Genomic DNA, 57,671 nt, shown 5'->3' on the forward strand with positions numbered 1-57,671 from the left:
TACCCTAGAGACCATGGCCGGCTCGGAGGCGATAATTCGTGACGGCCGGATACAGGCGGAGAAGGGCTTGAGCCCGATCCTCGCCGAGCATGCCCGGCGCGGCGCCGAGATCACGGCGGTCGAAGTGGCGCAGGCGGCGCATATGGGCGACGCGGCGGCCATCGATATCCTCTCGCAAAGCGGGCGTATGATCGGCCAGGTCGTGGCGACGCTTGCAAACATGCTGAACCCGGAACTGATCGTGCTCTCCGGGTCGATCGCTCAGAGCAACGATATACTGCTGGCAGCCGCTCGCGAGGCCATCTATGGCGCATCCCACCCGCTGGTCAGTCGCGACCTACAGATCATCCGCTCACAGATGGGCAGTTCCTCCGGCCTCGTCGGGGCTGCTATCGTGGCGACGGAAAGCCTGTTCTCGCCAGCCGTACTCCGTGACTGGATTATGGCAGGGCGCCCGCAGGCGCATCCACAATTCGAGGCCGTTCGCGGCCGATTAGAGGCGCAGACCGCAGCCGTTGCAGCGGTCATGCCGCCGCCCAAAACTTGAGGCGTGTCGATGGTGATTGAAGGACTTGGTCCCCATGGCGAACGCGCATCCGCACCAGAGCGGGTCTTGCTTCTTCCTGAGGACAAGGCACGGGCACGGGCTTCGGGCTTACGCATTGCCATCGTCCTGCATACGCTGGCGAGCGACTGGGCCAAGCAGCAACTGGCCGGTATCGTCGGAACGCTCGGCGACTGCGGTGTGGCAGTTATCGATGTCGTCGACTGCGGTTTCACGCCCGAGGTGCAGATCGAGGCGCTGGACCGTCTGATCCGCGAAGCACCGGACGCCATAATTTCGCTCCCGGTCGCCAATGCCAAGGTCGCCGCCGCCCATGCACGCGTTTCCGCCGCCGGAATCAAGCTCGTGCTGCTTGATAATGTCCCGACTGGTCTACTGCCGGGCAAGGATTACGTATCGCTGATTTCAGCAGATAACTTCGGTCTCGGCAAGATGGCGGCAGAAGGCCTCGCGCCCTATCTCGGCGAGGAAGCCGAGGTCGGTGTGCTCGGATACGAATCGGATTTCTTCGCGACCAACGAGCGCGAGATCGCCTTTGTGAAATGGATGCGTATCAACCGACCGCGCCACCACCTGCATGTCGCGCGATTCCCTTCCCTCACGGAGGCGGGCGCGACGGCTTCGGCGTTAGCAAAAAAGCTTCCGGACCTAAAAGGGCTGTTCGTGGTCTGGGATACGCCGGCCATCGCGGCGGCCGCGGCTCTCGTCTCCGCTGGCCTGTCTGTTCCGATCGCCACAGTCGACCTCGGCAAGGAGGCGGCCATCAGCCTCTCGGGCGGCGGGCCAATTGTAACAATTGCCGCCCAGCAGCCATTCCGGCAGGGGCAGACGGCCGCCTCGACAACGGTAACCGCTCTCCTCAGTCGCCTTACGCCAGCCTGGGTAGCCCTGCCCGGCGTTGCGGTAACTGCCACAAATGTGGTGGAATCGTTCCAGACGATCTGGCGGTCTCCGGCGCCTCGAGAAGTCTTAAGGCAGCAGAAGCTTCTCCGCTGAGTTTGGCTCATCTGACGATTTTGTTGTGAGGCGATCCTTCGTCGGTCCAAAATTTGGACTGATGAGACCAGAACCCGGATTGGTCTCATGCGATGGGCGCCGTGCCGCCACACGCACAACTTCGGTGCGCTGCGTGATATCCCACCCTTTTGCGCGTAAAGTTCAGCGCATCGATCCGGAAATAATTGCCGCTTTAGCGCCCTGTTGACTGAGGCCCAAAGCCAGGGCACAAAGGTGGCATCCACGGTCGCTCGCGATTGGAAAACAGAGGGAATTTCAAGGCTCTTGAATTAAGTCATTGAAATCATGTGAGAATCCAGGCTCCCCAGCCAATTCTCACTAAATCTCCTTAATTCCTTGGTTTTGCATTCGGGCCGGATACCGTTTTGGTATGATGGGCGCCGTGATGCTTAGGCACTAGCGTGCCGCAGCCGCCCCTTTAAGCGAAGGCGGGGCATTTGCCAGGGGCGTGCGTCACGAGGTCGGAAATCTGAGCCTCGCGCGGAAACATCCCTACTAGCGTCGCCGTATTCCGAGCGCTTTAATTCATTTCCGTTACGGTAGCCGGCTTTCACTCGGTCTTCATTATTTCCGTGAACGAAAGGCTTTGGCTCGGCAGGTTCGAAGAGGCACGCCATGGCGAAATCCAGGCGCTGGACCGAATGCGCGACTAGGGGGTAATCAAGGCGTGGAACTCGGAGTCACTAAGGCGGAGCCGGACAAGCTGCTGCTGGCGCTGGAACAGTGGCGGTTTCTTGCTGGAGTGACTTTCGTTATGGCTGAACCGCAGGTATGGTTCCTCACCCTCCGGTGGAATTCGGGCATAGCTTGGTCCTAGACCATTGCTTCAACGAGACACCATTACGCTGATGCAGACGGGCGACAAAGGGATGAGCGCGATCGGCAAGTTAAAGTCGACGAGAAGCGTCTTAGTTCACATCGTCAGGCAGCAGCGGGAGAGGCGCGACCTCTATCCCCTCCTCCAAAAGCGCCTTGGCATCTTCGAGTGATGCCTGACCGATAATGCCGCGCTCTTGCGCTTCTCCGTAATGGATCTTGCGGGCTTCTTCGGGAAATTTGTCGCCAACATCTTCGGCATTGGCCCGAACAGCGGCGACGGCTTCCCTAATCTTTGCCAGGACTTCCCGTTGCGCGGTGTCCATGGCAAGCGTCCGCATAGCATCCCTCTTGCGCGCGGTCGCGACGGAAGGGGCCATTAGCGTCTTGGTCACAGTGCGCGAGTTGCATACCGGGCACTCGATCAGGCCGCGTTCGACCTGGCTGTCGAAATCAGCGCTGCCGGAGAACCATCCCTCAAAGGCATGCGCATGGTCACAGGTCAGCGAGTAGCGTATCAAGCAAAATTACTCCGGGAGCGCGCGCCTGAAGCCACCGTGTCAAGCTGGAAATCGCGGGCATTCTTCAGATTTGGGATCTTGCCTCGGACGGCTGCGACCTCCTCAGGATCGATATCGGCCAGAATGACTTCCTCGCCAGAGCCGCCTGCGGCTGCCAGAACCTTACCCCACGGATCGATGATCATCGAGTGACCAAACGTTTCACGCCCGTCTTCATGCGTTCCCCCTTGAGCGGCGGCAATCACAAACGCCCCGTTCTCGATAGCGCGGGCGCGCAAGAGAATTTCCCAGTGCGCTTCACCGGTTTGTTTGGTGAAGGCTGCAGGAACGGTAAGGACCTGAGCGCCGGCCACTGCCTCCGCACGGAAGAGCGTTGGAAAACGCACGTCGTAGCAGATCGCGAAGCCGAACGTCGCCAAAGGCAGTTCAGCAATCCTCGCCGCTTCACCGGGATGATAGGTCGCGCTTTCGCGCCAGCTTTCGCCATTATCGAGATCGACATCGAACATATGGATCTTGTCATAGGTGCAGATGCGACCGCCATCGGGCGCGAAGAGAAATCCGCGATTGGCGATCTTGCCATCGGGACGGGCAATCGCGGTGGAGCCAACATGGACGTAGATACCGAGTTCGCGAGAAAGGCGGGCGGCCGTGGCAACGATGATGTCGCACGCCTCATCTTTGAGTACGGCCTGCAGCGCGGCCCGATCTCGCTGTAGCGCACCGGTCATCTCCGGCGTCTGCACATAGACGGCGCCTTGGGCCACCGCCTCCCGCACTAGCCTCTCCATAGCTTCAGCGTTCTTTTTCGGGTCTGTTCCCGAGCACATCTGAATTGCAGCGGCCTTGAAGCTCATGTCTCTCTTCCCAATGTCAGTTCGCATTAATCGAATGTTATGCTGCTAGAAGCGGATCGAGCTTCCCATCCCGATCAAGCGCGTGGAGGTCGTCGCAACCGCCCACATGCTGGTCACCAATAAAAATCTGCGGAAAGGTGTTGCGGCCGGATTTATCCATCATCTCCTGACGATACTGAGCGTTCTCGGTCGCATTATATTCGGTGAAGTTCACGTTCTTGCTTTGCAGCAAAGCCTTGGCGCGAGCGCAATAACCGCAGAAATCGCGCGTATAAATCGTTACGGATGCCATGTATCTGAACCTCCACAATGGTGCCTGAGACGTCAATTGGCATGTCATATAGGCCCGGATATAGCCCTTGCAAAGGTCAAAACCGTCACATCTGTCGCGCCGGATTTTTTCAACCGTTTTGCCGCCGCCGAGACGGTGGCGCCCGTCGTATAGACATCATCGACGAGAATAACGCGCTTGCCGAGAATATCGACCTCACTGCCCGGCGAAACCGCGAAGGCTCCCTTGACATTATTCCTGCGCGCAACGGCAGAAAGCCCGACCTGGCGGGTCGTCGACTTCACACGGATCAGCGTCGCGGGGAGATAAGGCTTGCCGGATATTGCGGCGAGATGGCGCGCGAGTTCGGCGGACTGGTTGAACCGGCGGGAGAAAAAGCGCCAACGATGAAGCGGAACCGGAAGAATGCAATCGCATTCACAGAGCGCCTCGCCACCTGCCCTAGCCATCCACAGAGCCATCAACTCCGCAAGATCGGTACGATCCTGATACTTCAACTGATGAACGAGCCTGCGCGCCGGACCTTCGTGGATGGTGGCGGAGCGCAGACGATCAAAACTCGGTGGATCGGATATGGCTTCGGCGCTGACCATACCTTCACCGTGATCGTAGATGAAGGGCGTCCCCAAGACCTCACAATAGGGTCGCTCAATGAACTTGATCTCGGACCAGCATTGAAAACAGAAAGCCCCGGCGCCACTTGTGGCACGACTGCAACCGGCGCAGGTCGGTGGATAAATGAAGTCGCCGATGAGACGAAGCAGCCTGCGCAGTGGCTGCATGACAATCTGCCTTGGCATCATCGTGTTCCTTCCCCTCTATGCTTGACATTAATGGGAAAGGGGTGCCTCTGCGACAGCAAAGTTTTGACAGGTTCCCCATGGATATTCTCTTTGACCCGGCGCTTATCGAACGACATCGCCACCGCGCATGGCGGTTTGGAGATCGTCAAGCACATTTCCTGCTCGATATTGCCGCAACCGAAATTGCCGAACGTATTGCCATCGTCGAGCGCCATTTCGACAGCGCGATCGAACTACATGGCGCAACAGGCATTACCGCACGGCGCGTCCTGGAAACCGGCAAGGTCGGCTCGATAACCCGCATTGAGACCAGCCGCGATTTTCTGCCAGACGATGGCACTGCAAAAGTCGCATCCCTCGAAGATTTGGCGCTCGAGCCCGCCTCCAGCAACCTCGTCATTTCACCGCTCTCCCTGCACCTGACGAATGACACGCCCGGCACGCTGATCCAGATCCGTAAGGCGCTTAAACCGGACGGCTTGTTTCTGGCCGCCCTTCCCGGCAGCGGAACCTTACAGGAGCTTCGGGACGTCCTTCTCGCTACGGAAGCGGAGTTGCTTGGAGGCGCAAGCCCGCGCGTCATCCCTTTTGCGGATGTGCGAGACATCGGTGCCCTGTTGCAACGTGCAGGTTTCGCCTTGCCTGTGACGGATACGGAAACCTATACGGTGCGCTACGATTCCATCTTCCCGCTTATGAGAGACTTGCGCGCCATGGGAATGGCAAATCCGCTGCTCGGGCGCAGCCGAACACCGCTGACCCGCCTCTTCTTCATGCGCGCCGCCGAAATCTATGCGCAACGATACAGCGATGCCGATGGCCGCATCAGAGCTACGTTCTCGATCATCTACATGTCAGGCTGGGCGCCGCATGAAAGCCAGCAGAAGCCACTGAAACCTGGTTCCGCCAATGTTCGCCTTGCCGATGTGCTCAAGGGTAAGAACTTGGACCAATCCTGAAACACGAGCGTGAATTCAAAAGAATAGAGCGTCCTTTTTGCCGCCAACGGGACGCGCTGCGCGCTACAGTTTTGGTCTGACCCTACACTCGGCAAATCTCATCCGTCTCAGCCGGCAGCACCCACCAAGGCATCTCGAATGACATTAAGGATCGTTTCCAGCCTATTTCCGATATTTCCCACAGCCAAAATAATAACGCCGGCAATCAGGCCGACAATCATGCCGTATTCTATCGCTGTCGCTCCGCTGTTATCAGCAATGAATTTCTGTAAATAACGCCAAATAATATTTTGCCCGTGCAAATCGAAAATCCTTGCCAAGCAGATGCCGTGCAGCATCTCGAGTAGACATGGCCATGACTATGCGCAGATAAAATGTTTATTTCGTTACTACGCTACGGTTGTACGCCGCCAGCGACGCCCAAACGCAAGCATTACGATGCAAGGTTAATCGGATATTGATGAGAACGTGGCGATTTTATTGCTGGCGAACCTGTTTCAGGCGATCAGCAGTCGCGGCCGCTGGAATAACCATCCACAATGCAGACAGAGCCTGGTGTAGGCTGAGTGATGCTGCGACGAATACTGTAGCTCGTTGGCTGATCGCCCCGCTTGATAGAGCCGGTGCTGATCATATCGACATTGTCAGGCACCTGCGCAAAGCGGGCAGACGGAGTTTTCCCGGCCAGCATGGGCGTCACGATCAGTGAAAGCGCGATGGCCACCATTCCAAACAGAAGTGCAACATTCAAAACGCCGATCCGGCGTGACTTGGCGGAATAGGACTGGCGGTCCTCAACGGTTTTCCAGAAATCCTCATTCATAACTCGGCCTCGCTACGCGCCATTTACCAAATCGTCAGCCTTGAAATTTGCCAGAGCTTGCTAAACGATAGGTTAATGCCGTGCCGTTTCGGCACTTAAGAGACGCTGAAAGCCGTCGGATTCCGGCTTATTCACAGGAATTTTAAAGGAGATCCTGAAGGTATGGGATCAGGGGTTCGTCGGCGGGCGGCATAGGATAATCGCGCAACGACTGAGGTTTCACCCATTTCACGTTTTGCCCTTCGCGGCCATGCGGGATCCCATCATATCGGCGGCAGACATAAAGCGGCATCAGCAGATGGAATGCTTCGTAGGTGTGGCTTGCAAACGTCAACGGCGCAAGACAGGCGATCTTCGTGGTGATGCCCAGTTCTTCATGGAGTTCGCGCACGAGCGTTTCTTCAGGCGTTTCGCCCTGCTCGACCTTGCCGCCCGGAAATTCCCAAAGCCCCGCGAGCGATTTGCCCTGTGGCCTCTGGGCAACAAGAATGCGTCCGTCCTGATCGAGCAAAGCGCATGCCACTACAAGCAGGATTTTTTTGACCGTCTGATCCATTATGACGCGTCCTTGCCCCAGTACCGATAGGTATAGGCCTCTTCAAAGCCGAATGTTTCGTACAGTCCAAGGGCTGCCACATTGGTCGCACCCACCTGCAACCACGCGGTCTTCGCCCCGCTGATACGCGCCCAGCGAAGCGCAGATGTCAAGATTTCACGGCCGACACCCATGCGACGGGCCGCACTTGCAACCTCAAGCGAAAGCACACCTGCCAGATCGTTGTCCTGAACACAGATAACGGTCGCATGAGGGTCGCCTTCGACCTCTTCCTTGATGAAGAGACCGAGATTGGGTTTGATGGAACTGACGATCTCGGCAATCGCCGATCGCAGTGAGGGATCGTCGCCACTCACCCTGAGGCTAGCTTCCACGAACCTGCCGATATCATGGCTTGGTAAATGGGCCAGCGCCTCCGGTAGCTCCGCGTCGACGAGATCCGCCGTCAACACCTTGACCTCTTCGAAAACGGTCCAGCCATTGTCGTAGAGATGGGCTCTCAACTGCGCGGGCATCAGCGTGGTTTCGCGGATGATGAGAGGTCTGCCGAAATCCTCGAAACGGCGACGTGCTTTTTCCAGCCGCAGATCGCAATTGCCGTAGTCGGAAGGATCCAGAGGGACAACGCAATTGATGCGCTTGGAAGGGTGCGAGCCCGTGAGCCGGACCTGCCAGCTGCCGTCATACGTGACCGACGACGCAGGCCAGGCGCGAAAACTCACGGCCTCGAGACGGCGTACCAGCGGCAGATTGACGGCACTGTTATGCATCGGTGTGGCCTCCACCGTTCAGCTCCGGTAGTCGCCGTTGATTTCGACGTATTCCTTGGTGAGGTCGCAAGTCCAGACGGTCGCCTTGCCGTTGCCAAGTCCGATATCCACCTTCACGGAAATGTCTTGCTGCTTCATGACGGCAGACGCCTCGGCTTCGGAATAGGACGGATCACGCTCGCCATCGACGGCAACGCGCACATGCCCGAACCAGATCGCCAACCGGTCACGATCGGCCAGCTCGCCGGATTTGCCGACGGCCATGACGACCCGGCCCCAATTGGCGTCTTCTCCCGCAACTGCGGTCTTGACCAGCGGGGAGTTGGCAATCGAAAGTGCGATCTTCTTGGCCGCAGTGTCGCTTTCAGCTCCCACGACGCTAACCTCGACCATCTTGCGCGCGCCTTCGCCATCGCGCACGACCTGTAGGGCGAGATCTTTCAGAAGATCGTGGAGGGCGGTGCGGAAAGCGTCGAGTTTCGGATCATTTGCGCTTTCGATGCGTGCCTGCCCGTCCGAAGCAGCTGCGCCTGTGGCAAACAGCATCAGCGTATCGGATGTCGAGGTGTCGCTGTCGACGGTCACCGAATTGAAGGTGGGTTCGACACCGGCAGAGAGAAGTGATTGTAGCGCCGCAGAAGCTATATTAGCATCTGTGACGACGTAGGAAAGCATGGTCGCCATGTCCGGTGCGATCATGCCCGCACCTTTGGCGATGCCGTTGATCGTGACCGTAACACCGCCGATCTCTGCAGTGCGGGTCGCAACCTTCGGATAGGTGTCCGTCGTCATGATGGCCTTGGCAGCCTCAAGCCAGAAGTCGCCATTTGCATCGGCATTCATCTGGCTCAGAACACCGGCAAATTTGGATGCATCCAATGGCTCGCCGATAACACCGGTGGAGGCCAGAAAGACTTCGCTTTCATTGCAGCCTACAGCGGCTGCAGCAGACTGGCCGGTGAGTTCAGTTGCCGCCTTGCCCTTTTTGCCGGTGAAGGCGTTGGCGTTACCGGAATTGACCACGACGGCGCGCGCGACGCCGCCAGAAAGGTTGGCGCGGCAATAATCGACAGGAGCGGATGGGCAACGAGACTTGGTAAAGACGCCAGCAACCGACGCAGGTTGATCGAACACCATCAAAAGAACGTCTGTACGGTTCTTGTACTTGATGCCGGCAGCGGCCGTCGCCATGCGCACACCGCGGATGGCTGGCATCTCAGGATAGGATTTCGGGGCAAGTGGGGAAACGGCAGCGGACATGAAATCGACCTGCATCAAAGAAAGAAATTAACACGGAAAAAGGGCGGCTTTGCGCCGCCCTGATGTAATACGCTTACTGCTGAAGCTGCTCGTCCTGCTTCTTGGACGCCTCATCATACTCCTTGCGAAGCGTCTCGTCGGAGATTTCGACCTTCTGCTCGGCCTTCTCCTTTTTGATCAGCGCGAAATACTTGTCACGCATCACCAGCTGACGGACCTGCGGCTCGACCTGCTCGAATGCAGGCGGAGGCGTGACCCGCTTGTCTTCGACCTTGATGACGTGGAAGCCGAATTCCGATTTGACCGGCTCCTTGGTATAGGCGCCCTTTTCGAGCTTGAATGCCGCCTCTTCGAATTCCGGAACCATGCGGCCCTTGCCGAACCAACCGAGATCGCCGCCATCGTCCTTATTGGAATCGGTCGACTTCTCCTTCGCCAACGCGGCAAAATCCTTGCCTGCGTCGAGCTGCTTGATCACGTCCTTGGCTTCCTCTTCGGTCGCAACCAGAATGTGAGCGGCCTTGACTTCCTCTTCCTTCGGCAGGGCTGCGACTTCCTTGTCGTAACGTGCCTTCACTTCGGCGTCCGTAATGGAGTCGGCAACGTGCTTGCGGAAATAGGCGCCGTGCAATTCGCGGTCGGAGAGGAAGGCCATGCGCTTCTTGAAGTCGTCGGTCTTGTCCAGTCCTTCGGCAGTCGCCTGCTTGACCAGGAGCTTCACCTCGATGGCGCTGGAAAGAGCAGCGACCTTCTTCTGCTCATCGGGAAGCTGGGCCAGCTGTGAATCGAGGCTGTTCATAGCCAGCTCGAGTTCCGACTGACGAATCTCGAGATCGCCGACCTTGGCGACCACGGCGTCTTCAGCCGCAAAAGCAGGGAGGTGCAGACCAAGACCAGCCACGATCACAGCAGCGGCGATTCTATTGTAGCGCAACATATTGAACCTTTCGGAGACAAAGCCGGCTCCAGACGTGGTTTCCCGGCTGAAAAATCTTCCAAACACCGGAATGTGGCCATTCTGTAACGGGCAGAACCGTTGACATCATTTGCCCCCCCTCTTATCTGTCACGCAATCTCGCGTCCAGATGCGTTTCGGGGTGTCGTTCGTCATTTGTGCGTTATTGCCGATGACGGACAAAAACCGCCCGACGAAACGAAATTTCAGAAAGGGCCAGTTGGATGGTCAGTCTCGGCGGAATCGCCCGCAAATTGTTTGGCTCGTCAAACGATCGTCGCGTTCGTTCCTATCGCTCCAATATCGCTGCCATTGCCGCTCTCGAAGAGCAGACCAAGGCGCTCTCTGATGAGGCGCTCGCGGCAAAGACCGTGGAATTCCGCCAGCAACTCGCCGAAGGCAAAACGCTGGATAGTCTTCTCATCCCGGCTTTCGCCGTTGCGCGTGAGGCTTCGCGCCGCGTGCTCGGCATGCGCCCCTTCGACGTTCAGTTGACCGGTGGCATGATCCTGAACGAGGGCGCCATTGCCGAGATGAAGACCGGTGAAGGTAAGACGCTGGTGGCGACGCTTGCCGTTTATCTCAATGCGCTTGCCGGCAAGGGCGTGCATGTGGTGACCGTCAACGACTACCTCGCCAAGCGTGACGCCAGCATCATGGGACGCCTTTATGGCTTCCTCGGCCTGACCACCGGCGTGATCGTTCATGGTCTGGACGACGACGAGCGCCGCGCGGCTTACGCCTGCGATATCACCTATGCGACGAACAACGAGCTCGGCTTCGATTATCTTCGCGACAATATGAAGTACGACAAGGCGCAGATGGTCCAGCGCGGCCACAACTACGCCATTGTGGACGAAGTCGACTCAATTCTCGTTGACGAAGCGCGCACGCCGCTGATCATTTCCGGCCCGCTGGATGACCGCTCCGATCTCTACAACACGATCGACGCCTTCATCCCGATGCTGACACCAGACGATTACGAAATCGATGAGAAACAGCGCTCGGCAAACTTCTCCGAGGAAGGCACAGAGAAACTCGAAAATCTTCTGCGCCAGGCAGGACTTCTCAAGGGTGAATCGCTCTATGACGTCGAAAACGTCGCGATCGTTCACCACATCAACAATGCACTGAAGGCCCACAAGCTCTTCCAGCGCGACAAGGACTATATCGTCCGCAATGGTGAGATCGTCATCATCGACGAGTTCACCGGCCGAATGATGCCGGGCCGCCGTTATTCCGAAGGTCAGCACCAGGCGCTTGAAGCCAAGGAAAAGGTGCAGATCCAGCCGGAAAACCAGACGCTGTCTTCCGTCACCTTCCAAAACTATTTCCGCATGTACTCAAAGCTTGCTGGCATGACCGGTACGGCCTCAACGGAAGCGGAAGAATTCAACAATATTTACGGCCTCGACGTGGTCGAAGTTCCGACCAACCTGCCTATTCAGCGTATCGACGAAGACGACGAGGTCTACCGGACCGGCGAAGAAAAGTTCAAGGCGATCATCGAAGAGATACGTGCAGCGCATGAGCGCAATCAGCCGGTTCTCGTCGGCACCACCTCGATCGAAAAGTCCGAACTGCTTGCGACCATGCTGCGCCAGACCGGGTTTGAGAACTTCCAGGTTCTGAACGCTCGCTACCATGAGCAGGAAGCCTACATCGTCTCGCAGGCGGGCGTGCCGGGTGCTGTGACCATCGCGACCAACATGGCCGGCCGTGGTACGGATATTCAGCTCGGCGGCAATGTCGACATGCGCCTTGAGCGCGAGCTGGAGGGCATGGAGCCTGGACCGGAGCGCGATGCCAAGGAGCAGGCGATCCGCGAAGAGATCAAGGTTCTGAAGGAAAAGGCGCTTGCGGGTGGAGGTCTATACGTCATCGCTACCGAGCGCCACGAAAGCCGCCGTATCGACAACCAGCTGCGTGGCCGTTCCGGTCGCCAGGGTGACCCAGGACGCTCCAAGTTCTACTTGTCGCTCCAGGACGACCTGATGCGCATTTTCGGCTCCGACCGTATGGATTCGATGCTGCAGAAGCTTGGCCTGAAAGAGGGCGAAGCAATCGTCCATCCGTGGATCAACAAGGCTCTTGAGCGCGCACAGAAGAAGGTTGAAGCCCGTAACTTCGAAACGCGTAAGAACCTGTTGAAATATGACGACGTCTTGAACGATCAGCGTAAGGTCATTTTCGAACAGCGCCTCGAACTGATGGAAGCCGACAATATCGGCGAAACCGCAGCCGATATGCGCAACGAAGTGATCGAAGCTCTCGTCGGCAAGCACATTCCTGAAAATGCCTACGCGGAACAGTGGGATATCGAAGGTCTGAAGGCTGGCGTTCAGCAGTCCCTCAATCTGGACCTGCCGCTCGATGACTGGGCCAAGGAAGAGGGAATTGCCGAAGACGATATTCTTCAGCGCATCACCGAGGCTGCGGACAAGGTCATGGCCGACAAGGCCGAACGTTTCGGCCCTGAAGTCATGACCTATGTCGAACGCTCGGTTATTCTGCAGACGATCGATCATCTGTGGCGCGAACACATCGTCAACCTCGACCACCTGCGTTCCGTCGTCGGCTTCCGTGGATATGCACAGCGCGACCCGCTTCAAGAATACAAGGCTGAAGCCTTCGAGCTTTTCCAGGCCTTGCTCGCCAACCTGCGTGAAGCGGTCACTGCCCAGCTGATGCGCGTGGAACTTATGGTTGACACACCTGCGCCAGCCGAACTGCCGGAAATGACGGCGCATCACCTCGATCCCGTCACTGGCGAAGACGAGTTTGCCATCGCTTCAGCCGCCGGTGCCGACATCTATGTACCGCCGGAGCAGCGCAATCCGAACGATCCTGCCACATGGGGCAAGGTCGGTCGCAACGAGGCGTGCCCTTGTGGTTCCGGCAAGAAATACAAGCACTGCCACGGCGTGTTCGAACAGGCCTGAATTTTTCAAGTATAAGATACAAAGCGCGGTACCCGATGGTCATCGGGTGCCGCGCTTTTTTATTCGTCTCGAGGATAAATCGATGGGGTCGCTGCGGCGCGCGATGTCAGGAAAAATCCCACCAAGCCCTCAAGCTTGCGGCTGGAACTGAAGCGCAAGGATCATGAGTTCGCGGGTCCATTCCCTGCGCGCCTCAGCCGTCGTGAGGTTGTGGTCCGCATCCGAAATGAGAACGATTTTCGGATCGCCATATTGACCACTCAACAAACGTGCTCCAGCACCGAAATTACTCTCCAGCATGCTCATGCCGACGTCACCTTGAGTGTAGATCAGCGTCACCTTTGTTTGGTTGGCGCGAAGGGAGGCAAAATCGTCATTGAGAGAACGGTGGCGCTTGGAAAAATACGGATATTTCACTGCAAGCGGCGTGAGGAATGCCAAGGCCTTCTTGAGGAGCGTGACGCTGAGATTGAATAGACCACGGAAAACACGCACCTCCCCCTTGAGAACGCGCTTCCACAGCGATCCGCTGAGAAGCTTCGAGCCATAGCCGGACAGCGATTGCCGCGTGGAACGTAGGAAGTCATCCACGTTGATGTCTTCCGGGATGTAGAAATCGAAGGCATTGACTGGCACGATACCGCTGACGCGCTTATCCATCACGCCGCTCTTGAATGCAGTCCAGGCGCCACTGCAACGACCGCTGACGACGACAGGGAGAAGCTTTTCCTGCTCGAGAAAGTCGATGGCAGCGCTTACGTCCCTTAGCTGATCTTTACGATACAGCACTTGCTCGGGCGCACCCGGCACGCAAGGGCTGTCGGCCACATTTGCCATATCAAACCGGAATGATGCGATCCCATCGCGGGCAAGCTCTCGGCAAAGTTGCGCGGAAATCCGGCCCCAGCCGGACATGCGCTCATAACCGGTCGGCACGACGATCACCGTCGCGCCGCGTCGCTGGCAAAGAGGCTCGCAGAGAATGCCGTAAAGACGGTCCTTTTCGCCAAACCGCACTGGTCTTTCTCGAAACCCATCGCCAGCCAATGGTTGGGCAGGAGGTACGCTTGAACTTTGAGCCCTCTGCGCCAGCACGGTTTCGGCAGCATACTTCGATGCAACTTGCACCGACCAACGCGTGATTGATTCAATGGCTTTCTTCGACGGAACGGAAAACAGCACGTCGCGCACGAACTCATTGTAGTTTGGAAAGACCTCTGCATGAACAGTTACTCCGAGCTTCGAAAGGTGCAACTCAAACTGCGCATCCGCCGGGCGATTGTTCTGTTTCAAGAGGAGGAACTCGGAAGAAGGCGCCTCGGCGGGAGACGATATGTTGAGCGCTCGAAGCCTCTTCGCCACGGCGTCTGGAAAAACCTGCTCGCCCATCGCAGGGCCCGAGGACGGCACCTTATGCTGCAAGGCGTCCGGATTGGCCACACGGCTCAAGGCCGCAAACTCGCGAAGCCAGTTGCGCCCGGAAAGAGCCGGGGCAGCCATCGCAAGCCCCGCCACGTTTTCCAAAGTTTCAGCAGCCTTCCATGCCAGCAGACCGCCAAGCCCGTGACCGACGAGGATAAGATGACGAGCCTCGGATAGTTCTCTAAGAGTCGATGCCGCCATATGAATGCTGTCGAGCCAAGTATCGAGGCCGTGTTTTTCATCAAGCGGATCGAGCGCATCGCCTGTGCCGGGATAATCGAACCGCATGCTCGCTAAGCCCTGGCTTGCCAGGTCGGCGGCCAGCAAACGCCAGAACTTGCGCGCACAGAGCTCTTCGAACCCCCACGAACTCAGGAACAGAACAGCCACATCCGCGGAGTTCATGTTCGATGCAGCATCTGGTGGCCTGTAAAGGCCGACGGTATTGGCGAATGTGACAGGATGGTCAGCAGATGCCTGCTCTGCCGACGAAGATCTATCGGCCAACGAAAAACCGGCATTCATGGTCGACTTCCCTTATTTCACCACCTCATCAGCGCTAAAATCGAACAATCGGCTGAAGAAATCCTGAAGCACCTATGGTTTTTCTTGAGCAACATTTACAAATGCTTGCATGTGATGAGCGATAGGTCTTTGCGTCTTCAGAAGAAGCGCATTCAATCTTTCGTAATAGCGTGAGTCTTCTGCCGTACCCTTGAAGTTGCGAATACCTGGAAACAGATGATCGCGCTCAGCCCACCATGTTTGGTGGCCGATGGATAATGCCTTTTCCATCTTATCCGATAGCGCGTCTGGAATGCCCGGATCATAACACCAACCGGTGCTCATCTCTTCGACGATCTCCGGCGTTCCACCGAGCCGGGTCGCAATTACGGGCACACCATACACAGCAGCCTCGATCAAGATGAGACTTTGTGGCTCCCGCCAGTGAGAAGGAAGCACGATCGCGTCCGCCACACCATAGACATCCTCGGGAGGTCTGAACCCCAAAAAGGTGATGGGCGCATCGGCTGCAATGGAGCGCAGGTGAGCGACGTAGTCGTCGCGCCCCCGGCCGGCAACGATCAACCGGGCGGAATTCCTGTTCGGCATGGTGACGAAGGCGCGTATCAGGTCTTCGATACCCTTCTCTTCCGCCAGCGCACCGAGATAGCCGAAGGTGAAGACATCGCTCCTGGCCTCGTCGCGACCTATGAGCGATTGGTGGAGCCTGGCTTTGCTTATGTTCTCATTTCTAAGGACATGCCACGTTGCCTTGTCGAGAACGCCCGCACGCAGGTAGCTTTGCTTCAAGGCGTCGCTGACGGCAATCACGGTCATGCCGTCACCTTCGGACTTCAACCTCGATGTCAGGACGCGGCACTTGAAGCAGGGACTTTCACAATTCCCCGTAGCTTTGAACATGCTCGATTTGGGACAAATCAGCGCGTAATCATGCAGATGCAAGCACATGGGAATATTGAGCTCACGGCTAGCCTCGAAGAGTGCCGGCTGCATGCGCGCGCAATTATGCGCATAAATCAAATCGACCTGCTCACGCTTCAATATCTCTTTGACGTCCCTCGCTGAGACGGCGCCTACGGATGCCTTGATGTGCCAGCGGGCTTTTTCCAATCGACCAACGGAAGGCTTTTTGTGTTCGGGCAGATAGCTGTTACGCCAGTTTACCCGAACCACCCGAATACCGTCATCACCGACGCGTTCACCCGTGGGCATCAGCCTGTCACCGCGCTTACCAAGCGAGAGCACGAAAACATCGTGATGGCGCGACAACTCCTGGGCGCTCATACGCGCGACGATCTCTGCGCCGCCCTCTTCCTGGGGCGCGAATGTCTGGGATACGATACAGATCCGCATCGACTAGTTCACTTTCTTTAGACCGCCTCTTAAGGGCGATCCACTATTGCATGCCTGTATCTTTAATTTATTTAAAGCTGCCCAATAATATCGACGAGCCGCTTTGCACTCATATCCCAGGAAAACCCGGCTGCGCGTCGATAGCCTTTTTCAATCATCGATACGCGACCTTCAGGGTTTTGCATTAACTCGTCCACAGCCCTCACCATGTCCTCAGGCCGCAGCGGATCGAAGAACAGGGCGGCATCGCCGCACACTTCCCGAGCGGGGGCAATATTGGAAGACAGCACCGGACAACCGAGGAACATCGCCTCAAGCGGCGGGATGCCGAAACCCTCGTAAAGGCTGGGAAAGAAGAGAGCCGTCGCACGGGAATAAAGCGCAGCGATTTCCTCGTCGGACAGGCGTCCGGTGAAAATCACCTTCTCATCCTCCGGCCTTGCGAAATCGGTCCCGGCCTGAAAAACGCTTGAGGCAACGGCTCCAACAACGACGAACTTTGGCGCTCGAGGCCCCATCATGCGGATCGCCTCGATCGCGCGACCAATATTCTTGTTCGGTGTCGGCGAGCCAACAAACAGAAGAAAAGGCTGCTCGTCCAGCCCCAGCCGCGCAATCACTGACTCGTCCTTTCCGATCGCCGCCATGTGCTCGCTGCTATTGTGGACAACGGCGACGTCCCTCGCGCCAATGGTGGCCTCCAACTCCCGCTTGGAGAAATCGGACACGGTGGCAATCCTGCCCCGACGCGCCAAGACGCGCCCTAGCGTGCCGTGCGCCATGCGATACTTGCGGGAAAAGTTTTCGGGCGTGCGAAAGATCATTGCATCGTGAATGACGGTGACCGCGCGTGGATGCAGGACGGGACCGCTGTTGCAAAGGTTCAGGAGTTTGCCCCGTCGCGCCGCTGCATAAAGGTTCGTCTGCTCCCAGACATGACCGGAAAGGCCACCCACGGTCCGTTGCTCGATGGTCTGTAGCGGCAGTTCCTCCACAACGCCTTCCGGCGTCAGGATAATCCAGTCGTCCGTTGCTGCTTGCTCAGCAAGCCGCTTGTCGAGCGCCGTAACGATCGCTCTGGCAAACCGTTGAACCCCGCTCGTCTTTTGCGTCAGAAAGCGGCCATTGATGAAGACGGTCATACGAGAACACGCTCTCCGGCGGTTTCTTTTCTCAAAACCTCGTCATAAAGGGCGATCAGCTCATCATTCATTCTGTCGCTCTGATATCGTGCGTGGAAACGTCGATACCCGGCTAACCCCATATCCCGCCAGCCTGCAGCATCCTGCCCGAGAATTGCTTCGGCCAAAGCCGCGCTGTCGCCGGACGGAAACAAAAAGCCGGTTTGTCCGTGCCGGACGATCTGACGAAGGCCGCCGACGGCGGATGCGATGACAGGCTTTTTCGCACGCATGGCTTCCAGCGCGACGAGACCGAAGCCCTCCCAGCGCGATGGCATGACGACCACATCGCATGCGGCAAGATATCCGGCAATTTCCATCGGGGATTTCCAGCCGAGAAGCTCGACATTGTCGGGAACAAACGAGACCGCATTCTGCTCGCTCTTTGTCGTGACCGTCGCGCCGATCACTTTGAAGCTCGCCCTACCTTCAAGCGTGGCCGCGGATTTCAACAGAATATCGACGCCCTTTTGACGATCGAGACGTCCGACGAACAGAACCTTGGTGATCGGATCCTTCCATTCGGCAGGAACCGCGACAGGATTTTTCCGCGACAATCCGTTTTCGATCACCACCATGCGGCTCGGCGAGATGCCGATTTCAACGCCCCTGTCATATTCGTGCTGGGAGATGGCAACGATCTTCTGGCAAAATGGCGCAAGCAATCGCTCACCCCATCGTGCAACCAGACGCAAAGGCCCGAGTGTCTCCATGTCGAACGACCAGCCATGCGCGCAATAGATGATGGGCGGGAAACGCCTGCTGAGCGCGCCGATGGCGCGCGTGACCGCACCTGCGAAGGTTGAATGGGCATGCACCACATCCGGACGGAACGATTTCACCTCGGCCATTACCGCACGCGCCAGCGCGGGAAGCGATTTGTAGCGTCCCTGTCTCTTGAAGGTTATGATACACGAGGATGGTATGTTCTGCACATGCGAAAGATGGGCATCGGGCACGAGGACACGGACATTCTTCGCGCCGTATTTGGCGATCTGGTGAGGCACGACTTCATTCAGATAGGTTGCTGGCCCGCCCGGTAGCGTTTCAAAGACGTGCAGAACCCTCATTTCCTCTTCCCCTGGACGACCGCCTTTGGCGCGGATGCGCAGTTTCTTGACGTTGGTCGTCCAACTGTTAAGTAAAACAGAATTCATCAATTCGCCACCGCTTTGCCGGACACGCCTCCCTCACATCGTGAAAGAAAGGAGCCGGTGATAGATGACGCGACTGTAACGCGGCTTTCTCAACGAACGTTTATTCAACATATTTAAAGAGTTATTTGCGATTTAGTTTCAATCGTAACGAACACTTCCCAACGGAGAGGGACAACGCGTGTGAAAATCTGCATCGTGTCGCAGACTTTTGCCCCCCAGGAAGAGGGCGGCGCCGAGATGTCGGCACGCGCCGGAGCGATCGAACTCGCCAAGAAACACGACGTAACGGTCCTCGCACTCGGAAAAGAGGGCGACCCGCTGGTGCCGCCCGGAGAAACAAGACTGGCGAGCAACATCCGCGTCGTCCGGCTCCCCTGGAAGAACAGTTACCTCCCAGGTCCTCGCAAGCCTTCGGTCAGTGTTGCGCATCGTGCCCGCTGGCACCTGCGAACAGCGCTCGGTGCGCTCTGCGTAAAGGGGTTGACGCAGTTCTTCAAGAACGAGAACTTCAATCTCATTTATGCGCAAAACTCGTCTTCCATGCAGCCCGCTCTGTTTCATGCGGCCGAAGATGCGAGTATTCCCGTCTGCCTTCACCTGCGCGACTATGCGATGCTCTGTCCCAAGACCAGCATGTTTCGCAGAGAGGACAATTGCGAAAAGCCTTGCCTCGATTGCAGCCTCATCAACCGTCGCCTGAAAATGCAGGGCGAGGGAATGACGGTGATTGCCGTCAGTCACTTCGTTAAGCAGCGCTTTCTCGAAAACGGAGTTCTTTCAAAAGCTGACTGGCACGTGATGCATAACAAGAACACACCACTCCATTCCTTCGACAAGAGCGTCATCGGGCGAAGCAGACCCGCAGACCAAACTTTTACGTTCGGCTATCTGGGAGCCTTGGCAAAAGAAAAGGGAGTTGCCGATCTCGTCGGAGCTTTCAACGGCCTGCCCTCGGGAGCAAAGGCGCGTCTGGTTATCGCCGGTCGCGGACGTTCTGGAGAGGAAGACTGTCTCAAACGTCTCGCATCCTCGCGAAATATTGAGTTTCGCGGCTTCGTCACGCCGCAGGAAATTTACCGCATCGCCGATGCAATCGTCGTTCCTTCGCTATGGCACGAACCACAAAGCCGGATTCTGGTCGAAGCAGCCGTCTACGGCGTTCCGGTGATCGGCACCAACCGTGGCGGAACGCCTGAAATCCTTGAGGAGGGGCGAACTGGCTGGTGCTATGACCCTCACAAGCGTGGTGCTCTTTTGAACATGCTTGAAAAGGCGGTGTCGATCGGGCCAGAGCAGTGGTGGCAAAGGCGTGACGAACTCTTTCCGGGCATTGCCGGCTTCGATGGCACGGCGGAACAATCTGGATATTACGACAGGCTGGAACAAATCCTCACCCAGATTGCTATGGGCACGGTGACGCGTGAAAACGCCATGCGGTCTTGACGAGATGCGTTCTGCCGCAGCTCTCCCGAACATGGTCAACAATATCTTAAGAGATTGCGGGCATGTTGAGGTCAACGACGTAGCCTGAACCGTGAACACAGGTTCAACTGGCCGCCACTCAGTGCCAGACACGTGAACAAGGTTTGGAAATGTCCAATCTCGCCTGGCTCATCCTCATTCTCGGCTGGCTGATCTTTCTCATCTATTACGTCAGCTCCTTCTTCAAATGGGGCGTCCTGACCTTATCGTCCTACTTCTGGCTCCGTTACACCGTTCTACCGGTACTCATCATGCCGATCTTCGCCGGATCGGACAAGAATATGGAAGCGGTTGGCAATGCGCTTTTTGTCATCCGTCAGCATATAGACCAAGCGTTCTTTCTTTCGGTTCTCGGCGTCGTATTCCTGATCGTCGGCATTGCTCTTGCGGCCTTCAGTTCCGGTAGAAGCTATCTCTTTGACTTTATCGAGAGCGGCTACTCTTTCTGGCAGACACGGACCGGAGCGTGGCTGTCATTTCTAATCATTCTCTTGGCGACGGCGGGCCTCTTCGGTCTCGGAGTACGCCCATTCGAGGGGCGGGAATTTGCTTTCGAGAACCCGTCGATCCGTCCAGTCATCAATCTCTACTCCGTCATCCTGCCCACTACGGCGATCAGCCTGCTTGTCTACGGTTTCGGTCGCGGTCGCCTGTTTATCGCCATGGGTGTTTTCTGCAGTGCGTTTGGTCTGATGATCGGCACGCGTGGAGCCAGCATCGAGGCTCTTTTCGCCTTTGTCATTTGCGTCATCATCGCCTACCGCTATAGAAACCTTCTGGTGTTCGGTCTCTCGGCAACTGCCTTCATCCTCGTGGCAATTGGCATTGGCATATTGCGCTCAAGCGCGGACGGGCAGGTAGGACCGGGCCTGCTCGACAGCCTCACGGCTCAAATCTTCTACGGTAACAACTTCTCCGACTTTCGAGACTACGCTTGGATTTTGAGCGGTTTCAAAGGGCAGTTCTATCACGGCATGACCTATCTTGCCGGCTATACCGCGCTCATACCAGCCTCGATCAGCGAGTTTAGAAACGATTACCGAACCGGCGTCATCACCACCACGCTTGCAGGCCTCGACCCGGAGTTTCATGCGGGTCTGCGACCGACGCTCTTTGGCGAGGCCTATCTGAATTTCGGTATTCCCGGTGTGATCTTTGCCGCGACTTTGTTCGGCTTCTATTTCGGCAAGCTTCATTTGTGGGTTCACACCGGCCTGCCGCGCAATGCGCTCGGTGTACGCCGCGTGGCCTGCGGCTACATCGCGTTTCTCTTCATGTTCAATACGGTCTTCACGCCAAGCTTCTACTATGTCTACGTCGTGACGGCGTGGCTGATCGGCGGTCTTGTTCTATCCTGGCTTCTGACCGTTCCAGACCGATCGAATGAGGAAAAGCTTCCCTCCAGCTAGAGTTGGCTCACAAGCCATCGCTCAGGCGCTGCCGGTCGGGATTTACGCCTTAAAGCAGAGGATGGAGAGTTATCGGCGTACGCCCCATTCTGTCGGCCAACGTCTAGCCTCGCTGAATATACGCCTCGAGAACATCCTTGATCACTCTAATATCGTTATCGAGCTTGTCGATCTTGCTCATCATCTCCTGCTGGTTTGCCAGCAAAACCTGATGGGAGGCTATGGTAAGCTCGCTGAGATTTCGCCTTGCCTCTTCCGTATCGCGAACCAATCCCATCACAATGCCGATGTTATCGGGATTGTGGTTGAGATTCTGTCGGAGAAGCGCATTTCTGTAAATCGTATTATAGAGAAAATGAGCCGGAAGAGATTTTGTGACCGTGTTGTTGTAATGGCCGACATCGTGCCGGCGAATGTGGTGGTTCGCCAGTGCTTCAGGTGTCAAAGCTATATCGGCAATCTGTAACGCGCGCAGATTGAGGTCCCAGTCTTCGATCACCGGAAGGTTTTCGTTGAAGTAGCCAATGCGCTCGCAAACATTTCGTCTCAAGACCAGCGCGATCGGCGGGATTTCGGGCCTTCGCAGAACATCGAGGAAATCGAGAGCGGATCCGTCGTAGCCTTTGACCGTCGATCCAACCCCGATGACGTCGGTCCCGTTTATCACTTCATCGATCTGGTTCCACTTGCTCAAAAATCCTCCAAACCGCCAGTTCTCCGGATCGAGGAGAAAAGAGGTTGCGGACGCCAGAAAAGCGGGATGCCAGCTGTCATCATCATCATGGATCACGAGAAAAGGGAGATGCCCCAGGCGAGCGCCCTTGTTGGCTGCGGCACTGGTGCCGAGATTTGTTGGATTATGAACGACCGTCAATCTGTCCGAGCGGATCTGCACCATGAAGTCGGCCAGCAGCGCCTCTATGGTCTCGACGGAACCGCCATCATTGATGAGATGAATGTGCCAGTTTTCGTATTCCTGGTCGAGAACGCTTCTGAGAGCTCTCCTTAGCAACAACGGCCTGTCTTTGGTTCGTATGACAACATCAACGCCGTCTCTGCGAGAGTCATCTCGAATTTTTTCCATGCTGTTTGGAAACATGTTCATCGACAGAATCGTCCTCGGAAAGATTGGCGGATTTTCCAGCCGTTTGGGACTCGCATCTCGATATCCGCGACAATCATGCTGGTATGTCGATACAGGATTATTGAGGAAGCCTTGTGTGAGGCTGTAACCCTATCCGGCTTGACAATCGCACACCGAGGAGAGCGCAAAGCATGCCGCCGCCAAGATGGCAGGCAAGCCGAACGGGTTCTGCGATGCGCCCGATCAGCCCAGCCTCGGCTCCTGGCACATGCCGGGTGGCAACCGGTTTCAGGCGAATGTTGCCAGCCAACGATCAATCAATTCACTCTTTGACGTCCTTCTGGCGTTCCTTCTGCAGATTTCCAAGCAGTGAGGAAACAGCGTTCTCACCTTCGAAGCCTGCCTCTTTCAGCAGCTGGTCGACGATCGGCTTGTTTGCCTGATAGGCCAGAAGCTGGCCGGCCAGCCCCTCGCCGAAACCGATATTGCCCGTGGAACCGGCCTCCCCGCCACGGCCAAGCATGCCGCCGGTATCGAAGATGCGGATATCGGAAATTTTCTCGATCGGCTTGACCGCCTCGGCGAGCGCCTGGGGAATGATCCGGATCCGTTCGCGCAGGATTTCGTATTCGATAATGGCGGAGCTGAGCTTGTTTCGCGCTTCATTGAGCAAAGCCTCGCTCTCTGCCGTGGCCTTGCCGGTTTCCAGCACGCCTTTGGCCTTGATAATCGCGGCTTCCGCTTCGGCTGTCGCGAGCGTCTTGATGGCATCGGCCTGGTCGATCGCGGCCTGTTTTTCCGCTTCGGCACCGACCTTGATGGCCGTCGCGTCCGTTTCGGCCGTCTTGCGCGCGTCAATAATGGCGATCTGTCTTTCGCGTTCGGCGATTTCCACCGCTTTCGCAGTGCCGACTTTTTCTTCCGCGGCAATTGCCAAGGCGCGCGCCGTTTCAGCGGATGCCTTGGCCTCCGATTCCTGCCGGCTCTTATTGGCAACCGCGATCGCGCTTTCCTGGGTCACAATCTGAAGGTCGCGGCGCGCCTCAGTCTCGCGCTGCTGCACGGCACGGGTGGCGTCGATGTTGGCGCTCTCGCGGGCCTGCTTAGCCAGAGCTTCACGCTCCGCAATTGCCTGCTCCGCAGCAATTCGCGCCTCCTCCTCTGCACGCTTGGCGGCCTGCTCCTGCTGGGCCGTTTCCGCGCGCGTGGCAGCGGACTTGTTGGCGATATCGCGCTCCTGGTTGAGTTCGGCTTCACGTTTCGTGCGCTCGATCAACAGGGATTGCTGGCGCGCCTCGAGATCCTTCTGTGCGATCGCAACTTCCGTATCGCGGACAATCTCGTTTCGCTCCTTCTTGCGGCCCTCAGTGATGCGCGTGAGCGCTGCCAAGCCGTGCGCATCGAAGAAATTATTGGCGTTGAAATGTTTGATATCGGTCTGGTCAAGACGTGTAAGAGAGACGGATTCAAGTTCGAGACCGTTGGATTGCAGGTCGGCTCCGACCGCCTCCTGTACCGCTTTGACGAAATCCATACGCTGCTCCTGCAGAGCATCCAGCGTCATCGTGGCAGCCACGGAACGCAGGCCGTCGACGAACTTCGCTTCAATCAGCACACGCAGCTGCTCTGCGTCGTTGGTTCTGTCGCCAAGCGTCTGAGCGGCAAGCGCGATCGACGACGCGTCCGGTTTGACGCGAACATAGAATTCCGCGCCGATGTCCACACGCATGCGGTCTTTGGTAATAAGGGCGTCGCCTTCGCCACGCCGAACCTCAAGCCGGAGCGTCTTCAAATTGACCCGCGCAGTGGAGTGGAAGATCGGCAGCACAAGCGAGCCGCCGTCCAGAACCACTTTCTGGCCGCCCAAGCCCGTGCGAACATAGGCTTCGTCGCGGCTGGATCGCCTGTAGAGCGATGCCAGAACAAAACCGACGCCAAGGACGAGGACGACACCTATCGCTGCTGGCACCAAAAGATCGTAAAACATGCGAGCTCCTTAGAATGCTATGAAGTCTGCGGTACGTCGAGATCGGACGGCACCGGGATGGCAATGAAAATGTCGGAGTTGCGATCGACGAGAAGGACTTGGGCTCCTATGGCGATCGGGGCTTCCTCGGCGGCAGCTTTGGCACGCAAGACATGCCAGTTGCCGTATCGATCCTTCAACCGCACGCGCCCTGGCAAAGCCTGATCAAGAGGGCCGACCGTCACCTCCGCAGTCCGGCCGACGAGGTCTGCCAGATCGACTGCATAGCTCTCGTCGCGGGGAACGAGGCGAGCGACCCATCTGCTTGCAACGCGGATGGTCGGCACGGATCCTGCAAGGGCGGTCGGGATCGCGATGAGGGCGGGAAGCGGAGTCCAGATGGCACTCGCAACCGCCTGCAAACCGAAGCCGGTCATGGCGAAAATGCCGAGGATGATCATCAACAGAATGAGCACCGGCACCCCGCCGACATTCAGCCAGGACATCAGCCCGGCCATATCGTCCGGCCAAGCCTTGTCGACCACCTCACCCAATGAAAAGCCTATCAGCAGACAGGCCATTTCGATCACGGTCAATGCAATCAACATCACCGCCGCGATGGCAAAAGGCAGCGAATGAGGAGCAAGAAAGAGCTCCATGATGTCAGCTCTGCCCGGTCTTGAATTTTGCAAGTCTTGCTGCGATCGCCTGCTCGCGGTGCAGCCGGTCAAGCTCGTCGAGTTCGGCGCTATTGCCTGCATCGCTCCCGCCTGGCACGCCCGTGACGCGGGATACTGCAGAAACGGCCCGGCTAACATTTTCCATGGAGCCGGCCTTGGCGCCAGACGGCCCGGCACCGGTGGGAAATTGAGCGCTACTCCGCTTCAAGTCTGCGAGTCTCGCCTCCGCCTCACGGCGCGCGGCGAGAATGGCCTGAAGCGCCTGCTGACCTTCGGCCAGTTGATCATGGGCATCGCTCAACGCCTTGTCCAGTGCCGCAAGCTGGGATTCAAGATCGATCTGACGCGCCACCCCAGCCTTGGCAAGGTCATCGCGATCCGAGGCTATGGCCGTGCGAATCTTGTCGTCCAGCAACTTCAAGTCCTGATCGATCTCACCGCGCCGTCGGAGAATGCGGTACTCTTCCGCCTTCACCTTGCCGAGATCGAGGCGCGCCTCATCGGCAGCCTGATCGATTTCTCTCAAGGCCTGCTCCACCACCACGATCTTGTTCGCGCCTTCAGCCATATCGACGGCATTGTTCGCAAGACCGGCAATCAGACGCCCCATACGGGAGAGAATGCTTTCATTCGCTGTCATGGTGTCCTCCGTTTGACAGGCGCGCGTATCGACGCCGATTTCGATCTGATAACAATCATCGCGCACAACGAGTTGAGCGTTGAAGAGGTCTAGACTGCCGCGAGAATAGCCCAGTACCTCGTAATGAACCGCGTGACGTCCTCTCACGGTGGCGATGGTCAGGGTCGAAGGGCCTTTGATCGCGAATAGCTTTTCATCAAGCGGCAGTGCATCGATGCTAGCTGGACGCACGCGCGCCGAGGCGAAATCACGAAGACCGAGTGAGACGAGCCGCGCGGGCAGACCTGTCGCTATCCGAATTTTCTCATAGGCAAGATCGTGCAAGGCCACGAGATTCGCACCAGACTTCCCGCGCGTCAGCTCATCCAGCATCGTCATCATCGCGGCATAGGCCGACAAAGTGTCGCAAAGCGCCTGCTGGGCATCCTCGTCAGGCATGAGCCTGTAATGCATGATGGATGAGTGGGACGGATGAGCCATGAACGAAACTATAAAGCACTACTTTGGTGACTTCAAGAATAATACGGTCTGAAGTTGCATTTTATGGTCGAGCTAAACCAAAGGAATTCTAAATGAGCGGAATTCGTTGCGCCACAAGAAAAATCCAACCCGCTACCCGGTGGTTGCAGATGCGCATTGAAGCTTATTGTCTCGTTCAAGAGTATGAAAGAGATCGTGTCTTGCGCATTGGAAGTAAGGAATGGCCCCACCCGCTGAGGCGAATTTCCGCCTCCGAAGAAAGCGCGCAAACGGGGCGGTCTCCGGCTAATGCCTGTCCTATACGATGAGAGCGCCCCAGATAGTACGACGGGAGGGTGAATGACCGCAGTACGCTTTGCGGGTGACGATATGAACATCATGGAGGCGGCGTCAGTGTGTACCCGCTGACCGCCTATTCACCGCTCCCAAAATCATGGCGGCCCAAACAGCCACCACGATTAGTTTTTGAGTGATAAGCGTCAGGAGCGCGGCGGCAGAATTGGGAGGGGCTCTGCGCGGCCGACGATGAAGGCGTAGGAGAAAGCGCCAACCAGCGCCATGCCTGCTGCCATCATGAAGGACGGCGTGTAGCTTCCGCCGAACATGTCCAGCAGATAACCGAAGAGCAGCGGGCTGATGATGCCCGCGATATTCGAGGCAAAGTTCTGGATGCCGCCGATAGAGGCAACGTGGCGTGAGCTTGGCGCCACGTCAGCTGGCAAGGACCATATGCCCGTCGCCGCGATGGCAAGGCTGCTGTAGGAAATCGCGAGGAAAAACAGTGCCATATAGAGCGATTGCGTCAACGAAGCCGGCAGAATGGCCGCGCCGCCAAGCATACCCCCAACCATGATGATCTTGCGCACCGTGGTGACATTGGCGCCGTTGCGGATTGCTCGGTCGGCAAGCGCACCTGCGATCCAAGCTGTGACGACGGCCGAGAGACCCGGCAGCATTCCGTAAAGACCCAGTTCAGCCAGGTTGAGACCACGGGCGGTTTTCAGATAGCTCGGGAACCAGGTCAGGAAGAAATAGATGACGAAGTTCAGGCAGAAAAAGCCGATCATCATGCCCCATATGGTGCGGTATCTGAACAGATCCACCCACTTGATCTTGGCAGCTTCCGGATCGTCATTCTCGACCGTTCGCCCACCATTTTCGATGATGTAGCGCCGCTCGAGATCGTTAGCGCGGGAGTGCTCAGTGGGATCGCGGTAGCTGACATACCAGAAGAAAGCCCAAATGATACCGACTGCTCCGAGGATGATGAAGGAGTAGTGCCAGGTCGCAACGGCAATGATGGCAGTGACGATAGGAAGAGCAAGCACCGTTCCCACGCGAGAGCCGGAATCGATCACCGCAGTCGCAAAGGCTCTTTCGCTTTTCGGGAACCAGCGCGACGCCGCTTTCGTGGCAGAGGGATAAGCCGGGGCCTCACCAGCGCCAAGTGCGAAACGAACTGCGAAGAAGGTCCAGAAGCTATTTGCCAGAGGTGTTAGCGCCGTGAAGACCGACCACCATATGGCAGCAAGCGAAAAGGTTTTGCGCGCGCCAAGCTTATCGGTGATCCAACCGGCAAATAGCATCATGCCGTCATAGGCCCAGAAAAATGCGCCCAGGATCAGGCCTTTTTCCGTGTTGGTGAGATTTAGACCAAGCTCCTGATCGATAAAGGGAAGAGCGACGCTCATATTGGCTCGATCGAGATAATTGATCGAAATACCAACGAAGCACATGAAAAGAATAAAGTAACGAACCTTCGTGGCCCCCGCGGGCGCACTCTTTGGGTTTATCATGACATTGAACCTCCCTGGCATGATTTGCTGGCTTGTCTCGACCTCGCGTGAATGCCTCCTCCCCTTAGTCGGGCATTGGCACTGCTTCTGTCGAAAGACTGAAGCCCCTGGCTTGAAGCGTGACGTGAAGACGAAACCGCACAACGCGATTTAGTTCTATTCACTTATCAATTAAACTTCCACCAGTAAATAGTGCCGCAACACACGGCCAGTCATCGGCGGCAACCGCTTCCTAAGCGGGAAATGATGAGTCCAAGTGGGCTTGCGGGCGCCGCGGTAGGACGGTCGTTCACCCGCGTCGGCATCGCACAGGAGATCAAGCAAGAAGTTTGGAATTTTCGCGGCGGACATCACTTAAGGGAAGGGTCTGGTCCACTTGGAGGCGTTACCGGCAAGTTCCAACGAGCTTGCGCCAAGCAACGCACCCAAAGCCGCACGTGGCCGCAACTTGCCACTACCCCTGCGAGGGATGATTGAATGAAAGCCGGAAAACGACATGCCCCGTTTGACGCCCAGCTCTCGTGTACGGGCTGCCCATCTCTGTCAGCGCGCTACGAGCTCGATAGTCAATGGAGCCGCACCGCCAATAATATCCAGCAAGCGGTCGATATTGGGATGAGCGCCCGGACGCTCTTTAGCGTCGGCGGTATGCTCGGCGAAAATCGCAAGGCCATGGCTCGCCGCGTCCCGGTTGAGCGTGCCGAAGCATTGCTGGAGATATTGGTAAACTGCCAGCGAGCCCTGTTTGCCTGGCTGATTTTCGATGGACGCAACAATCTTGCCGTCGGCGCCAACAAGATTGATACGATCAAGGCTTTCGATCGACGGCAACTGTTGCAGGTTTTCCTTGAAGGATGCGGCGGGCTGGATCATGGCGAACTCCTGATGTCATGTCAGTCTTGCGCCGGATTTATCAGCTTCATGTCTTGGTCGCTACCCACAGCATCGGGACTCGAATCGGAATCACCAATCGAGGAAAGCACGATAGTTGGTCCAGACAGACAGTGCGTCCTCTATGCGTCCAACTGGACGCGCTGCGCTCGAAGTCCGGCCAGCAATCCAAATGAAGCCGCTCGTGATTTTTGCCGATCGACAAATCGGTCGTTGCCTCTGGCAGGGCAAGCGCTATCATCAAGCCTCTGTTCATCATTGGCTTTGGGAGGAGAGATAGATGAGACGGATGTGGCCTGAGGAGTTTTCGTTTCTGCTGGACAATGCCGAAGAGGTTAACCTGCACATTCCGCCTGCGGAGGGCAGCACCTCCAGAGAGCCGGTTTCTAGAAAGGCCCTGCGGGCCCGTATAACGCAGGACGACTTCGAGAAAATCTGGCATCTGGCAGAGGCGCGTTACCGGCTGAATGGGGAACGGACCGGCGAGGCAATTACGTTGATTACCAACAACCCGCACTACCAACAGTGGCACCCTTCCGATGGGGGTAGCGTTGACAGCGTTTCCGACAGCGGCAAAACGATCACGACGCGTTATGTCACGGTCCATTTCCTGCTGGATGACGTGAGAGAACCGGTCGAAGCATAGAAAACAGATCAGTTTTGTCTGCAACGCGATAGGAATCAAAGCGGCTTTTGCCAAGCGGCTTTGATTGTTTCTCGCCGGCTGCCAAGCTACTCTCCCCCGTCCAGGAGTTCGATAACGTGGAAGACTAAGATGCGCCCATCAAGACAGTTTCGTTGTGTACTAGCCGGGGTGATAACCTGTCTCGAAATGATATCCTCCGATGACCGGCACCGAATAAGATTAGATTAATTTGAGAGGCGAAAAAAAAGAGTTTTCAGTTTTTCACTTTTTATTCTTTCCGTTAATCTTTCTTTCATCACGTCTGAGCAAATCATCGCATTCAGGCGCCCGTTACCGCCGCCACTCTCCTGTTTTTAAGTCTATGGCAACCTCTATTGGCCAAGTTCTCCTGGTCCAGGAGGGTTACATGACTTATCGAAGCAAAATTTGGATACTGAGTGTCGTCGTCTCGCTGTCTGTCTGGTCAGCAGGAATTCACGGCGTGGCACGATTGACTCAAAATACCGGTGAGCCCCTCCCTGATATGCTGAAGACTGCCAGCACGCGATAAAATATAAATTTCGAGCTGAAGCAAATACGCTCTATGTCGGCTGAACGGATCCGCAGTATCTTTTTCGCGGATTTTGATGCTCTTTCGAAGACGCAAGGGGCGAGTATTCCCGTCAAAAAGGCATGAATTTGAGTGCAGCCTGGCAACGGGCGATATGTTCAAATGTCACATTCGGGTCGGCGTCGGCCGCTTCGCCTTACACAAGCCTACCCACTCTAGGACCGCTAGCACCGGCCGAACGGAATGCCGCACGGAAAGACAGTAATGATCGGCGTTTATGGTTGCCCTGGTATCGTCTGCTCTTCAAGATCTAGCCCCGGATAGAGCAAAAGCCGAGCACGACGCAAGTTGGACCCGCGTTAAGCCCCCGCTCAGCGAGAGAGGATGCTGCGCGTGAAACCTTTGATTCCGTTTACCAGTTGCGCTCTATCCGCCGAAACGACACCGTGTAGAGGCACATCAAGAGCGGGAGCGGACAAAATGTCAAAAAGCGTTTCAAGCTCCGAAGCGACGTAAATCCCCTGCTTGTTTTTAAGCTGCGCGCATGTTGCAAGTTGATGGTCGTTGCGGTGCTCTCCGAACTTCGCCAATCGCGGAACGATGACGATCGGCTTTCCGTGTTTACGGGACGAGAGCACGGTGCCTATCCCGGCGTGGGAAAGGATAATCCGTGCAGAACGAAACTTTCCATCAAACTCGGTCGGACGCATGGTCCGACAATACTCGAAGTTCTTTGGCTCATACTCCGCCTTACTGCCGATCTGACCGAAAATCGGCTCATCGAGCCGAAGCGCCAGTTCGTCAACCGCCCTCACCAACCGATCAAAAGGTAACTGAGTGCCGATCGTCAGGAGGATCATAGAACACTCCCGAAATATTTCGGGCCTCTGTCGCTGGCAAGATGGCTCCATTGCGTCAACCAAAGGTCGGCAATCTTGCCCGCAAGCTTGCCGCTCAGCGACAGTTTTTCGGAGTTCGCGACGCTATCCAGCCAGATGGTCTTCGCGCCGAACAACTTTCCAAGAGCCAGTGCAATGATGCCCGGCGCAGCGCCAGTCGATATGATGATATCAGGGCGCTCTTTTCGAATGACCCGAAGCACATCGAGAGCGCATCGCACATTCTGCATCATGTTGTCGCGGTTGCAATCCGTGACGATGTAGGCAGGTGAGACACCTGACTTCTCGGCAAGCCCCTCGATCGTGTTGGCATACGCAAATGTTGCGTTTTCGAAAGACTCGAGAACCAACATAAGCTGCTCCCAGTGTCCGCCACCCGAAGAAATTGCCAATACATGGAGTTTTTCAGCGTTACGTTTCAACGAAAATCACCCATCTCAAAAGGAATGTATCCAATTGCTGCCCACTCGCCCCATCTCAAATTCAAGGCGAGACTTAAACTCACCTATAGCTCAAGATATTTCTCAACATCGCGTGCAAGCCACTGAGTCTTCGCTAAGTCTAATTTTCACGCGGAGATTCAAGTTCTCGTATTTCTTGGTCTTTATAAAAAACAGATTCCTGAAAGATATTCAAGATCAGAACATCGTTATAGAAAAAATCACCAGATGTTTTCATTTATATTAATCTATACTAATTAAGTGAATGCGAATAATACAAACGGTCCCCGCCTGATGGCGCAGCGAATGTTGGCGCGCACGCTGCTTTGCTGTGCTCGGGTCAAAAGATAAATTTCAGCGGCGTGCAAAATATAAACCCCCACAGCAGTATAAATAAACAGATAAAATATCTATACATTCTCAAACTCGATAACCATTAACACCGAAATGCACTTTTATTCCGATGGATAAAATAATTAATTCGATATCAAAATATTTCCGCATGACCTATCGTGGCGAAATCTATAAATAAGAAAATCAGATTTAGAAATATTTGTAATTATCGATTATATCTCTCAATTTTACTGGCCTGGCTTTATGATTTTAACAAATTTAGGCTTGTGTAAAATACAATTTATTTTTTTTACTGTGCCGAAATCGGCCCTTGCGATGATGTTCCCATAAACGCGAGCAAGGGCGGCATCAATGAAAACCTATTATGTCAATTCCGAAACCGGTTCCGACGCAAATGCAGGCACATCGGCAGGTAGCGCCCTCGCCTCTCTGGCAGCTGTAAACAACCTCAAACTGAAAGCGGGCGACGTCGTTCTGTTCAGCGCCGGCACCGAATATCACGGTCAACTCGATATCAAGTACTCAGGAACAGTAGAAAAGCCCATAACCTTCGGCAGTTACGGCTCTGGCGAACCGCCAGTCCTTTCCGGCGGCTCCGTGGGCATCTACGGCTCCAAAACATCCAACATAGTCATTGAAAATCTGGCGATCGAGAAGACAGCGGGCAACGCAGTTTATGCCGGTAGCGCCAGCAATTGGACCCTCAACAATGTCACGGTCACCGATACTGGCACGCCATCCAAGGCGGGCTCAATCAGTTTCCAAAGCAGCAGCAACATCACCATCACGAATAGCCACATTTCCGGCACCACTGGCGATGGCGTTTGGATGCTCAACGTCAAGGGCGCGGTGCTGACTGGCAATTCAATCGGCCAGGCAAAGGGTCATAATGCCGACGCGGTCCAGATCAATGGCAGCAGTGATATCGTCGTCAAAAACAACGTACTGGATATGACGGGGGAGAATGGCAGTGCGAAGGGCGTTCTTGTTATCGCCGACGCGAAAACCGCCCTGATCGAGGGAAACACCGTCGTAGGTGGCGGCTTCGGCATCAGCGCCATGGGACAGAACATAACGATTAAGAATAACGACATTTCTGACTATAAGGGCTACAGCTGGTCTTACGGGATCGGCCTTGGGCAAACGGTTGATGCTAAGAACTACGTGATTAGCGGCAATCACATTCATGACGGTGTCTGGGGTGTCGCAGTGACCGCGGCAGGCACAGACAAACTTGTCCGCAGCGGCATTGAAATTTCGGGCAACCACTTCGACGACTTGAGCGAAGCAGCGCTGAAAGTAGATCGTCCTGCAAGCGGCAGTTTTCACGGAAATGAGATCACCGAGACCGTCAGTCGAGATATCTATATTTCAACCCCGATCAAGAGTTCCGGCACATTTCTAACGACGGCGAGTCAGGTGCTTGTCCCGGTCAAGGTCGAGCTTCCCCCCGCACTCGTCATCGCAAAAGCGGATGCGATAACCGTACCGGTCCCAAGCCAGGCTCCGACAACGGCACCGTCTAAAGCCATCGTCGCAGTAAACGACGTGCTAAAATTTAGTGACGCCCATCATCTGTCTCTTTCCGGCAATGTTCTCGCCAACGATCATTCGGATAATGATGTGCTATCCCTCCGCAATCTCAATGGCACATCGTTCAAGAACGGGTCTACAATGAACATTGAGGGGAAATACGGAGTTCTACATATTGAAAGTGATGGTGACTACAGCTTTACGGTCAAGACCGATCGCATCGACCATCTCTCCGGCACTCTTAAAGAATCTTTCCAGTATAAGGTTTCGAATGGCAGTGTTCTGGATACCGGATATATTTCAATCGAGATCAATGCCGATCACATAACGAAGTCGATCGCAGCAGACCAATTTATATAGCTAAAGGCTAATATCACCGGCCATTGTTGATGCGCCTCCTCAGTCTGTACGTACTGGCAGAAACAACACTTTAGTGCGCACACTTGAAAAAAAGAGCCCGCCATAAAATGGCGGGCTCTTGCCCAATTTCCCTTCAATACACTTCAGAAATTCGAACGACCTAAAGTTGGGCCCACGATCTCTGAATTGTAAATATCATACCTCGTTCACAAGGGATAATCCCTGTTCACTAGGCAATGGTGGCGTCAAACACCAACCGGCTCGCCGTGAGGGGGAATGGAAATCTTCAAGACGCCGACATCGGTTGTCTGGGAGTTCGGGAACTCGCCAAATGCGTCGTCGTAAACACGGAACTGGAAAGTTTCACTTGCGGCTTCAGTCAGACCCTTGCCGAGATCATTCAGATCATAGGTATATGTACCATCGCGCTGGATGTGCAGATCACCATAGTGACCAGAAACGACGGTTGAGCCATCCGGCTGGACGAACTTGAAATTGTAGTCGTTCGGGTTTGCTGTCAAAAGATTTTCAGCGCCAGCACGGCTGACGGAAACGTAACCCTCAGCGGTCAGGTCACCGCTCACAGAGTTGCCGTTGACCGATACGGACTGATCGACGGCCACAGGCTTCGTGTGTTCCGGCTTGATGGTGATGACGAGGTAATCGTAGTCGGTCTGCTTGCTGCTATCGGAAATCTTGTATCCTACTCTCTCGACAAAGCCTTCGGCAGGTACCGGGCCGATGTCTGCCTTGAGGGTATATGTATAATTGCCGTTCGGGCTAACTTTGAAGGTGCCATAGGTGCCTTCGATGATGGTGACCTGATCAAGGCCCTGCTTCGCGCCAACGCTAACGCCGTTCAAAGAGCGAAGGAAAATTTGACCATTGTCGGTGGAGTCGTTCGCCGTAATGTTACCAGAAATCGTTGCATCAGGGTCATTGATATAGATGGTATCGTAGTCGGTTGTTGCTACAGGCTTCGCCATAATAATCTCTCCATGAGGCCATTTTTTATAAAAGTCCGGCAATTTTTAATGCCAGTTAACTTCTTATTCACCATCTATCGGAGGTTACTAAATGTCAATACCAAACTGAAGAAACAAAGCTAAACTCTACTCGATTTCCTGACTATTTCTGGTTTATTCATTAACCGACATTAGCTAAATAGCGGACATACATTAGAATAATCTAACAATTATCCGAATAATATTCTTCAACCCTACCACAGATCCGCTTAAGAGGGGAAAAGATGTGCCATTTTGGGAAAATTAGTTTTCGACTAATTCCACACCGGTTAGAGGCCATGAGCTGTTCTTGGCAATTACCAAGATCATCGTCTTTTCTAGAAATATAGCGATTTCCAATAAATTTCTATACTGTCTTTTACTGACATAATATATCGTCGCAGTTTTCTGATTGCGACTACTGCGTTAACAATATTTGATAACCCTAATGATACAACCTGAGATTATTTCGGCTGGAATTACTGGGATCGGGATTTCCATGGCCGTCGCTAAGCGGCTTTTACGTAAGATACTATGATATAAGTCTTATCGCCTCTGCCGTTGACACTGGCCAATAGGCAGATTCATTGGCAGCAGTAGTCGACCACAATAAATCCAAAGTACTCGTCAGTGGATTTTCGCCTGCAGTCTACTATAGCTGGTGGTCAGTTCATTTATCACCCGAGCGGCAATGCCGCTTGGTTGATCAGGATGGATTGATCCAACCCAACACCGCGAACTGGATTTATATGAATGAAGTTGGCGACTATGCCTCATGCAGCGAGAGGCTGAAAACGCCGCCGAATTCGGGCAATGTAATAATTGCCGGGGGACTCTGACTCGCACATGGCGATGACCTCCGCTTCAGGCACTCCGGTGAATCGACGCTCATCACCACTGTGGAAGCGAATACGCAACTGCCCGTCTTCCTGACTAAAATACACTTCTTTTACGATTCGAGAGTTGACCGATAGATTTTGCATTTTTCTCTCCATTATCATTTTTATTTTTATGAGAGCCTAAGCAAAAACTCGAAAATTACCGTGAAAAGAACTGGTTATTGCAATCTAAAGCCAAATATTCAATTTTGGCGCATATTGCACCAGCATTATCGACGCGAAGACCTTATCGTAACATCGGCCTGACGAACGTTGTATAAGACGCATGAGCTGTTGCTTGCGATCATCCGAAGTTACTATTTCATGCCCAGCCCAGCATCTTCGGGTCTGAGGTCAAAGATGAAGAGAGCGGCTGACGGCGAGGCTTAGCTGGGATCGAATGGAGCACTGCCGCAAGGCTAACGTTCTGTCATCATCGCGCAAAGCCTAAGCTCCCGCAGGCGTTGCACGCTAAGACGCTGTCTTACTCTCCAATAGGCGACTATGTGTCACAAGCTTTCAAACTGACAATTCGCCGTGCTGGCGATTGATCGTCATTCTTCTCTGAAAGCGTGTTCCATCTGATCACGCAATGGCTTCAGAAGATAGGACATAACAGTGCGCTCTTCGATGTGAGCGAACGCTTCGACAGGCATTCCTGGATAGAGGTCAAGGCCTTTGAGCTTTGCCAGGCTTTCCGGTACAGGTTGAATTTTGACAGGGTAATAGAGCTGCCGCGTCGTCGGATCGGTGATGGCATCTGCGCCGATATTGATGACCTTACCTTCGACCTCTGGCGTCGTTCTTTGATTGAACGCCGCAAACCGGAGCCGCACCTCTTGGCCAGGATGGATTTGATCGACATCCCGTGTCTGAATGCGAGCTTCTACGTTCAACTGTTGATCTTCAGGAACAATCAGAACGAGATCTTGACCTGGTGCGATCACGCCGTTCTTCGTGTGCACAGACAGTTGCAGAGCATGGCCGCTGACTGGCGTCGTGATTTTAAGGCGAGCGATTTCGTCTTTGACCGAGTTGAGCTTTTCGGTGTTCTCAAGTATTTGACGTTGATTATCCGCAAGACTGGTGGATGTTTCCGTTAGTCGTGTCTGGCTGATGTTGATCAGCTGAGCCTTGATTTCGCCCTTACGTGTCAGAGCTGATGCGCGTGCGGATATAAGCTTGCTACGGTCGCTTTCGTAGCTTGCTTTCTCACGCCGCAATTGAAGCATGCGTTGAGATCCGACGACTTTTTGAGCAAGAAGTTTTTCCTGGATGTCCAGTTCCTGGTTTGCAGAGGCAACCGCATCATCGCTTGACTTGAGCTGCAGATCATAACCGCTGATCTCGTCATCGAGCTGGCTCTGGCGAGAGTTCAACTGCTCGATCATGGCTTCGAGAGAAAGACGACGGCTCGTCAGAAGATCCTGCTCCCGAGCCAGAACCTCATCCACCCCGGGTAATCCCTGAATGTCCTCAGGAGCTACGATCTTGTCTTCGCCCTTGATCTCCGCCATAAGCCGCGCACGTTGAACATATAGCTGCACCAGCTGCCCTTGGTACAGGTCGCGCAAGGAGTATTCCTTGGTTCCATCAAGCTCGAACAGAACGTCTCCGGCCTTGACCTCCTGACCTTCCCTCACATAGATTTCGCTGACATTACCACCTTTAAAGTGTTGAATCTTCTTTACATTGCCATCCACCACAACAACACCGGCGGCAATGACGGCACTCGCGATCTGCTGCGAATAGGCCCAGCCACCGATCCCTCCGACGAGAACAAATGACCCCGCCAGCACTGCCACCAAATGGCGGCGCAAGGATCTCTCGGCCCAGCCAGCAGTCATTCTTTCCTGCATCTTGGATGTGGTCATGATCGCTTAGCTTTTCGTCTTAGTGGTATCGACAACCACCTGAAGCTGACGCTCAGGCTTATTGACAACGCGCCCCAGAACCTCATCTTTCGGGCCAAAGGCATTCATTCTGCCGCCATTCATCACCATGACGAGGTCAACGCTCGATAATACGCTCGGGCGGTGGGCGATGACGAGTACGATCCCACCGCGGGCTCTCACGCTCAGAATAGCCTCGCTCAAGGCTTCTTCACCATCGGCGTCGAGGTTGGAGTTTGGCTCATCTAGAACGATCAGGAAGGGCTCGCCATACAGGGCGCGCGCAAGTGCCACGCGCTGACGCTGACCGGCGGACAACAGTGTTCCGCCCTCACCGATTTCCGTATCATAGCCGTTGGGCAGGCGGATCACCATATCATGGATACGCGCCGCCTTCGCCGCGGCAATGATCGAGGCAGGTGAAGCGTCTTCCTGAAAACGCGCTATGTTCTCGGCAATGGTGCCGTTAAACAATTCGACGTCCTGAGGCAGATAGCCAATATACTTCCCAAGGTCTTCCGTGCTCCATTGGCTGAGCTCAGCGCCGTCGAGGCGTACGGAACCACGAACGGTGGGCCAGAGCTGCAGAAGAACACGCGCCATTGCCGATTTTCCGGAAGCGCTCATGCCGATAATGCCGACGGCACTGCCTGCTTGAACCGTAAAATCGACGTCGATGAAGATCAAACCCTTGTTGCCAGGCGCGGTCCCTGCAAGCTTTTCGACAGTCAAAACGCGGCTTGGTCGCGGGAGCTTGAGCGGCGGCGCCTTTTCAGCTGTGGCAGTCAAAACATCGCTGGTACGCCGCCAAGCGTCGCGTGCGGTCACAAAACCTTTCCAATTCGCTATCGCAAGCTCCACGGGGGCAAGCGCACGCGATGTCAAGATAGACGCAGCGATCATAATCCCGGCGGATGCACTGCCGTCCATGACGAGAATGGCACCAGCTGCAAGAACAGCCGATTGCAGCGCCATTCGGAAGATTTTGGAAATCGCGGCATATTGATTGCCGACATCCGACGCAGAGCACATCAGGACGCGGTGCGCACCATTCTTTTCTTCCCAGATCTGCCCCACCCTGCCGGCCATACCCATAGCGCGGATGACCTCTGCGTTGCGCAGGGACAAAGAGGCATATCCATTCCGTACGTTGGACGATTCATTTGCGAGCTTGGACTGGGTGCGCGAACTTACATTGGTCAGGTAGGTCAAGCCAGCAAGAACGACGGCGCCGAAAATCGCCATCCAGCCAATGACCGGGTGGAACATAAAGCAAATCGCCACATAGAAAGGCAGCCAAGGCAGATCGAAGAATGCGGGAGGCCCCATACCCGACAGAAAACTACGGATGTGGTCAAAATCGCGGATTGGCTGCATCCCGTCGCCAGGAATCCGAGCCTTGAATGGCATCTGCAGCATGGCCTGGAAAACCCGCCCGTTCAGCAACTCGTCCACAGATGCGGCGATGCGCACAAGAATGCGGCTACGGATGATCTCGAACCAACCCTGAAACAGGTACAGCAGCAGAGCGAGGATAGACAACGACACCAACGTCGGGAGGCTTTTGCTTGGAAGAACCCTGTCGTAGACCTGCAGCATATAAAACGAGCCGGTCAGATAAAGTATATTGATCAGCGCGCTCGCCAACCCCACGCCTACGAATGCCCACCAAGACCGTCGCAATGCATCACCGGTGGTGATGTTCAAAGCTTGCTTATTAAACTTCGACACGATTTATACGCCTCGTTTCCATTGCAACAGATACATAACACGACGCCGGCATGAACTCAGCGCGCACACTCTCCCGACGACTTGCGGACATGGCGATATGCTTGGCCTTACTGGCCAGATAACGACGTCAACAATGTTCAAGCAGACCTGCGAGAGAAGATCACACGACTTTGACTTACAGCATAATCCAAAAGATAACAATATTATTAGCGCAACACACTAAATCAATGTTGCTAAAAACTCTTCAGGAGTGACATTTCCCGACAAAACGAGCGACTGCCCAAATATTAGATTCTTTTATTATCGATCTCTTAAATACAGGACTTATTGCGTTCTGACGAATCTGAAGTTCCTGCTCAACCTTTTCGCCCTTTACACTTGATATGAAACATATTTTATGTGCGATAAATTTGCCACCCAATTCCATTTTCACGTATCGAGCAACTATCAGGGGTTAAATCGACGAGCTTTATATAGGCATAAGAAAAAAAATCGTCTAAACGTCGCCTGGCTGGCGAAATACCGATCATGTGGGTCATTGCATGAAGAAGCTGTTGATTTATCTTGAGAATTTTTTGCCGTCATCTCAGGCGTTTATTATCAATCAGACGGAAGGTTTTCATCGTTTCGACACGGAAAGAATGGCTGGCAAGCGTATAAACTCCGCTCATACGAAGAATAGCAGCCTGCGTGTCAGCGGTCATGAGAACATGTCTCAAGACCGCATTCGCGGACTTCAGAGCGGGACAGAACTCAACTCATTACATTTTATGGGTTGTCTTCTGGAAAACCTCGACAGGCGCCGAGCATGAGATAGCCACCTATTCAATAACTCATTGAAGGTACTTAGGAAGAAATTAAGTTCGAGTAGATCCAAGATAGGAATTTCCGATGGATGTCAGCGTAGTTTTGTCTTCGTACAACGGCGCAAGCCGCCGCTTACGCTATATGCTCGATTCGCTGATCGAACAGACGCTGCCGAGAGATCGTTGGGAAGTAATCGTTGTCGACAACAATAGCACTGATGGCACATTTCCTTTGCTCAGCGAATACGCTCCGCGGTTGCCCTTGAAAATACTGCGCCACAAGGTGCCAGGAAAATCTGGAGCTATGAATCGCGCACTGGCAGAAGCGTCGGGCAAAATCCTCGTTTTCACTGATGACGACATCAGGGCCGATCCGCGCTGGCTCGAAGCTATCTCTGATTGCGCGGATCGGCATCCTAACTATGGCCTCTTTGGGGGATGCATCCTTCCTGACTGGGAGACCCGCCCTACTGCGGATTTCATAAAGTGGATCCCGATGGGATCAACCTTTGCTATCATTGAATCCAACAAAAGTGAGCCATGCGATGCAACTAAGATTTGGGGGCCTAACACGTTTGTTAGGCGCTCTGTTCTTGGCGACATTCGTTATCGCGAGGACCTCGGACCGTCGCCAAGTCCAATATTCGCGATGGGAGAAGACCAGGACATCGCTATGCGCGTAGCTGCGCGAGGTGTGAAGTGCTGGCGCTGCTGTGACGCGGTTGTACACCACTGGATACCGGCGTCGAGCGTCAACGAGGTTTGGGTTCAGGAGCGGGCTGAAAGGTTGGGATACGGAATTCCAGCGCTTTTCCCGGATCGAGTTCCATCGGGAATGCGTTTTTTAGGTGTTCCGTTGCAGACTTGGCTGGATAGTGGATATTGGAGTTTACGAGCATTCCTTCTGTCGCCATTTAGCAACTCAAAGTTGCGATTCTGGGCTATCTGGCGGTCGCGTTACATGCGAGGCATTCGAGCTGGAATTCGGCGCTACGCACCCACGTCAACCGATTAATAGAACAACATTAATCGCCATTCTGAGGTGATTACTGACGGATTTCTCGTTTGAGTAGTCGTTATCCCTCTAACGATTTCAGCGTTTCCGTCTCAAGGCTAATCACGTGAACGAAGCTTGCCGACCTATTCACAAAATCACAAAGCCCAACGAAGTTCTTTTTTAAGAGCTATGCTTTCGTCGGAGCGAATATTTACCGCTGGCCTAAGTAGCCTCTTAATAATTGAAATTACCGGTGGAGGTGCGGAAACAGTAAGAACCTCCATTATTGTGCTTTCCTTGAATTCTGCAAATTAATTTCGCGGTAATTCAAGCGTATATTCGTAATTTCTTAAATTAACACCTAGCGTACAACATCATTCATGTGAGACAAATTTATCACCTAGTTGTATTTTTATGCGTCGAACAAATGCGTAGCGATAAAACGGCCATCCTCATATAGTCATAATAAAAAAAATCGACTAGACCTCAGCTGGCCGTCGAAATACCGACCATGTGGGTTATTACATGAAAAAGCTGTTGATTTATCTTGAGAATTTTTTGCCGTCATCTCAGGCGTTTATTATAAATCAGGCGGAAGGTTTTCATCATTTCGACACGGAAATAATGGCTGGCAAGCGTATAAACTCCGCTCATACAAAGAATAGCGGGCTGCGTGTGCATGATATTAGGTCGTCCAGTAGGATGCGTGCAGGTGAGTTGCTCCTGAAGGTTCCGCGCCTGCCAGTGCCATCGCTTTTCCCGCCTGTGCATAATGCGGATTTGATCCATGCCCATTTTGGCAAGAATGGCTATGTCGTGGGTCCATTGGCTCGAAGGGCCAACAAGCCGTTGATCACGACCTTTCATGGTTTCGATGCCACATATGATGGCGACCCCAAAAAACCTGGCGGCTTCAATCAGGTGCGCTTCTTTTCGCACGGCAGACGGCAGATGGCCTCGTGGCCATTTAACTGGTCGATTGCCGTCTCCGACTTCATCAAAGAAAAGTTGCTGGAGAAGGGCTTTCCCGAGGCGCGTATTCAAAGGCATTACATTGGCATCGATACATCGCGCTTCAGCCCGGCAGCCACACCACGTCGCAAAGGCCTCGTTGTGTCGATTGCCCGCTTTGTAGAATATAAAGGGCACAGGCTGATGATCGAAGCCCTGGAGCGGGTTGCAAAGCAAGGTATCGACCTTGAGTTTGCAATGGTGGGCCAAGGGCCGGAACGCGACAGAATAATGGAACTGGCGAAACGCAAGCTTCCGAACGTCACCGTTCATGAGAACCTGTCTCAAGACGGTATCCGCGAACTTCTGAGTGAGGCAGAACTTTATCTGCATGGCAGCGTAACACTCGATAACGGACACGCAGAAGCGTTCGGGCTCGCTAATCTTGAGGCGCAGGCTGTCGGAACGCCTGTTGTTGCGTTTCGATCGGGCGGAGTTGGTGAGGCAGTGAAGGACGGAGAAACCGGCTTCCTTCTTGCAGAACGCGATGTCACCGGTATGGCGAACGCCATCGGCAATCTTCTAAGCGACCAGGCCCTATGGAATGAATTCAGCAGGCGCGCGCCGATCTTCGTCAGTCAAAACTTTGACCTGAACCGGCAGACGGCACTACTGGAGGACTATTACGACGCGGTTCTCGGGTACTATAAAAAATTGGGGAACACATTATGACGCCACGTGTCCGAAAGCCGAAATGGGGACTGAACGCTTTCAAACCCCTGCGCAACGCGATCGTCAAGGTCAAATGGCTGTACTTCACCAAGATCTGGGGCATGGATATCCACCCCACTGCGAACTTCTCTTTAAGCGCGAAGCTTGATCGTACCAATCCCAAAGGCGTTCATATCGGTGCTGAAACCTATATTGCTTTTGATGCAGCGATACTGACACATGATCTAAGCCGCGGTCTTTATCTCGACACGCGCATCGGCAAGCGCTGCTTTATTGGCGCACGCAGCATCATTCTACCTGGTATTGAAATCGGCGACGAATGCGTCATTGGTTCAGGCTCGGTGGTGACGAAGAACGTTCCGTCCCGCTCGCTGGTCGCTGGCAATCCGGCAAGGATCCTCAAAAGCGACATCAAGATCATCGCGCGTTACGGGCGCATGGAGCGACCCGACGAGGCTCCCGACACGAAAGGCTCGAAAATCCCTAACGGCCTGGAGAACACCTTTGAACAACACTGAGACTGTCGTCGACATTGTCATTCTTTCATGTGGTCGCATCCCTGACACCTGTCGTAAGATAAAGGACCGTTTCAAGGCCACGTCTCAGACAAGCGACAAGATTTTCGTCCAGAAGATAGGCTACGGGTTGATGCCACATACCAAGGCGGCACAATGACCGACAGCGCGAAAGTCCCACCCCAGCCTGCCGGTCAGGGAAAAAGCGTCGTAAGCGGCATTGGTTGGAACCTCATCGCCGTATTTGGCGAACAACTAAGTTCCCTTGTCGCATTCGTATTGATCGCTCGAATTCTCGGCCCCGCGGACTTCGGAACCGTCATTCTGTCCGTTGCTCTCATCGACATTTTCATCACGTTCGTCCGGTCAGGAACGAGCGAAGCGCTAATCCGTGCGCCTGAAATGAATGAAACTCTTGTGGGAACGGGTTTCTGGTTGAACATGGGTCTCTCGATCGTCATCGCCGGGACGCTATATCTCCTCGCGCCTACCTTTGGAGCCGTTTTCGATCTTACAGATACCGTTCCGCTCTTACAAACGATGACACTAGCATTTCCGATAGCGGCGGCCGGCGCGATCGGAGAAGCTCTTCTTGCTCGCAAAATGGCCTTTGCGGCCATCGCTCGCCGTCAGGTTATTGGCAGTTTTGCCGGTGCCGTTACCGCTATCCTACTCGCGTTTTTAGGATACGGAGTATGGGCGATGATCTTTCAACGTCTAGTGATTTTCTCGGTTGGTGCGGGCCTCTCCATTTGGGCAGCGCGCCTTGTGCCGCCTATGCGCTTTTCACTTTCTGCAGCAAAGGAAATCGCACACTACGGTGGCGGCATAACATCTATCAATATATTATACCGACTTCAGCCAAGGGCCACCGAATTGGTCATAGGTCTGCTCGCTGCCCCGGTCGCAGTCGCGCTCTTCCGAGCGGCATATCGTATAGTAGATCTTGTCAACCAACTACCTGTCCAACCGATTATGAGAGTGCTATTCCCAACACTCAGCCGATTGGTTCACACTCCCGAGAAGTTCAAATCGGTGCTCTTGAAGTTCATGGAAGCACTTCAAACAATCTTGCTACCTCTCTATGTGGGAGTCGCCTATTTCTCGGCGGACATTTTTCACATAATGTTTGGCACCAAATGGGATGGAGCAGTGCCAGCTTTTGTCATTTTGCTCATCGCATCCGGGCTTCGTATTACCTTTATCCTGTTAGGACCCGCCACATCAGCACAAGGCGCTCTCAGACGGAGCACGCTGTTTACGTTGATGGATGTTGGAATCAGTATCATTCTAATGGTGATCGTGGCCCCTTGGGGTATCGAAGCTATAGCTGGATCTCGTGTTATCGCGGTCATCCTCCTCTGGCCCATTGCTTACTACACGATAATGAAGCCGATTGGCTTGACTTTCAAAGATATCGCCAAGACCTTGGAAAAGCCACTAATTGTAAGTATACTCCTTCTCTTAAGTCTTTGGCTTCTTGATTTGGTCTATGGCTCTTTCGGGTTAACGCTAAATCCAATCTTGAATTTTGTTGTTTGTGCTCTACTCAACGCTGCGTTTGTACTGCTCGTCGCGCGCCGAGAGATCGGCGAGATCATGCTCGTGCTCGGGCTTCAAAAATCGGCGTCCGTGATGAAAGCTGCCAGGTTTATGCGGATGCTTCCATGACCGCGGTTTTTCAAATTATCGGCAGTCGACATGAGAAAACATGCAACGCACTGGGTTTCTTTAGTGTGTCATTCCCTGCGGTCTCGCTGAAGTGCGTCTGTTGTGTTTCGATAGTGTGTTCGCTCCCGCCTTTCCATCATTGGCGGACAAGGATTGCCGTATGAAAATCTCGGTTCTGATCAACAACTACAATTATGCTCGCTTCCTCCCTGCCTGCATCGACAGCGTGCTTGCACAGGACTATGCCGATTTCGAAATCATTGTCGTTGATGATGGTTCGACAGACGATTCCCATGACATCATCGCATCCTATGGCACGCGGATCGTGCCAGTGCTGAAAGAAAACGGGGGGCAGGCATCCTCTTTCAATGCCGGCTTCGCTGCTTCCAGTGGCCAAATTCTTTGCCTTCTGGATGCTGATGACGCTTTTTTGCCTGGTAAGTTATCGATAATCGCTAGCCTCTACCGGAGCCACAATGCCGACTGGGTGTTCGATCATGTCACCACAGAAGAGGGCGCGACGGTAGATGCGACGATTTCGACTTCTGAGGTCGATAAACGCGCAAGCCTGCGTCAGGGTGGCTTTCCAAGCCTGCCTGTTCCAACCTCCGGCCTGACGTTTCATCGCAGAATACTGTCGGATATCCTGCCGATGCCGACAGCAAACGATGTGGTCTTAAGCGACAATTACCTGAAATTTGCCGCCGCCTATCTGGGAAAAGGATTGATCGTTGAGACGCCACTGACCTTTCAGCGTATTCACGGCGCGAACAGGTACACGAACAGTGACAAGGCACAGCAACTGCGTTCAAAGATCATGGTCGCGACCGGTATTTCTTTGGCCCGTCGTTATGAGGGCATGAGAGCGATGGGACAGAAGCTTGCTGCAGGCGGGCTTGCCAAAAGCGATTACCGTGGCTCAGCGCTGATTGCCCAAACACGCCGCTGCGCTGAGGATGGTCGATTTCCCCTTCTCCATTTTGCTGCCCAGGTGGCGATGAAGCGTCTTGCAGGGAAGATCCGATGAGCCATGAAAACGAAGTCTCCATGAGAGACATCACCAACCCGCATCGGCCTGTTAAGATCGTCGTAGCAGTCCTTACTTACAGGCGGCCCGAAGGCATCTCGAAGCTGTTGGACGTGTTGACGCGGCAGCACCAAAATCCCGCGCGTCCCTATGCTTTGACGGTTTTGGTCGTCGACAACGACGCGGCTGGCAGCGGCTGGAACACCATTGAGCCTTTCATAACAAATGGTACGTATGTTTCAGATGAAACGGGCGGTAGGCCTCGACTGAAATATTGCGTCGAAAAGCAGCAGGGCATCCCCTTTGCCAGGAACCGCGCGCTGGACGAAGCACCGGATGGCACCGACCTTTTTTGCTTTCTAGACGATGATGAATGGCCCGTAGATCATTGGCTTGACGCTATGCTTAGTGTGCGGGAAGCAACGTCGGCAGATTGCGTCTATGGTCCGGTCGAACCCGTCTATCCCGACCACGCAGCCGATTACTTCATCCGTGCCGGTGTCTTCGAGCGCAAACGCAGACAAGACCGAGAACAGATCAATTACGCCGCGTCGAACAATGTCATGTTCGATTATCCCTTATTCATTCGGCTTGGACTGCGCTTCGAAGAACGAATGCGATACACCGGCGGGACAGATTTCGTGTTTTTCAACCAGGCTGTGCGCAAAGGTGTTCGGATATTCTGGGCCGATGCTGCTCTCGTGTACGACATAGTGCCAGCGAGCCGAATGAACTGGAAATGGGTCCTCCAACGCCAGTACCGGCTTGGGAATACTTTTGCCGTAGCCGAGAGGCTTTACGGAAACCGCAAGAGCGCTGCCTTTCGCTTTGCCTATGGTGCGGCCCGTGTCGGACTGGGCGCCACCATGCTGCCTGCATTGGCTGTCTCGCCGCGCCTCGGCATGCGGGCTCTTACGCATTTGTTGCGAGGTGCTGGAACAGTCTCGGGATTGTTGGGGCATGCTTACGAGGAGTATCGACCGGATGCCAAGGGCACGGTGAAGTAGAAAGCAGGGAGCCACAGTCATGGAACACGCATTCCGGACGGCCGGAAATACTGCCGGTCCCACGCCGCTTCACAATAACCGCGACGCACTTTTCCGCCGCTCAAATGCCCGCCTGCACGAGAAACGCGTGAACTTATTGTTGACGGTGATCTTTTTCATCTGCCTGTGGCGATCCACGGGTGTCTGGTACGGCTATCCGGCAGATTTCGATGAATCGAGCGGCCAAGGCACGCTCCCGATGAAGGTTTTACTGTACAGCCTCGTTCCCTTAATCGGCCTCTACGTCTTCATGGATTTGCGAAACGTGGCGGCGGCTTTTTTGCGCATGCCGGTTCTCGTTTTTCTGACCACCGCCTGCTGCTTGCTCTCGGTATTAGTATCCATCGACCCTGCAGGATCCATACGAGGGCTCCTCGCAGCTGGACTTATTACAGCTGGAACCCTGTCCTATAGGCTAAAATTTGGCACCTTGAAGACAATGGAAACGCTAGCGGCTTTCTTTGTCATCCTGGCCCTCGCAAATGTTGCTTATACAGTTCTCTTTCCGCAATACGCGGTGATGCGTGGATCCTATGCGGGAATGGTAAAAGGCATGCATTACCACAAAAACGGCTTGGGGCAGACAACAGCAATCGGATTGATTTTCGTCCTGAATTTTTGGAAGATGGGATTTGACCTTCGCTACAGAAGCATCATTGGCATGTTTGCAGTTGTCTGCAGTATTGCCCTCATTCTACTCGCCCGATCATCGACAGCCGTTGTGCTAGCCATGATCGGCTACGGTGGCGTGTTTTTTCTTAGGCATATCCAGAATATCAAGGCTCCCCTTGCGAGGTTGAGCATTTTTGTGATGACGCTCTTCACTCTAGCGGCGCTCTCAACGGTGTACATGTTTATCGCCGAGGCTATCGCGGCTGCTTTCGACAAGGATGTGACACTCTCTGGCCGCTCCGGAATATGGGAACAATTGCTGCCCTTGATTGGCGAGAGACCCCTTCTGGGTTACGGCTTCGCAATGTTCCGCGATCCCGATGTGATTGCGACCTACGTTAACGCAACATGGACAGTTCGCTCTGTCCATAACAGTTATCTAGAGTTGGCACTCAATATAGGCATTGTTGGTGCGACATGTTTCGTAGGATTCATCCTAATACGGCTCGCCACAAAATTCATCAAAGTTGTATCAGATAGCGGCCTCCGGCGCGCCCAGGCGGTGGAGATCATTGTTATTACATTGGTCATGATGGGCGCTTTTACCGAGGCCGGTCGCTTCATGGCGCCCATTGATGCATGGGCATTGATCGTCGCCATGTTGCCTTTGACAATGAAAACGCTGCGAGAAAAATCAAATTTGACGTCAATCTGAGCAGCTGCCTTGGTTTCTGATACCAATATTTAGACTAGAGGTGTTTTATATGATTTATAAGCCGGAGATTGATGGTCTCAGATCGGTAGCCGTTTTATCTGTATTGGTATTCCATCTTGGCTCCCCTTATATTACCGGGGGATTCACAGGGGTCGATATTTTCTTCGTGATCTCGGGGTATTTGATCACCGACATTATCAACAGGGGAATGCAGGACAATAACTTCAGTATCGTGAATTTCTATAGAAGACGCGCTCTACGCATCCTCCCGCCGCTTATGGTCGTGTTATTGGCGGTCACTACAGCGGCATCACTCGTCTTTCTACCGGAAGAAATTAAGGATTACGGAAAATCTGTCCTATGGACAGCTCTTTTTTCCTCAAACATATTTTTCTTCAAGGAGATAAACTACTTCAACCCGGAAGCAAAATTCAACCCGCTCCTCCATACATGGTCTCTGGCTGTTGAGGAGCAATTCTATATTGTAGTCCCGATACTGTTCTACATCTGCTATCGATTTTTTCGCCCGCACGTCAAAATCATATTTGTGGCGTCAGTATTGATATCGTTCATACTCAGCGTCGCTTTGATATTTATCTCTCAGAAAGCCACATTCTATCTGCTTCCCACACGTTACTGGGAAATGGGTCTTGGATCGATCATCGCCCTCTACGGGTTGCATCAGAAGTTCACCGGCAAAGCGGCAGACGCTGTCTCAGTTGTCGGCGTTATGTTTTTGTTAGCGTCGCTGTTCATGTTGACAGAGAGCGTGCCATTCCCGGGACCGGCCGCGATCCTGCCAACTGTTGGAGCCTGCTGCATTATCATAGCTGGGCGAAACGGGATTGCTGGTCGTTGGCTATCTCGCCCGACACCCGTATTTATCGGCAAGATTTCCTATTCCCTCTATCTCTGGCATTGGCCGCTGATCGTATTTTATCGACTGCTCTATGCGCCGGAAATTACGTTTCTGCCGGGCCTACTCATCGCTCTTGTTTCACTTCTGCTGGCCTTTGCAAGCTACCACATTGTCGAAACGCCGTTGCGCAGGACGCCCGCACGGATCGGAAATTTTCGGGTTCTTGGCAGCGCAGCGGTGTCGTTGGCGGTCCTTATCGGGGTGGGAGTCCTACTCCAAAAGTTCTCAAACAAGATCAATGACTATCCTCCCGAAGTCATGCGACTTGCAGCTTTTAATGAATACGACAAGACCCCTGAAGCCGAGCAGCAGTATCGTAAGGATCAGTGCTTTATCACATCCGGAACTCCGGGTGGCTCCAATGCTTTCAAGCGAGACATTTGCCTCGCCGCTAAGCCGGACGGAAAGCCAAGATATCTCCTGATAGGCGATAGCCAGGCGGCTCATCTTTGGGGCGCGCTCCAGAGCGCACGTGACGACATCGATCTCATGCAGGCCACCGCATCAGGATGCAAGCCGACAATCGAAACTGAAGGTGAGCGCCGCTGCGTCAACCTCATGACGAGCGTTCTGGGCGATTTCATTACTCCGCAAACAGTTGATACGGTCGTCTTTAGCGCGCGGTGGCAACAGGACGATCTCCCAGGCCTGCAGAAGACTATTGAGGAACTGCGAGGACGCGGAATCAGCAAAATTGTGGTTCTCGGCCCGACTGTAGAATATTCGCAAAGCGCACCATTAATCCTTGCCCGTATTGCATGGGGGAGCGCCGCAAAGCTCTCCGACTACAGAATTGAGCAGCGAAACGAGCTTGACGAAACAATGCGAGCATTCGCGGACAAGAACAAGGTTGAGTACATTTCACTATACAAAACAGTATGCCCAAACAACAACTGCATAGACGCCATCAATGGCGTGCCGGTTCAGTCGGATTATGGCCATTTCACTGATGTGGGATCAAAGCTTGTGGCGGGGATGATAGCCGGGCGGCTTTGAAGTTCGCTCAAGGTTTGTCGCTGCTGGAAACGGAGCGCGCCGAACAGAATTTTCAACTCCCGAGTTCTGTAACTGCACGCATTCTGGAACCGGTCACCTTAAGCATCTGGTAGCACTTCTACCAGATGCGACCAACCAGTTGCCATAAGACCCAGCCTAAACCGACCAGAAGTGTCCAACCTATGAGCACTCCTAACATCATCACATAGATACGAGGCATCGCCTGCTCCTCAATGAGGTCTCTTAATCGCACTAAAATGGTCGGCGCTGACATTCCTAAATTCGATCTATGAGTTTCTGCGTTCCCACTTATATTTCGAGTTAGGGCGGGCAGATTCGTGGCTGGCATCGAGTTTGATCGCGGAATCGATCTCCACCAAGGCGTTGAAAACATACGTTTCTCTGTGAGCGATTGACCAAGCGCGCCGGCGGGTTGCGGTCTAACTTAACTCAGTTCAAGGTGAACATATGTTAGCGGCTCTATGGTCGATATTGCTAATTGCCTGAACTGCCGGCGAACGCAGCGGGCGACACACTTCATCGTATGTCATCATCGAGCGGATATACGCTCGCTATCGTAAGGTATAAGATCCTCTTCCTACAATATCGCCGTGGAGCTTCCATCGATCTTGAGGACAGTCAATACGCCCGTTGCATAGGCCTTCGTGTCGATTCCGATCCGATTTGGGCCCATCGATGGCTGGCGGCTTGCCGTGTGGCCGTGCACCACCACAATGTCCAATCCCGGCCCGCTGCTGATGAAGGGCTCGCGGATCCACATCATGTCCTCGTCGCTCTGCAAATCCATCTCCACGCCCGGTCGGACACCGGCATGGACAAAGAGATGACGACCGATCTGGACGCTTACGGGGAGAGCTTTCAGGAAGAGAAAGTCGTCTTCAGGGATCGCTTCCGAGATCAGATCCGCAAGCCGCGCATTCGGTAGGCTGGATCTGGATCTCGATGTTAGGTAGTCAATATCCAGACCATAGGACATCAGCGTTGCGCGCCCGCCTGCGGCGATCCAAGCGTCCAGTTTGTCCGGATGGTCCAGAAGCGATGAGAGCGTGTCATCGTGGTTTCCACAAAGAGCGATGCGCTTCACTCTGGGGTCACACGGTTGCCGAAGATGCGCCAGCACCCCCGCAGAATTGGAGCCGCGATCGACATAGTCGCCGAGCAGAATAACCAGTCCCTTATTTCCGCTGCTTCCGAGATCCTGCAGTATGCGCGCTTCGGCATCAATCAGCTGGTCGAGGCAACCGTGGACGTCTCCGATTGCATAAATTGGATAGAGCGAAGGATGATCGGCAAGATTTATCCGACGCCGTGGTCGCCGTACGGCGTGGATCGGATCTTTGACAAAAACTTTTCTCAAGAGACTAAAGGCCATTTGGACACACTAGCCTCTATCAGATTGAAGAACCGTTTCTGGACGATGGTTATCTCACTCATACGGGCCAAAGCTTGGCGATTTCCTTGCGAGGAGGACGCGAAGTCAAGGAGCGCCCCGAAACCAGATCAATTCGCCTGAAATATGGCTGGACATTGAGGGTGCTGGGGAAAGTGCCTCCTGAAGCAAACGCGGCATCGGCGCAACCCAATCAAGATCATTGAGACGCCGCGTTCCATTCCGATCCCGACTTACTCGCACGTGGACATACAGTGTGCTGTGACACTCACCAGGCAACCTTGCGGGTTATCCAAAGCAGAGAAGTGCCACTCTGTGCGAGCACCTGGGACAAAAAATGTGCGGTAGCGCTTACCAAGTTTGCCCCAGCCACGTAACGTCTTGACAGATCGCCACGACTTACAAACCGGTGCCGCCCGTCATTTCGTTCTTGATTGTTGCAAGGATGATTCTGAGATCGAGCCACAAGTTGTAGTTCTGGATATAATAAAGGTCGCATAGAACACGAGCGCGCGCATGAACCGGATCTGTCGTCGGGCCGCGCCAACCGCGGATCTGCGCAAGACCAGTAATGCCGGGGCGGACATTGTGACGATCATGATAGTTCGGCACGAGGTCTTCATAGGGGCGACCAGCGGCCAGCATGCCTATAGCGTGGCACCGTGGCCCAACCACCGACATGTCGCCGCGCAGCACATTGATGAACTGAGGCAGCTCATCCAAGCTGCTCTTGCGCAAGAATGCGCCGATACGCGTTATGCGAGCATCCCCTACCACGGTCTGAGCAACACCCGTGACGTCGCATTTATCCGTTGCCATCGACCTGAACTTCAAGACCTGGATCGGCTTCTGCCCAAAGCCCCATCGGGTTTGCTTAAAGAATACCGGCCCGCGACTATCCAATTTGATTGCAATCGCAATCATGAGGAAAACAGGAAAGAGCAGAATTAGAACAAAGAGCGAGAAAGCAAAATCAAATGTCCGCTTGGATATAGACTGCGCAGCGAAGGGTAAAGCGGAGGCGTCAGTTAAGTCCATCGACTGCGCTGCAGCGCTATTCAATGTACCTACAACGAATTTCTCGTTTGCATGTCCGGTGATTGAATTCATAACCCACAAGCCCAGATTAAATAATGTTAATGTACAATAGCGGTAAAACGCATTTACGTCACTATCATAATTAACAAATAGTTAACTCACGCATAGGTTCCGGATATCACCAGTCCAGGCTACTAAATTAGGCAGAAACGCACACTTATGTATGGTTTTAAGTGAAATTTTTGATCTTTACGGTACTCTTTTTATCATATTATTATTTACTTAAATATAATGTACATTTTTTCTACTTAATTGACCGTGACTAATTTTGGGCTACCAGTATAGGAATACTTTAATTCGAGTTTCCTTCGCAGACTTGAAACGTGGTTTCCCACCAATCCTCATCCGGGCCACCTTGAGCCCGATCCGAAATTGCCTACAGTTTAACTCAATAAAGATGCCGGCTGGAACTGAGCGGTAGTTGCCTCAAACGCTTGGCGCGGGATGGAATTCGGGAAAAATTCCAAAGAATTGCAAACACATCTCAAATCTGCAGCGATCTTACTGACTCGTTGCTAACGTTCTAGTTGTTTCTCAGCGGGTGTAATTCTTGCAAGATCGCTGCGCAGTCTTGAGCGAAAGACGCCAGTCGGCGAGGCGATAAAGCGCGCAGATCGCGCCATAGAGGCATCAAGGAATTTGCATCGATGATGTAGGAAAGGTGCAACAGAAGGAACGTACCTTCCTTACTTCACCCAAATTGACAGCGTATGATGGAGCCCGCATGCCATCTCGATCTTCCTCCGTCGAGAAAAGACCGGTGTAAAACACAAAGCAAATCCGTCATGAAGATCGACGTAAGCTCGCCGTCCTCGCCACGATCAGTTCCACTAGGCAGCGTATTTCCTGCGATCGCAGGATCACTTCCGAGGCTCTATATCGTCGTGTTGCAGGCGCCGAAGCAATGGCACTTCGGCCGAAATGCTTTTAGGAACTAGATCCGACACGCCAAGTCATGCGGAAGAACTCGCCTGAATCTTCCGCTTGAGCCTCCGACGGACGCTAAAGCCAGCCAAAGGCTACGCCTCGTTTCCTTCTTTATAGTAGCGCGCGTAAGTGGCAGAGTAATATTCGCTGGAGCCATACATGCGGTACAGTTTCATCTTTTCCTGGTCGACCTTGTTCAACACAACGCCCAAGCACTTGTCGTAAAGGCGTGCCTCTTTGGTCATGACTTGGCGAACCACTTGCCGCGCAGTTTTCCCCCATTCGACCACAAACAGGAAGCCGTCTATGCGGCTGGCGATTGCGCGCGCATCGACAACCGGCCCTACTGGTGGCAAGTCGATGACGATGTAGTCTGCCTCGGCACCGAGCACATTCAGAAGATTGGCCATAGCATTGGAAGACAAGAGTTCGGAGGAATGCGGTACGCGGTGGCGAATGATTGCCGGCAGGAAGGAAAGCTGGGTGGCCGGGTCATGCTGCATGACACTGCGCGGGTCTTCGCCGTTGAGCAGAACCTCGAGCAGGCCACCCTGAGCAGTGACATTCATCGCCCGGGTAGCGCCGGGATTGCGAAGGTCCGCATCGATCAGAATGGTGCGCGCGCCTTGGCTCGCCAACAATTTGGCGAAGTTGATGGAGATTGTCGATTTGCCTTCGCCGGGGATGGCAGACGTTACCCCGATTATTTTGCATTGCTTGCCGACAAAGGCCATGTCGGCGGCAATCTTGCCACTTCGCATTGTTTCCGCGAAAGCCGACAATGGATTGTTGACGACGTAATTAACGACCGCACCACCCACAGCAGCAGGCCCTCCGCGCATAGTCGATTTGGTTGGATCGATCGCGGGTGCAATTCCGATGAATTCAACGCCGAGAACGTCGCGAACCTGGTCACCGGTGCGGAAGAACCTGTCCCGGAATTCTCTGAACGCGCCGAGTCCGCAACCTACCATCACGCCCGCTAAGCCAAAGAGCGCCAGAAACAGCGGCTTTCTCGGATAGCTTGGAGCGATGCTGACTGTTGCTTGCGTGATAACGCGAGCTTCGGTCACAGGAAATGTCTGCTGCTGAATGGCTTCCTGATAGCGCTGAAGGAATAGCTGGTACTGATTTTTGTAGCTTTCCGAAGTGCGCTGAAGCTCTCGCAATTGGACCTGATTTTCACTAGCGGATGCGCTAACCGCGGTCGCCTGTGCGAGGCTGTCACGCAGCGACTTCTCGCGTGCCGTGGCAACATCGAGATCGCTTCGATAGCTCTGCGCGATACGGTTCAACTCTTCGAACATAAGGCGCTTATATTCGTTCATCTCGCGCCGTAGCCGGACAGCCTGGACGTGATCGGGCCCGAGACGACTTGAAATGTCAGCCTCAACCTTGGAGGCATCGAGATATTTCTTGCGCAGATCGGTGGAAATGGAATTGCCCAGAACGTCGGTCACGATCGCATCTGTTTGGCCGCTAGCAATGATCTCTTGAATGCGATCAAGCCGGGCGCGGGCCTTAGCGGTATCGGATTCCGCCGTCAGAAGAGCGGTATTCAATTCTCCCAATTGCTGATCGGTAACAAGCTGATCGCCGACCGAAACGAGACCATGGGCAGCTCTAAACTTTTGAACTGCAAGATCCGCGTTCAGAGAGTCTTGCCGCAGTTCCGCAATGCGGTCCTGAAGCCAATCGCTCGCCCGGCGGGTCGCGTCGTATTTCGAGCTCAACTTGTCGACGAGGTAGGCGTCACCGATAGCGTTTGCAATCTTGGCCGCAAGTTCGGCAGAAGGCGATTGATAATCGATCTCCAACACGTAGGTTTTGCCCACGCGCGAGACATTCAGGTTGGCCTTAAGCTGGGCGGCAGCTGCAAGCCGTGCGGCATCCGTGCTTTGAGCGTCAGAAGCGCCATCACTGGAAAACAACGAGCCGATCGCACGCAGCGTCTGGCGAATGGTCGCAACCAGTGAAAAACCGGAGCGATTAAAGTCTGGGTCGTTCGTCAGGTTCAACTTGTCGACCACTGCAAGGGCGATCGTGTCGGATTGCAGCAGCTCGACCTGGCTCAGAATGGAGGTCTCGTCATCCGGAACAGTGCCGATGGTCGACATCTGCTCCACGACCTGACTGTTGTTTCGATCGATCAGGACATTGACTGTCGATGTGTAATACGGGGTCGCGGTGAAGACGAAGATCAGTCCAAGCACACTTGCGATCGCGCCGCAAAGCACGACCACGTGCCATTGGCGACGTGCAGCACTGATCAGCGCGTCAATGTCGAGAACGTCGCTCAACGCGCTTTTCTCGCCACTTTCCTCACGAAAATCGTTCGATAAATTACGATTGTGGAGCAACTGCTGACCTCTTGTGGTGCGTGGAGCAGGAGGCCGCAACGCGGCAGCCTGCAAAAGTCGTTTTGTCTCAAGGCAGTCTGAACTGAAATTAGTTCAGACGCTGAACACTTGTCTTCGTGGATGCAGCATCACCCGCCACACCTGACACGGTTGACGTTACGGAGTTAAGCAAGTTGAGGAACTTGATGATCTCGACAGAATCCGAGTTCGAGACGTAGATCACATCCTTGTCCTGCATCGGGAATTTCTGAACCGCGAAGAATGCGGAAGGGTCACGCAGGTTCGCACGGAACACAACCGGCACCATGTCGGACGGGAATTTGTCGACGTTGACGCTCAAGCGTTGCAGGAACTGTTTCGGCACGACGCGATACAGCAGCACCTGTGCCGGGTTTGCACGGGAGTCGAGTAGTCCGCCCGCCTTGCCAAGCGCCTCGCCGAGCGTCAGGTCGGTTTCTTCGAAATCGAAGCGACCGTTCAGGCCGGATGCGCCGAAGGCCAAATAGGTCCGACGCTCCCGATCGACGATGATCGTATCGTCGGGCGCGACGAATACGTTCTCGCTTGGGGTATTGACGAGGCGCTCATAAAGCACCGTTGCAGAGCGTCCCTTGCGCTGCAGCGTGACGTAGGTTTCCGAACCTGGCGCATTCAGACCGCCAGCTTGGGAAATGACGTCGAGGATGCGATCCCCGCCTTCGCTCAACTCGACCTTTGCCGGCGCCTTCACGTCTCCCAACACAGCCACACGGGCCGATCTGGAAGAGACCTTGTTGATGAGAACCTGTGGCTCGATCGCACGATTGGCCAACGTTTTTTCGATATCCCGCTGCAGATCGATCGTTTGACGTCCTGCGGCCCGCACAAGGCCGGCGTAGGGAACACTGATGTACCCGTTCCGACCAATGGTCTGCGACGGTAGTGTTACGAAGTTGCCCGGTCGGCTTCCCGCATCTGCAGGAATAAACAATCCACCCGGCTGCGATTCAAAAATGGACACTTGCACAACATCGCCCACACCCAGCGAAATATTGGGAATGACATTGCTTGCCGCGCCAAAGCTGCCAAAACTCGCGAGCGCCCGCGTTTCGCTGGCGTAGGCAAGGACTGCCTTGTTGATATCGACCAGCGCGTAATCGATACCGACGGTTTTATTGGCAGCAGAAACGGTGACTGCAGCACTGGATTCAACCGCTCTATACCCGGGCCCCGACTGAGGAGTACTCGTGCAACCGCTCAAGGCGATCATCGATAACGCCAAAGCTATTATCTGTCTTTTTTCGGCTCTCACTACATCCGTCCCCGTCTACTTCTGCACCAATCGCTCAAATCGGTAAAAAAATCCACCCAACTATTTTCTATCCAATGCTTATATCTCTCGGCAGATGAAAGCTTGTTG

At 54.3% G+C, this 57,671-nt stretch carries 48 protein-coding genes (1 of these 48 cut by a window edge); 18 read left to right on the top strand and 30 right to left on the bottom strand.

The features are described 5' to 3' along the window. On the top strand, positions 1–547 hold the end of the coding sequence (locus QZ869_RS06630) for an ROK family protein (protein ID WP_296103418.1). Its footprint begins 809 nt before the window's first position; 547 of the gene's 1,356 nt are visible here — the last part of the coding sequence; the start codon falls outside the window, past its left edge; it ends in the stop codon at positions 545–547. Positions 548–556: 9 nt separating this feature from the next. Further along, positions 557–1,561: a substrate-binding domain-containing protein gene (locus tag QZ869_RS06635; RefSeq protein WP_296081336.1), complete on the top strand. Its 1,005-nt coding sequence runs from the start codon at positions 557–559 to the stop codon at positions 1,559–1,561. A 929-nt stretch (positions 1,562–2,490) separates the two neighbouring features. Here QZ869_RS06635 and QZ869_RS06640 read toward each other — a convergent pair. The 4 genes from QZ869_RS06640 to QZ869_RS06655 are packed head-to-tail and all read right to left on the bottom strand — an operon-like array spanning position 2,491 to position 4,868. Next, positions 2,491–2,919 (bottom strand): DUF1178 family protein, encoded by a 429-nt coding sequence (locus QZ869_RS06640; RefSeq protein WP_296020637.1) that lies wholly within the window; start codon positions 2,917–2,919, stop codon positions 2,491–2,493. Then, positions 2,916–3,776 (bottom strand): carbon-nitrogen hydrolase family protein, encoded by an 861-nt coding sequence (locus QZ869_RS06645; protein WP_296039767.1) that lies wholly within the window; start codon positions 3,774–3,776, stop codon positions 2,916–2,918. The genes QZ869_RS06640 and QZ869_RS06645 overlap by 4 nt, the downstream gene beginning before the upstream one ends. A gap of 37 nt (positions 3,777–3,813) precedes the next feature. After that, on the bottom strand, positions 3,814–4,068 hold the full coding sequence (gene grxC / locus QZ869_RS06650; protein ID WP_296020633.1) for a glutaredoxin 3: 255 nt from the start codon (positions 4,066–4,068) through the stop codon (positions 3,814–3,816). Positions 4,069–4,112: 44 nt separating this feature from the next. Continuing rightward, positions 4,113–4,868, bottom strand: a complete 756-nt coding sequence (locus tag QZ869_RS06655; RefSeq protein ID WP_296081339.1) for a ComF family protein — start codon at positions 4,866–4,868, stop codon at positions 4,113–4,115. A gap of 80 nt (positions 4,869–4,948) precedes the next feature. On the opposite strand from QZ869_RS06655, the gene QZ869_RS06660 reads away from it, so the two are divergent. Then, positions 4,949–5,830 carry a methyltransferase domain-containing protein gene (locus QZ869_RS06660; RefSeq protein ID WP_296081340.1) on the top strand — a complete coding sequence of 294 codons (882 nt, stop codon included), beginning with the start codon at positions 4,949–4,951 and terminating at the stop codon, positions 5,828–5,830. A gap of 107 nt (positions 5,831–5,937) precedes the next feature. On the opposite strand, the gene QZ869_RS06665 is transcribed toward QZ869_RS06660, so the two are convergent. The 6 genes from QZ869_RS06665 to QZ869_RS06690 form a co-directional block, all read right to left on the bottom strand. After that, positions 5,938–6,168, bottom strand: a complete 231-nt coding sequence (locus QZ869_RS06665; protein WP_296039773.1) for a Flp family type IVb pilin — start codon at positions 6,166–6,168, stop codon at positions 5,938–5,940. Between the two features lie 167 nt (positions 6,169–6,335). Continuing rightward, positions 6,336–6,653: a hypothetical protein gene (locus QZ869_RS06670; RefSeq protein WP_296020626.1), complete on the bottom strand. Its 318-nt coding sequence runs from the start codon at positions 6,651–6,653 to the stop codon at positions 6,336–6,338. 142 nt (positions 6,654–6,795) lie between these two features. Continuing rightward, positions 6,796–7,209 (bottom strand): 8-oxo-dGTP diphosphatase MutT, encoded by a 414-nt coding sequence (gene mutT, locus QZ869_RS06675; protein WP_296103419.1) that lies wholly within the window; start codon positions 7,207–7,209, stop codon positions 6,796–6,798. Continuing rightward, complete coding sequence (locus QZ869_RS06680; protein ID WP_296103423.1) at positions 7,209–7,979, bottom strand: N-acetyltransferase; 771 nt, start codon at positions 7,977–7,979, stop codon at positions 7,209–7,211. The genes mutT and QZ869_RS06680 overlap by 1 nt, the downstream gene beginning before the upstream one ends. 18 nt (positions 7,980–7,997) lie before the next feature. Further along, on the bottom strand, positions 7,998–9,239 hold the full coding sequence (argJ, locus tag QZ869_RS06685; RefSeq protein ID WP_296103426.1) for a bifunctional glutamate N-acetyltransferase/amino-acid acetyltransferase ArgJ: 1,242 nt from the start codon (positions 9,237–9,239) through the stop codon (positions 7,998–8,000). Positions 9,240–9,312: 73 nt separating this feature from the next. Beyond that, complete coding sequence (locus tag QZ869_RS06690; protein WP_296081344.1) at positions 9,313–10,176, bottom strand: peptidylprolyl isomerase; 864 nt, start codon at positions 10,174–10,176, stop codon at positions 9,313–9,315. Between the two features lie 242 nt (positions 10,177–10,418). On the opposite strand from QZ869_RS06690, the gene secA reads away from it, so the two are divergent. Beyond that, positions 10,419–13,136, top strand: coding sequence for a preprotein translocase subunit SecA (gene secA / locus QZ869_RS06695; protein WP_296081346.1), 2,718 nt, complete (start codon positions 10,419–10,421; stop codon positions 13,134–13,136). Positions 13,137–13,265: 129 nt separating this feature from the next. On the opposite strand, the gene QZ869_RS06700 is transcribed toward secA, so the two are convergent. The 4 genes from QZ869_RS06700 to QZ869_RS06715 all read right to left on the bottom strand — a co-directional run bounded on the left by QZ869_RS06700 (position 13,266) and on the right by QZ869_RS06715 (position 18,774). Then, a complete protein-coding gene (locus QZ869_RS06700; RefSeq protein WP_296103429.1) occupies positions 13,266–15,083 on the bottom strand; it encodes an alpha/beta fold hydrolase in 1,818 nt (605 codons plus the stop codon). 72 nt (positions 15,084–15,155) lie between these two features. After that, positions 15,156–16,436, bottom strand: coding sequence for a glycosyltransferase (locus tag QZ869_RS06705; RefSeq protein WP_296103432.1), 1,281 nt, complete (start codon positions 16,434–16,436; stop codon positions 15,156–15,158). Between the two features lie 71 nt (positions 16,437–16,507). After that, positions 16,508–17,578, bottom strand: coding sequence for a glycosyltransferase family 1 protein (locus tag QZ869_RS06710; protein ID WP_296103434.1), 1,071 nt, complete (start codon positions 17,576–17,578; stop codon positions 16,508–16,510). Further along, entirely contained in the window at positions 17,575–18,774 is a 1,200-nt protein-coding gene (locus QZ869_RS06715; RefSeq protein ID WP_296099567.1) for a glycosyltransferase, read from the bottom strand. Before QZ869_RS06715 ends, QZ869_RS06710 begins: the two co-directional genes overlap by 4 nt. Before the next feature lie 180 nt (positions 18,775–18,954). Here QZ869_RS06715 and QZ869_RS06720 point away from each other — a divergent pair, with 180 nt between their 5' ends. Next, positions 18,955–20,217 carry a glycosyltransferase gene (locus QZ869_RS06720; protein ID WP_296103436.1) on the top strand — a complete coding sequence of 421 codons (1,263 nt, stop codon included), beginning with the start codon at positions 18,955–18,957 and terminating at the stop codon, positions 20,215–20,217. A gap of 149 nt (positions 20,218–20,366) precedes the next feature. Beyond that, positions 20,367–21,665, top strand: a complete 1,299-nt coding sequence (locus tag QZ869_RS06725) for an O-antigen polymerase (protein WP_296103439.1) — start codon at positions 20,367–20,369, stop codon at positions 21,663–21,665. Between the two features lie 103 nt (positions 21,666–21,768). Here the strand turns inward: QZ869_RS06725 and QZ869_RS06730 are convergent, their stop codons facing one another. From QZ869_RS06730 to QZ869_RS06755, 6 genes are all read right to left on the bottom strand, one after another. Next, positions 21,769–22,770, bottom strand: a complete 1,002-nt coding sequence (locus tag QZ869_RS06730; RefSeq protein ID WP_367115314.1) for a glycosyltransferase family 2 protein — start codon at positions 22,768–22,770, stop codon at positions 21,769–21,771. A gap of 301 nt (positions 22,771–23,071) precedes the next feature. Beyond that, a complete protein-coding gene (locus QZ869_RS06735) occupies positions 23,072–24,736 on the bottom strand; it encodes a flotillin domain-containing protein (RefSeq protein WP_296103442.1) in 1,665 nt (554 codons plus the stop codon). Positions 24,737–24,753: 17 nt separating this feature from the next. Then, a complete protein-coding gene (locus tag QZ869_RS06740; protein ID WP_296103445.1) occupies positions 24,754–25,374 on the bottom strand; it encodes an OB-fold-containig protein in 621 nt (206 codons plus the stop codon). A 4-nt stretch (positions 25,375–25,378) separates the two neighbouring features. Then, a complete protein-coding gene (locus QZ869_RS06745) occupies positions 25,379–26,515 on the bottom strand; it encodes a PspA/IM30 family protein (RefSeq protein ID WP_296103448.1) in 1,137 nt (378 codons plus the stop codon). A 479-nt stretch (positions 26,516–26,994) separates the two neighbouring features. Then, positions 26,995–28,311, bottom strand: coding sequence for an MFS transporter (locus QZ869_RS06750; protein WP_296016040.1), 1,317 nt, complete (start codon positions 28,309–28,311; stop codon positions 26,995–26,997). Between the two features lie 543 nt (positions 28,312–28,854). Then, on the bottom strand, positions 28,855–29,184 hold the full coding sequence (locus QZ869_RS06755; RefSeq protein ID WP_296081363.1) for a DUF2322 family protein: 330 nt from the start codon (positions 29,182–29,184) through the stop codon (positions 28,855–28,857). Positions 29,185–29,491: 307 nt separating this feature from the next. Here QZ869_RS06755 and QZ869_RS06760 point away from each other — a divergent pair, with 307 nt between their 5' ends. Next, entirely contained in the window at positions 29,492–29,848 is a 357-nt protein-coding gene (locus tag QZ869_RS06760) for a hypothetical protein (protein WP_296039872.1), read from the top strand. Positions 29,849–30,769: 921 nt separating this feature from the next. On the opposite strand, the gene QZ869_RS06765 is transcribed toward QZ869_RS06760, so the two are convergent. Next, positions 30,770–31,258, bottom strand: a complete 489-nt coding sequence (locus QZ869_RS06765; RefSeq protein ID WP_296103450.1) for a glycosyltransferase — start codon at positions 31,256–31,258, stop codon at positions 30,770–30,772. Continuing rightward, entirely contained in the window at positions 31,255–31,650 is a 396-nt protein-coding gene (locus QZ869_RS06770) for a glucuronosyltransferase (protein WP_296103452.1), read from the bottom strand. Before QZ869_RS06770 ends, QZ869_RS06765 begins: the two co-directional genes overlap by 4 nt. Before the next feature lie 792 nt (positions 31,651–32,442). On the opposite strand from QZ869_RS06770, the gene QZ869_RS06775 reads away from it, so the two are divergent. Further along, on the top strand, positions 32,443–33,984 hold the full coding sequence (locus tag QZ869_RS06775; RefSeq protein ID WP_296103453.1) for a right-handed parallel beta-helix repeat-containing protein: 1,542 nt from the start codon (positions 32,443–32,445) through the stop codon (positions 33,982–33,984). Between the two features lie 245 nt (positions 33,985–34,229). Here QZ869_RS06775 and QZ869_RS06780 read toward each other — a convergent pair whose 3' ends face one another. The 4 genes from QZ869_RS06780 to QZ869_RS06795 form a co-directional block, all read right to left on the bottom strand. After that, positions 34,230–34,970, bottom strand: a complete 741-nt coding sequence (locus QZ869_RS06780; RefSeq protein WP_296103455.1) for an Ig-like domain-containing protein — start codon at positions 34,968–34,970, stop codon at positions 34,230–34,232. 791 nt (positions 34,971–35,761) lie between these two features. After that, positions 35,762–35,971, bottom strand: coding sequence for a KTSC domain-containing protein (locus tag QZ869_RS06785; RefSeq protein ID WP_296099592.1), 210 nt, complete (start codon positions 35,969–35,971; stop codon positions 35,762–35,764). Between the two features lie 449 nt (positions 35,972–36,420). Further along, complete coding sequence (locus QZ869_RS06790; RefSeq protein ID WP_296103460.1) at positions 36,421–37,671, bottom strand: HlyD family type I secretion periplasmic adaptor subunit; 1,251 nt, start codon at positions 37,669–37,671, stop codon at positions 36,421–36,423. 75 nt (positions 37,672–37,746) lie between these two features. Further along, positions 37,747–39,465 (bottom strand): type I secretion system permease/ATPase, encoded by a 1,719-nt coding sequence (locus QZ869_RS06795; protein ID WP_296085233.1) that lies wholly within the window; start codon positions 39,463–39,465, stop codon positions 37,747–37,749. 566 nt (positions 39,466–40,031) lie between these two features. On the opposite strand from QZ869_RS06795, the gene QZ869_RS06800 reads away from it, so the two are divergent. From QZ869_RS06800 to QZ869_RS06840, 9 genes are all read left to right on the top strand, one after another. Then, positions 40,032–40,301, top strand: a complete 270-nt coding sequence (locus tag QZ869_RS06800) for a hypothetical protein (protein ID WP_296103462.1) — start codon at positions 40,032–40,034, stop codon at positions 40,299–40,301. Between the two features lie 79 nt (positions 40,302–40,380). Beyond that, the gene (locus QZ869_RS06805) at positions 40,381–41,310 is read left to right on the top strand and encodes a glycosyltransferase family 2 protein (protein WP_296103466.1); all 930 of its coding nucleotides are present in this window, start codon (positions 40,381–40,383) and stop codon (positions 41,308–41,310) included. A gap of 507 nt (positions 41,311–41,817) precedes the next feature. Then, positions 41,818–42,975 carry a glycosyltransferase gene (locus tag QZ869_RS06810; RefSeq protein ID WP_296103468.1) on the top strand — a complete coding sequence of 386 codons (1,158 nt, stop codon included), beginning with the start codon at positions 41,818–41,820 and terminating at the stop codon, positions 42,973–42,975. Next, a complete protein-coding gene (locus tag QZ869_RS06815; protein WP_296103469.1) occupies positions 42,972–43,493 on the top strand; it encodes a DapH/DapD/GlmU-related protein in 522 nt (173 codons plus the stop codon). The genes QZ869_RS06810 and QZ869_RS06815 overlap by 4 nt, the downstream gene beginning before the upstream one ends. A gap of 153 nt (positions 43,494–43,646) precedes the next feature. Beyond that, a complete protein-coding gene (locus QZ869_RS06820) occupies positions 43,647–45,161 on the top strand; it encodes a lipopolysaccharide biosynthesis protein (protein ID WP_296103471.1) in 1,515 nt (504 codons plus the stop codon). Positions 45,162–45,321: 160 nt separating this feature from the next. Beyond that, a complete protein-coding gene (locus tag QZ869_RS06825; RefSeq protein WP_296103475.1) occupies positions 45,322–46,188 on the top strand; it encodes a glycosyltransferase in 867 nt (288 codons plus the stop codon). Beyond that, complete coding sequence (locus tag QZ869_RS06830) at positions 46,185–47,195, top strand: glycosyltransferase (RefSeq protein WP_296103478.1); 1,011 nt, start codon at positions 46,185–46,187, stop codon at positions 47,193–47,195. The genes QZ869_RS06825 and QZ869_RS06830 overlap by 4 nt, the downstream gene beginning before the upstream one ends. A gap of 19 nt (positions 47,196–47,214) precedes the next feature. Beyond that, positions 47,215–48,561: an O-antigen ligase family protein gene (locus tag QZ869_RS06835; RefSeq protein WP_296103481.1), complete on the top strand. Its 1,347-nt coding sequence runs from the start codon at positions 47,215–47,217 to the stop codon at positions 48,559–48,561. A 49-nt stretch (positions 48,562–48,610) separates the two neighbouring features. Then, on the top strand, positions 48,611–50,476 hold the full coding sequence (locus QZ869_RS06840; protein ID WP_296103485.1) for an acyltransferase family protein: 1,866 nt from the start codon (positions 48,611–48,613) through the stop codon (positions 50,474–50,476). A 598-nt stretch (positions 50,477–51,074) separates the two neighbouring features. Here the strand turns inward: QZ869_RS06840 and QZ869_RS06845 are convergent. Next, positions 51,075–51,725 (bottom strand): metallophosphoesterase, encoded by a 651-nt coding sequence (locus QZ869_RS06845; protein WP_296103643.1) that lies wholly within the window; start codon positions 51,723–51,725, stop codon positions 51,075–51,077. Here QZ869_RS06845 and QZ869_RS06850 point away from each other — a divergent pair. Continuing rightward, positions 51,606–52,010: a hypothetical protein gene (locus QZ869_RS06850; RefSeq protein ID WP_296103649.1), complete on the top strand. Its 405-nt coding sequence runs from the start codon at positions 51,606–51,608 to the stop codon at positions 52,008–52,010. The genes QZ869_RS06845 and QZ869_RS06850 overlap by 120 nt on opposite strands. A gap of 276 nt (positions 52,011–52,286) precedes the next feature. On the opposite strand, the gene QZ869_RS06855 is transcribed toward QZ869_RS06850, so the two are convergent. The 3 genes from QZ869_RS06855 to QZ869_RS06865 all read right to left on the bottom strand — a co-directional run bounded on the left by QZ869_RS06855 (position 52,287) and on the right by QZ869_RS06865 (position 57,521). Next, positions 52,287–52,925, bottom strand: coding sequence for a sugar transferase (locus tag QZ869_RS06855; RefSeq protein ID WP_296103645.1), 639 nt, complete (start codon positions 52,923–52,925; stop codon positions 52,287–52,289). Between the two features lie 1,079 nt (positions 52,926–54,004). Beyond that, complete coding sequence (locus QZ869_RS06860; protein ID WP_296103488.1) at positions 54,005–56,212, bottom strand: polysaccharide biosynthesis tyrosine autokinase; 2,208 nt, start codon at positions 56,210–56,212, stop codon at positions 54,005–54,007. 148 nt (positions 56,213–56,360) lie between these two features. Next, positions 56,361–57,521, bottom strand: a complete 1,161-nt coding sequence (locus QZ869_RS06865) for a polysaccharide biosynthesis/export family protein (RefSeq protein ID WP_296085196.1) — start codon at positions 57,519–57,521, stop codon at positions 56,361–56,363. Between the last annotated feature and the right edge of the window lie 150 nt (positions 57,522–57,671).

This window comes from uncultured Agrobacterium sp., assembly GCF_913777885.1.
Classification (GTDB): Bacteria; Pseudomonadota; Alphaproteobacteria; order Rhizobiales; family Rhizobiaceae; genus Agrobacterium.

Bases quoted from the DNA above. Each gene is read 5' to 3' on its own strand.
- QZ869_RS06850 (WP_296103649.1), top strand. From the start codon at position 51,606: ATGCGCCAGCACCCCCGCAGAATTGGAGCCGCGATCGACATAGTCGCC.
- QZ869_RS06820 (WP_296103471.1), top strand. From the start codon at position 43,647: ATGACCGACAGCGCGAAAGTCCCACCCCAGCCTGCCGGTCAGGGAAAA.
- QZ869_RS06800 (WP_296103462.1), top strand. From the start codon at position 40,032: ATGAAGAAGCTGTTGATTTATCTTGAGAATTTTTTGCCGTCATCTCAG.
- QZ869_RS06645 (WP_296039767.1), bottom strand. From the start codon at position 3,776: ATGAGCTTCAAGGCCGCTGCAATTCAGATGTGCTCGGGAACAGACCCG.
- QZ869_RS06715 (WP_296099567.1), bottom strand. From the start codon at position 18,774: ATGAATTCTGTTTTACTTAACAGTTGGACGACCAACGTCAAGAAACTG.
- grxC (WP_296020633.1), bottom strand. From the start codon at position 4,068: ATGGCATCCGTAACGATTTATACGCGCGATTTCTGCGGTTATTGCGCT.
- QZ869_RS06700 (WP_296103429.1), bottom strand. From the start codon at position 15,083: ATGAATGCCGGTTTTTCGTTGGCCGATAGATCTTCGTCGGCAGAGCAG.
- QZ869_RS06690 (WP_296081344.1), bottom strand. From the start codon at position 10,176: ATGTTGCGCTACAATAGAATCGCCGCTGCTGTGATCGTGGCTGGTCTT.
- QZ869_RS06670 (WP_296020626.1), bottom strand. From the start codon at position 6,653: ATGAATGAGGATTTCTGGAAAACCGTTGAGGACCGCCAGTCCTATTCC.
- QZ869_RS06660 (WP_296081340.1), top strand. From the start codon at position 4,949: ATGGATATTCTCTTTGACCCGGCGCTTATCGAACGACATCGCCACCGC.
- QZ869_RS06760 (WP_296039872.1), top strand. From the start codon at position 29,492: ATGTGGCCTGAGGAGTTTTCGTTTCTGCTGGACAATGCCGAAGAGGTT.
- secA (WP_296081346.1), top strand. From the start codon at position 10,419: ATGGTCAGTCTCGGCGGAATCGCCCGCAAATTGTTTGGCTCGTCAAAC.
- QZ869_RS06765 (WP_296103450.1), bottom strand. From the start codon at position 31,258: ATGATCCTCCTGACGATCGGCACTCAGTTACCTTTTGATCGGTTGGTG.
- QZ869_RS06855 (WP_296103645.1), bottom strand. From the start codon at position 52,925: ATGGACTTAACTGACGCCTCCGCTTTACCCTTCGCTGCGCAGTCTATA.
- mutT (WP_296103419.1), bottom strand. From the start codon at position 7,209: ATGGATCAGACGGTCAAAAAAATCCTGCTTGTAGTGGCATGCGCTTTG.
- QZ869_RS06735 (WP_296103442.1), bottom strand. From the start codon at position 24,736: ATGTTTTACGATCTTTTGGTGCCAGCAGCGATAGGTGTCGTCCTCGTC.
- QZ869_RS06710 (WP_296103434.1), bottom strand. From the start codon at position 17,578: ATGACCGTCTTCATCAATGGCCGCTTTCTGACGCAAAAGACGAGCGGG.
- QZ869_RS06745 (WP_296103448.1), bottom strand. From the start codon at position 26,515: ATGGCTCATCCGTCCCACTCATCCATCATGCATTACAGGCTCATGCCT.
- QZ869_RS06770 (WP_296103452.1), bottom strand. From the start codon at position 31,650: ATGTTGGTTCTCGAGTCTTTCGAAAACGCAACATTTGCGTATGCCAAC.
- argJ (WP_296103426.1), bottom strand. From the start codon at position 9,239: ATGTCCGCTGCCGTTTCCCCACTTGCCCCGAAATCCTATCCTGAGATG.
- QZ869_RS06810 (WP_296103468.1), top strand. From the start codon at position 41,818: ATGAAAAAGCTGTTGATTTATCTTGAGAATTTTTTGCCGTCATCTCAG.
- QZ869_RS06655 (WP_296081339.1), bottom strand. From the start codon at position 4,868: ATGCCAAGGCAGATTGTCATGCAGCCACTGCGCAGGCTGCTTCGTCTC.
- QZ869_RS06785 (WP_296099592.1), bottom strand. From the start codon at position 35,971: ATGCAAAATCTATCGGTCAACTCTCGAATCGTAAAAGAAGTGTATTTT.
- QZ869_RS06665 (WP_296039773.1), bottom strand. From the start codon at position 6,168: ATGCTGCACGGCATCTGCTTGGCAAGGATTTTCGATTTGCACGGGCAA.
- QZ869_RS06780 (WP_296103455.1), bottom strand. From the start codon at position 34,970: ATGGCGAAGCCTGTAGCAACAACCGACTACGATACCATCTATATCAAT.
- QZ869_RS06750 (WP_296016040.1), bottom strand. From the start codon at position 28,311: ATGATAAACCCAAAGAGTGCGCCCGCGGGGGCCACGAAGGTTCGTTAC.
- QZ869_RS06740 (WP_296103445.1), bottom strand. From the start codon at position 25,374: ATGGAGCTCTTTCTTGCTCCTCATTCGCTGCCTTTTGCCATCGCGGCG.
- QZ869_RS06805 (WP_296103466.1), top strand. From the start codon at position 40,381: ATGGATGTCAGCGTAGTTTTGTCTTCGTACAACGGCGCAAGCCGCCGC.
- QZ869_RS06825 (WP_296103475.1), top strand. From the start codon at position 45,322: ATGAAAATCTCGGTTCTGATCAACAACTACAATTATGCTCGCTTCCTC.
- QZ869_RS06865 (WP_296085196.1), bottom strand. From the start codon at position 57,521: ATGATCGCCTTGAGCGGTTGCACGAGTACTCCTCAGTCGGGGCCCGGG.
- QZ869_RS06635 (WP_296081336.1), top strand. From the start codon at position 557: ATGGTGATTGAAGGACTTGGTCCCCATGGCGAACGCGCATCCGCACCA.
- QZ869_RS06775 (WP_296103453.1), top strand. From the start codon at position 32,443: ATGAAAACCTATTATGTCAATTCCGAAACCGGTTCCGACGCAAATGCA.
- QZ869_RS06680 (WP_296103423.1), bottom strand. From the start codon at position 7,979: ATGCATAACAGTGCCGTCAATCTGCCGCTGGTACGCCGTCTCGAGGCC.
- QZ869_RS06835 (WP_296103481.1), top strand. From the start codon at position 47,215: ATGGAACACGCATTCCGGACGGCCGGAAATACTGCCGGTCCCACGCCG.
- QZ869_RS06705 (WP_296103432.1), bottom strand. From the start codon at position 16,436: ATGCGGATCTGTATCGTATCCCAGACATTCGCGCCCCAGGAAGAGGGC.
- QZ869_RS06840 (WP_296103485.1), top strand. From the start codon at position 48,611: ATGATTTATAAGCCGGAGATTGATGGTCTCAGATCGGTAGCCGTTTTA.
- QZ869_RS06815 (WP_296103469.1), top strand. From the start codon at position 42,972: ATGACGCCACGTGTCCGAAAGCCGAAATGGGGACTGAACGCTTTCAAA.
- QZ869_RS06755 (WP_296081363.1), bottom strand. From the start codon at position 29,184: ATGATCCAGCCCGCCGCATCCTTCAAGGAAAACCTGCAACAGTTGCCG.
- QZ869_RS06830 (WP_296103478.1), top strand. From the start codon at position 46,185: ATGAGCCATGAAAACGAAGTCTCCATGAGAGACATCACCAACCCGCAT.
- QZ869_RS06730 (WP_367115314.1), bottom strand. From the start codon at position 22,770: ATGAACATGTTTCCAAACAGCATGGAAAAAATTCGAGATGACTCTCGC.
- QZ869_RS06725 (WP_296103439.1), top strand. From the start codon at position 20,367: ATGTCCAATCTCGCCTGGCTCATCCTCATTCTCGGCTGGCTGATCTTT.